The organism is Rhizobium sp. RHZ01, assembly GCF_014851595.1.
In the GTDB taxonomy this organism is placed as follows: domain Bacteria; phylum Pseudomonadota; class Alphaproteobacteria; order Rhizobiales; family Rhizobiaceae; genus Rhizobium; species Rhizobium altiplani.
Genome location: NZ_JACUZZ010000010.1, coordinates 57,672 through 114,594 on the forward strand (window position 1 = coordinate 57,672; position 56,923 = coordinate 114,594).

Annotated in this window: 55 protein-coding genes and 1 pseudogene (1 of these 56 running past the window's edge); 33 read left to right on the forward strand and 23 right to left on the reverse strand. The window is 60.0% G+C overall.

The window, feature by feature from the left end; all coding sequences use genetic code 11:
* The 4 genes from IB248_RS12725 to gabD all read right to left on the reverse strand — a co-directional run.
* Positions 1–25 carry the beginning of a SpoVR family protein gene (locus tag IB248_RS12725; RefSeq protein WP_169683242.1) on the reverse strand. 1,517 nt of this gene lie to the left of the window's left edge, so only the first 25 of its 1,542 coding nucleotides appear in the window; its start codon is at positions 23–25; its stop codon lies off the left edge, out of view.
* Between the two features lie 11 nt (positions 26–36).
* Positions 37–1,353, reverse strand: coding sequence for a YeaH/YhbH family protein (locus tag IB248_RS12730; RefSeq protein WP_169683240.1), 1,317 nt, complete (start codon positions 1,351–1,353; stop codon positions 37–39).
* Between the two features lie 25 nt (positions 1,354–1,378).
* Entirely contained in the window at positions 1,379–3,328 is a 1,950-nt protein-coding gene (locus tag IB248_RS12735; RefSeq protein WP_169683238.1) for a PrkA family serine protein kinase, read from the reverse strand.
* Between the two features lie 405 nt (positions 3,329–3,733).
* On the reverse strand, positions 3,734–5,188 hold the full coding sequence (gene gabD / locus IB248_RS12740) for an NADP-dependent succinate-semialdehyde dehydrogenase (RefSeq protein WP_192240972.1): 1,455 nt from the start codon (positions 5,186–5,188) through the stop codon (positions 3,734–3,736).
* Positions 5,189–5,433: 245 nt separating this feature from the next.
* On the opposite strand from gabD, the gene IB248_RS12745 reads away from it, so the two are divergent.
* The 4 genes from IB248_RS12745 to IB248_RS12760 all read left to right on the forward strand — a co-directional run bounded on the left by IB248_RS12745 (position 5,434) and on the right by IB248_RS12760 (position 7,761).
* Positions 5,434–6,126: an RNA polymerase sigma factor gene (locus tag IB248_RS12745; RefSeq protein WP_112647620.1), complete on the forward strand. Its 693-nt coding sequence runs from the start codon at positions 5,434–5,436 to the stop codon at positions 6,124–6,126.
* An 88-nt stretch (positions 6,127–6,214) separates the two neighbouring features.
* Positions 6,215–6,739: a DUF4142 domain-containing protein gene (locus IB248_RS12750; protein ID WP_192240973.1), complete on the forward strand. Its 525-nt coding sequence runs from the start codon at positions 6,215–6,217 to the stop codon at positions 6,737–6,739.
* A gap of 11 nt (positions 6,740–6,750) precedes the next feature.
* Positions 6,751–7,068 carry a plastocyanin/azurin family copper-binding protein gene (locus IB248_RS12755; protein WP_025660257.1) on the forward strand — a complete coding sequence of 106 codons (318 nt, stop codon included), beginning with the start codon at positions 6,751–6,753 and terminating at the stop codon, positions 7,066–7,068.
* Positions 7,069–7,173: 105 nt separating this feature from the next.
* Positions 7,174–7,761 carry a YigZ family protein gene (locus IB248_RS12760; protein ID WP_192240974.1) on the forward strand — a complete coding sequence of 196 codons (588 nt, stop codon included), beginning with the start codon at positions 7,174–7,176 and terminating at the stop codon, positions 7,759–7,761.
* 62 nt (positions 7,762–7,823) lie between these two features.
* On the opposite strand, the gene IB248_RS12765 is transcribed toward IB248_RS12760, so the two are convergent.
* The 7 genes from IB248_RS12765 to IB248_RS12795 all read right to left on the reverse strand — a co-directional run bounded on the left by IB248_RS12765 (position 7,824) and on the right by IB248_RS12795 (position 16,577).
* Positions 7,824–8,846 carry an LLM class flavin-dependent oxidoreductase gene (locus tag IB248_RS12765; RefSeq protein ID WP_192240975.1) on the reverse strand — a complete coding sequence of 341 codons (1,023 nt, stop codon included), beginning with the start codon at positions 8,844–8,846 and terminating at the stop codon, positions 7,824–7,826.
* A gap of 135 nt (positions 8,847–8,981) precedes the next feature.
* A complete protein-coding gene (locus IB248_RS12770; protein WP_192240976.1) occupies positions 8,982–10,529 on the reverse strand; it encodes a DHA2 family efflux MFS transporter permease subunit in 1,548 nt (515 codons plus the stop codon).
* A 50-nt stretch (positions 10,530–10,579) separates the two neighbouring features.
* Entirely contained in the window at positions 10,580–10,957 is a 378-nt protein-coding gene (locus tag IB248_RS12775) for a VOC family protein (RefSeq protein WP_192241048.1), read from the reverse strand.
* A 354-nt stretch (positions 10,958–11,311) separates the two neighbouring features.
* On the reverse strand, positions 11,312–11,533 hold the full coding sequence (locus tag IB248_RS12780) for a hypothetical protein (RefSeq protein WP_062369148.1): 222 nt from the start codon (positions 11,531–11,533) through the stop codon (positions 11,312–11,314).
* Between the two features lie 323 nt (positions 11,534–11,856).
* Positions 11,857–13,038, reverse strand: coding sequence for a helix-turn-helix domain-containing protein (locus IB248_RS12785; RefSeq protein ID WP_246779239.1), 1,182 nt, complete (start codon positions 13,036–13,038; stop codon positions 11,857–11,859).
* Positions 13,039–13,271: 233 nt separating this feature from the next.
* A complete protein-coding gene (locus IB248_RS12790) occupies positions 13,272–14,492 on the reverse strand; it encodes a 2-oxo acid dehydrogenase subunit E2 (RefSeq protein ID WP_192240977.1) in 1,221 nt (406 codons plus the stop codon).
* Between the two features lie 3 nt (positions 14,493–14,495).
* Positions 14,496–16,577 carry a transketolase C-terminal domain-containing protein gene (locus tag IB248_RS12795; protein ID WP_192240978.1) on the reverse strand — a complete coding sequence of 694 codons (2,082 nt, stop codon included), beginning with the start codon at positions 16,575–16,577 and terminating at the stop codon, positions 14,496–14,498.
* Positions 16,578–16,928: 351 nt separating this feature from the next.
* Here IB248_RS12795 and IB248_RS12800 point away from each other — a divergent pair, with 351 nt between their 5' ends.
* From IB248_RS12800 to minE, 4 genes are all read left to right on the forward strand, one after another.
* Positions 16,929–17,066 carry a DUF1127 domain-containing protein gene (locus IB248_RS12800; protein ID WP_018858054.1) on the forward strand — a complete coding sequence of 46 codons (138 nt, stop codon included), beginning with the start codon at positions 16,929–16,931 and terminating at the stop codon, positions 17,064–17,066.
* Positions 17,067–17,360: 294 nt separating this feature from the next.
* Positions 17,361–18,086, forward strand: a complete 726-nt coding sequence (gene minC, locus IB248_RS12805; RefSeq protein ID WP_192240979.1) for a septum site-determining protein MinC — start codon at positions 17,361–17,363, stop codon at positions 18,084–18,086.
* Positions 18,087–18,118: 32 nt separating this feature from the next.
* Positions 18,119–18,937 carry a septum site-determining protein MinD gene (minD, locus tag IB248_RS12810; RefSeq protein WP_062369144.1) on the forward strand — a complete coding sequence of 273 codons (819 nt, stop codon included), beginning with the start codon at positions 18,119–18,121 and terminating at the stop codon, positions 18,935–18,937.
* Positions 18,934–19,194, forward strand: a complete 261-nt coding sequence (gene minE, locus IB248_RS12815; RefSeq protein WP_018858057.1) for a cell division topological specificity factor MinE — start codon at positions 18,934–18,936, stop codon at positions 19,192–19,194. The genes minD and minE overlap by 4 nt, the downstream gene beginning before the upstream one ends.
* Positions 19,195–19,251: 57 nt before the next feature.
* Here the strand turns inward: minE and IB248_RS12820 are convergent, their stop codons facing one another.
* Positions 19,252–19,845, reverse strand: a complete 594-nt coding sequence (locus IB248_RS12820) for a TetR/AcrR family transcriptional regulator (protein ID WP_025660268.1) — start codon at positions 19,843–19,845, stop codon at positions 19,252–19,254.
* 234 nt (positions 19,846–20,079) lie between these two features.
* On the opposite strand from IB248_RS12820, the gene IB248_RS12825 reads away from it, so the two are divergent.
* From IB248_RS12825 to IB248_RS12880, 12 genes are all read left to right on the forward strand, one after another.
* Entirely contained in the window at positions 20,080–20,553 is a 474-nt protein-coding gene (locus IB248_RS12825; protein WP_192240980.1) for a (2Fe-2S)-binding protein, read from the forward strand.
* Complete coding sequence (locus tag IB248_RS12830; RefSeq protein ID WP_192240981.1) at positions 20,553–21,536, forward strand: xanthine dehydrogenase family protein subunit M; 984 nt, start codon at positions 20,553–20,555, stop codon at positions 21,534–21,536. Before IB248_RS12825 ends, IB248_RS12830 begins: the two co-directional genes overlap by 1 nt.
* Positions 21,533–23,827 (forward strand): xanthine dehydrogenase family protein molybdopterin-binding subunit, encoded by a 2,295-nt coding sequence (locus IB248_RS12835; RefSeq protein WP_192240982.1) that lies wholly within the window; start codon positions 21,533–21,535, stop codon positions 23,825–23,827. The genes IB248_RS12830 and IB248_RS12835 overlap by 4 nt, the downstream gene beginning before the upstream one ends.
* Before the next feature lie 573 nt (positions 23,828–24,400).
* Entirely contained in the window at positions 24,401–25,150 is a 750-nt protein-coding gene (locus IB248_RS12840) for a glycerophosphodiester phosphodiesterase family protein (protein ID WP_192240983.1), read from the forward strand.
* A 72-nt stretch (positions 25,151–25,222) separates the two neighbouring features.
* Positions 25,223–25,927 (forward strand): HAD-IA family hydrolase, encoded by a 705-nt coding sequence (locus tag IB248_RS12845; protein WP_192240984.1) that lies wholly within the window; start codon positions 25,223–25,225, stop codon positions 25,925–25,927.
* 54 nt (positions 25,928–25,981) lie between these two features.
* Entirely contained in the window at positions 25,982–26,938 is a 957-nt protein-coding gene (locus IB248_RS12850) for a sugar-binding transcriptional regulator (RefSeq protein WP_192240985.1), read from the forward strand.
* A gap of 266 nt (positions 26,939–27,204) precedes the next feature.
* The gene (locus IB248_RS12855; RefSeq protein WP_192240986.1) at positions 27,205–28,833 is read left to right on the forward strand and encodes an ABC transporter substrate-binding protein; all 1,629 of its coding nucleotides are present in this window, start codon (positions 27,205–27,207) and stop codon (positions 28,831–28,833) included.
* A gap of 89 nt (positions 28,834–28,922) precedes the next feature.
* Complete coding sequence (locus tag IB248_RS12860; protein ID WP_192240987.1) at positions 28,923–29,939, forward strand: ABC transporter ATP-binding protein; 1,017 nt, start codon at positions 28,923–28,925, stop codon at positions 29,937–29,939.
* A complete protein-coding gene (locus IB248_RS12865; protein WP_192240988.1) occupies positions 29,936–30,919 on the forward strand; it encodes an oligopeptide/dipeptide ABC transporter ATP-binding protein in 984 nt (327 codons plus the stop codon). Before IB248_RS12860 ends, IB248_RS12865 begins: the two co-directional genes overlap by 4 nt.
* Positions 30,920–30,930: 11 nt before the next feature.
* Positions 30,931–31,857 carry an ABC transporter permease gene (locus IB248_RS12870; protein WP_169683199.1) on the forward strand — a complete coding sequence of 309 codons (927 nt, stop codon included), beginning with the start codon at positions 30,931–30,933 and terminating at the stop codon, positions 31,855–31,857.
* Between the two features lie 10 nt (positions 31,858–31,867).
* Entirely contained in the window at positions 31,868–32,743 is an 876-nt protein-coding gene (locus IB248_RS12875) for an ABC transporter permease (RefSeq protein ID WP_192240989.1), read from the forward strand.
* Between the two features lie 92 nt (positions 32,744–32,835).
* On the forward strand, positions 32,836–33,750 hold the full coding sequence (locus tag IB248_RS12880; protein ID WP_192240990.1) for a TIM barrel protein: 915 nt from the start codon (positions 32,836–32,838) through the stop codon (positions 33,748–33,750).
* A 1,241-nt stretch (positions 33,751–34,991) separates the two neighbouring features.
* Here the strand turns inward: IB248_RS12880 and IB248_RS12885 are convergent.
* Positions 34,992–35,674 (reverse strand): annotated as a pseudogene (locus IB248_RS12885) (SOS response-associated peptidase).
* Between the two features lie 65 nt (positions 35,675–35,739).
* A complete protein-coding gene (locus tag IB248_RS12890) occupies positions 35,740–36,201 on the reverse strand; it encodes a hypothetical protein (protein ID WP_192240991.1) in 462 nt (153 codons plus the stop codon).
* Between the two features lie 227 nt (positions 36,202–36,428).
* Here IB248_RS12890 and IB248_RS12895 point away from each other — a divergent pair, with 227 nt between their 5' ends.
* Complete coding sequence (locus IB248_RS12895) at positions 36,429–36,758, forward strand: hypothetical protein (RefSeq protein WP_192241050.1); 330 nt, start codon at positions 36,429–36,431, stop codon at positions 36,756–36,758.
* 186 nt (positions 36,759–36,944) lie between these two features.
* The gene (locus IB248_RS12900) at positions 36,945–37,433 is read left to right on the forward strand and encodes a hypothetical protein (RefSeq protein WP_192240992.1); all 489 of its coding nucleotides are present in this window, start codon (positions 36,945–36,947) and stop codon (positions 37,431–37,433) included.
* A gap of 69 nt (positions 37,434–37,502) precedes the next feature.
* On the opposite strand, the gene IB248_RS31695 is transcribed toward IB248_RS12900, so the two are convergent.
* The 4 genes from IB248_RS31695 to IB248_RS12915 form a co-directional block, all read right to left on the reverse strand.
* Positions 37,503–37,682: a DUF3606 domain-containing protein gene (locus tag IB248_RS31695; protein WP_084659704.1), complete on the reverse strand. Its 180-nt coding sequence runs from the start codon at positions 37,680–37,682 to the stop codon at positions 37,503–37,505.
* Positions 37,683–38,752: 1,070 nt separating this feature from the next.
* Positions 38,753–38,962 (reverse strand): hypothetical protein, encoded by a 210-nt coding sequence (locus IB248_RS12905; protein WP_192240993.1) that lies wholly within the window; start codon positions 38,960–38,962, stop codon positions 38,753–38,755.
* 537 nt (positions 38,963–39,499) lie between these two features.
* A complete protein-coding gene (locus IB248_RS12910) occupies positions 39,500–40,024 on the reverse strand; it encodes a GNAT family protein (protein WP_192240994.1) in 525 nt (174 codons plus the stop codon).
* Between the two features lie 209 nt (positions 40,025–40,233).
* Entirely contained in the window at positions 40,234–40,422 is a 189-nt protein-coding gene (locus tag IB248_RS12915) for a hypothetical protein (protein WP_192240995.1), read from the reverse strand.
* A gap of 157 nt (positions 40,423–40,579) precedes the next feature.
* On the opposite strand from IB248_RS12915, the gene IB248_RS12920 reads away from it, so the two are divergent.
* From IB248_RS12920 to IB248_RS12940, 5 genes are read left to right on the forward strand one after another with little or no spacing between them, the layout of a single operon-like run.
* A complete protein-coding gene (locus IB248_RS12920) occupies positions 40,580–41,725 on the forward strand; it encodes an extracellular solute-binding protein (protein ID WP_192240996.1) in 1,146 nt (381 codons plus the stop codon).
* A gap of 11 nt (positions 41,726–41,736) precedes the next feature.
* Complete coding sequence (locus IB248_RS12925; protein ID WP_246779240.1) at positions 41,737–42,615, forward strand: ABC transporter permease subunit; 879 nt, start codon at positions 41,737–41,739, stop codon at positions 42,613–42,615.
* Positions 42,615–43,439 (forward strand): ABC transporter permease subunit, encoded by an 825-nt coding sequence (locus IB248_RS12930; RefSeq protein WP_192240998.1) that lies wholly within the window; start codon positions 42,615–42,617, stop codon positions 43,437–43,439. Before IB248_RS12925 ends, IB248_RS12930 begins: the two co-directional genes overlap by 1 nt.
* A 37-nt stretch (positions 43,440–43,476) precedes the next feature.
* Complete coding sequence (locus IB248_RS12935; RefSeq protein ID WP_192240999.1) at positions 43,477–44,556, forward strand: ABC transporter ATP-binding protein; 1,080 nt, start codon at positions 43,477–43,479, stop codon at positions 44,554–44,556.
* Positions 44,549–45,400 carry a glycerophosphodiester phosphodiesterase gene (locus IB248_RS12940; protein WP_192241000.1) on the forward strand — a complete coding sequence of 284 codons (852 nt, stop codon included), beginning with the start codon at positions 44,549–44,551 and terminating at the stop codon, positions 45,398–45,400. Before IB248_RS12935 ends, IB248_RS12940 begins: the two co-directional genes overlap by 8 nt.
* Here IB248_RS12940 and IB248_RS12945 read toward each other — a convergent pair.
* Both IB248_RS12945 and IB248_RS12950 read right to left on the reverse strand, forming a co-directional pair.
* Positions 45,391–46,236 carry an inositol monophosphatase family protein gene (locus IB248_RS12945; RefSeq protein ID WP_192241051.1) on the reverse strand — a complete coding sequence of 282 codons (846 nt, stop codon included), beginning with the start codon at positions 46,234–46,236 and terminating at the stop codon, positions 45,391–45,393. The two genes, IB248_RS12940 and IB248_RS12945, sit on opposite strands and share 10 nt — an antisense overlap.
* Before the next feature lie 150 nt (positions 46,237–46,386).
* The gene (locus IB248_RS12950) at positions 46,387–46,974 is read right to left on the reverse strand and encodes a L,D-transpeptidase (RefSeq protein ID WP_192241001.1); all 588 of its coding nucleotides are present in this window, start codon (positions 46,972–46,974) and stop codon (positions 46,387–46,389) included.
* Positions 46,975–47,629: 655 nt separating this feature from the next.
* On the opposite strand from IB248_RS12950, the gene IB248_RS12955 reads away from it, so the two are divergent.
* From IB248_RS12955 to IB248_RS12965, 3 genes are read left to right on the forward strand one after another with little or no spacing between them, the layout of a single operon-like run.
* Complete coding sequence (locus IB248_RS12955; protein WP_192241002.1) at positions 47,630–49,381, forward strand: type I secretion system permease/ATPase; 1,752 nt, start codon at positions 47,630–47,632, stop codon at positions 49,379–49,381.
* A complete protein-coding gene (locus IB248_RS12960) occupies positions 49,378–50,682 on the forward strand; it encodes an HlyD family type I secretion periplasmic adaptor subunit (protein ID WP_192241003.1) in 1,305 nt (434 codons plus the stop codon). The genes IB248_RS12955 and IB248_RS12960 overlap by 4 nt, the downstream gene beginning before the upstream one ends.
* A gap of 56 nt (positions 50,683–50,738) precedes the next feature.
* Positions 50,739–52,175: a family 16 glycosylhydrolase gene (locus IB248_RS12965; protein ID WP_192241004.1), complete on the forward strand. Its 1,437-nt coding sequence runs from the start codon at positions 50,739–50,741 to the stop codon at positions 52,173–52,175.
* Between the two features lie 80 nt (positions 52,176–52,255).
* Here the strand turns inward: IB248_RS12965 and IB248_RS12970 are convergent, their stop codons facing one another.
* Complete coding sequence (locus IB248_RS12970; protein ID WP_192241005.1) at positions 52,256–53,023, reverse strand: FadR/GntR family transcriptional regulator; 768 nt, start codon at positions 53,021–53,023, stop codon at positions 52,256–52,258.
* Positions 53,024–53,257: 234 nt separating this feature from the next.
* Here IB248_RS12970 and kduI point away from each other — a divergent pair, with 234 nt between their 5' ends.
* From kduI to kduD, 3 genes are read left to right on the forward strand one after another with little or no spacing between them, the layout of a single operon-like run.
* A complete protein-coding gene (kduI, locus tag IB248_RS12975; RefSeq protein ID WP_192241006.1) occupies positions 53,258–54,100 on the forward strand; it encodes a 5-dehydro-4-deoxy-D-glucuronate isomerase in 843 nt (280 codons plus the stop codon).
* Between the two features lie 10 nt (positions 54,101–54,110).
* Positions 54,111–54,449, forward strand: coding sequence for a cupin domain-containing protein (locus IB248_RS12980; RefSeq protein ID WP_018858149.1), 339 nt, complete (start codon positions 54,111–54,113; stop codon positions 54,447–54,449).
* A 7-nt stretch (positions 54,450–54,456) separates the two neighbouring features.
* Positions 54,457–55,209 (forward strand): 2-dehydro-3-deoxy-D-gluconate 5-dehydrogenase KduD, encoded by a 753-nt coding sequence (gene kduD / locus IB248_RS12985; protein WP_192241007.1) that lies wholly within the window; start codon positions 54,457–54,459, stop codon positions 55,207–55,209.
* A 133-nt stretch (positions 55,210–55,342) separates the two neighbouring features.
* On the opposite strand, the gene IB248_RS12990 is transcribed toward kduD, so the two are convergent.
* A complete protein-coding gene (locus tag IB248_RS12990; protein WP_018858147.1) occupies positions 55,343–55,555 on the reverse strand; it encodes a hypothetical protein in 213 nt (70 codons plus the stop codon).
* Positions 55,556–55,666: 111 nt separating this feature from the next.
* Positions 55,667–56,746 carry a glycosyltransferase gene (locus tag IB248_RS12995; protein WP_192241008.1) on the reverse strand — a complete coding sequence of 360 codons (1,080 nt, stop codon included), beginning with the start codon at positions 56,744–56,746 and terminating at the stop codon, positions 55,667–55,669.
* Between the last annotated feature and the right edge of the window lie 177 nt (positions 56,747–56,923).

Consider the following 56,923-nt stretch of genomic DNA (forward strand, 5'->3'; position numbering starts at 1 on the left):
GGCCTGAACTCGAACGTCTCGCCATTCGGTCGTCCCTTACTTACGCGTGCGCATGGCAGGCTGTCGGGTAAAGAGCTTGCGGAACACGGGGTAGATATCTGCCGGTCTGGAGATCCGCGTCATCTGGAAGTTAGGCACTTCGCCGTCGACCGTGCGATAGGCGCGCCACAGCGACGTGCCGTTGTCGGTCGCTCCAAAGATTTCGGTTTCACGCTCGTCGATGATCTCGACATAGGCATAATATTGGCACAGGCGCATCAGGTGGTCGCGAAGCAGCGCCGCACACCGTTCCGAATCTCCACTGATGTTGTCGCCGTCGGACGCTTGAGCGGCGTAGATGTTCCACAGATGTGCCGGATAGCGTTCCTCGATGACACGAAGCATTTCCTCGAGGGCAGTGGAAACGACCGTGCCGCCGCTCTGCTTGCTGTAGAAGAACGTCTCCTCGTCGACCTCGCGCGCCTCGTCGGTATGACGGATGAAAACGATATCGATCCGCTCGTAACGGCGGGTCAGGAAGAGGTGGAGCAGTACGAAGAAGCGTTTCGCGAGGTCCTTTTCGCGTTCGCCCATCGAGGCCGAGACGTCCATCAGGCAGAACATCACCGCGCTGGCATTGGGAAGCGGCTGGCGCTCGAAACGGTTGAAGCGAATATCAACCGGATCGACATAGGAGATGCGTCGGCGCCTGCGTTCCAATTGCTCGAGCTCCTCGCGCAATGCCTGCAGGCGCCGCCGCTCCTGTGCCGACAGGTTCGGTTCGGCCTCCAAGATGGCGATCTGATCTGCAATCGCCTTCACCGCCGCTTCGCTCGGGCGTTGCAGCGCGATCCGGCGGCCGAAGCTATTGCGCATCGTCCGCCCGACATTGATGTTCGTGGGGGTGCCGGCCGTGCTGAAGCCGACGCGGTGAGGCTTGTAGGTCACCGTCTCCTTCAGGTTCAACTTGACCATGTCGGGCAGTTCCAGATCCTCGAAGAAAAGGTCGAGAACCTCGTCGCGGGACAGGATGAACTGAAAGTCATCCTCGCTCTCGCCGCGGCCGGCGCCCTTGCCACTTCCGCCGGCACCGCCTTGCGGTCGCGAGAGCTTGTCGCCCGCCATATACTCCTTGTTTCCGGGCAGAATATACTCGCGCGCACCACTACCGGAGGCAGGCTGAAAAGTCGGCTCGCCGGCGCCGCGTTTCGGCATCGGAACGCCATGGGCGGCGTCCACGTCGGCAATCCTATCCGATTTGACCTGCTCCTTGATCGCCCGTTTGAGTTCTTCCCGGGCTCGCTTCAGGAAACGCTGCCGGTTGCCGAGGCTCTTATCCTTCGGGTTGAGCCGGCGGTCGATAAAATTCGCCATCTGCCATTCCCCCGGTTCGGCATCGTCAGCCGGCCTTGTTGACCCGCATATACCAATCGACGAGCCGCCGGACCTGGCGAACGGTGTAGCCGCGTTCCGTCATGCGCTCGACGAATTCCGCGTGCTGCTTTTCTGTTGAGCTGTCCTTCTTGGAGCCAAAGCTGATGACGGGCAGGAGGTCTTCGACCTGGCCAAACATGCGCTTCTCGATCACTTCGCGAAGCTTTTCATAGCTCGTCCAGGACGGGTTGCGCCCATGGTTCTTGGCGCGGGCGCGCAGCGTGAATTTCACAACTTCATTTCGGAAGTCCTTGGGGTTGGCAATGCCCGCCGGCTTCTCGATTTGCGACAACTCGCTGTCGAGAATTTCGCGGTTGAGGATCTGGCCTGTGTCGTAGTCCTTGAAGTCCTGGTCTTCCAGCCAGGCATCGGCGTAGGAGATGTACCGGTCGAACAGGTTTTGTCCATATTCGCTGTAGGATTCCAGATAGGCTTTCTGGATTTCATGACCGATGAATTCGGCATAGCGTGCTGCAAGCTCGGACTTGATGAAATCCAGGTAGCGCGCTTCGGTTTCCTTCGGGAACTGTTCGCGCCGAATTGCCTGCTCCATGATGTACATCAGGTGTACCGGGTCGGCAGCGACCTCCTTTGTATCGTAGTTGAAGGTTTCCGACAGCACCTTGAAGGCAAAACGCGTGCTGACGCCTGTCATGCCCTCATCCACACCGGCGGCGTCACGATACTCCTGCACCGACTTGGCCTTGGGATCGGTGTCCTTCAGATTCTCGCCGTCGTAGACGCGCATCTTCGTGTAGAGCGGCGAATTTTCATGAACATGGAGGCGTGTCGCAACGGTGAACCGGCTAAGATTCTCGAGCACTTCAGGGGCACACGGGCTCTTTGCCAGCTCGCTTTCGCGAAGCAGCTTTTCATAGATTTGCCGCTCCTCGGTGACCCTCAGGCAATAGGGAACCTTGACCACGAGAATGCGGTCGAGGAATGCCTCGTTGTTCTTGTTGTTCTTGAATTGCAGCCACTCGGACTCGTTCGAGTGAGCAACGACAATGCCCTGGAAGGGGAAGGCGCCGAAGTTCTCCGTACCGTTATAGCTGCCCTCCTGGGTGGCGGTCAGCAGGGGATGCAGCACCTTGATAGGCGCCTTGAACATTTCGACGAACTCAAGAAGCCCCTGCGTCGTTCTGTTCAGCCCGCCACTGTAGGAGTAGGCATCAGGATCGGCCTGACTGAAGTTTTCAAGTTGACGGATGTCCACTTTGCCGACGAGTGCGGACACGTCCTGATTGTTTTCGTCACCCGGCTCGGTCTTCGCAATTGCAATTTGTCGCAGACGCGAGGGCGTCAGTTTGACCACGCTGAATTTCGAAATATCGCCGCCGATCTCGTCGAGCCGTTTCGTCGCCCAGGGCGAGATAAGGCCCGTCAGCCTTCGCGGCGCAATCCCGTACTTGTCTTCCAAGAGACCCGCCATCCGTTCGGGGTGGAACAGGCCGAGAGGGGATTCGAAGACGGGGCTGATCTTGCCATTGACCGCCAAAGTATAGATCGGGCGCTGCTCCATCAGTCTCTTGAGGCGCTCGGCGAGCGACGATTTGCCGCCTCCCACAGGACCGAGCAGATAGAGGATCTGCTTTCGCTCCTCGAGACCTTGCGCGGCGTATCTGAAGTAGCCGACAATCCGCTCGATTGTATCTTCCATTCCATAGAAGTCGGCGAAGGACGGGTAAATCTTGACTGTGCGGTTGGCGAAAATCCGCCCTAGCCGCTCATCGGCGCTCGTATCGATTAATGTCGGCTCGCCGATCGCTTCGACCATTCGCTCTTGCGCGGTCGCATAAAGGCTTTTGTCATCACGGCAGGCTAGCAGGTATTCCTGTAGACTTAGTTCTTCTTGCGCGGCGCTTGTGTAAATCTCCGAGAAAAGATCAAAGACGTCACTTTCACCTTTTTGCATGATGCTCTCCCGCGGCCGGTCGGTTGAGGCGGGATTGCCGCCCCGTCGGCGCGCTCATTGAGACAACGGCACAAACTAGCATTCGTTCCTTCAAATACTTACAGGAATTCGAATTTGGCTCGAGTAGGCCATGTAGCATCTCATCGTCTCCATTCTTGCGCCAGATTGCGACTCAAATGTTGAACTGTGCTGATTGCTAATATGGCACGAAAGACGTGCAATAACCATGGCTAAGGTAATCACGCTATCGCTATGAACAGCGCATTTCATCCCGAGCCAATGCTATGCCGGCGAACAAAATCGCAGCGCTGAGCGATCATGCGCCGGTGGACGGCTGCTCCAGAACCCGTGCCGTCCATGGCGAAGGAGCGGTAAAGGAAATTGCGAGCTGGCGCCCGTCGGGCGCTAGCTGATCCCGCCGAGGCAGACATATTTAATTTCCATAAATTCTTCGATCCCGTATTTGGAACCCTCACGACCAAGGCCGGAGAGTTTGACGCCGCCGAAGGGAGCTTCCGCCGTCGAGATCAATCCTGTGTTGACACCAACCATGCCGTATTCGAGGGCCTCGGCGACGCGGAAAACGCGAGCGAGATCCTTCGCATAGAAGTACGAGGCCAGGCCAAACTCGGTATCGTTTGCCTGCTGGATGACATCAGCCTCATCCTTGAAGCGGAACAGCGGCGCCACCGGCCCGAAGGTTTCCTCGCGGGCAACGGCCATCTCCCTCGTGACATTTGAAAGCACGGTCGCCTCGTAGAAAGTGCCGCCGAGCACGTGGCGCCTTCCGCCCTGTACGACGCTCGCACCCTTGGCGAGCGCATCGGCAACGTGTTCCTCGACCTTCTCCAGCGCTGGCTGGTCGATCAGCGGTCCCAGAATGACACCCTCGTCGAAGCCATTGCCGGTCTTCAATTTGCCGACGGCTGCCGCAAGCTTCTGTGAGAAAGCATCATAGACACCTTCCTGCACGTATAACCGGTTTGCGCACACGCAAGTCTGGCCATTGTTGCGGAACTTGGCGATCAGCGCACCTTCGACGGCTGCATCAAGATCAGCGTCGTCGAAGACGATGAAGGGTGCATTGCCGCCGAGTTCCAGGCCAAGTTTCTTGATTGTCGGAGCACTCTGCTTGTAGAGCTCGGCGCCGATTTCCGTGGAACCGGTAAAGGTCAATTTGCGGACGATCGGATTGGCGGTCATTTCGGCGCCAATCTCGCGTGCCGAGCCGGTGACAACCGAAAACAGGCCCTTCGGAAGCCCGGCGCGTTCCGCAAGCACGGCAATCGCAATGGCCGAGAAGGGCGTCTGGCTGGCCGGCTTCAGCACCATGGCGCAACCGGCAGCAAAGGCAGGCCCCGCTTTTCGCGTGATCATGGCGTTCGGGAAATTCCAGGGGGTGATCGCGGCAACCACGCCGATCGGCTGCTTCATCACCATGATGCGCTTGTCGGGTTGGTGGCCGGGAACCAGATCGCCATAGACCCGCCGCCCTTCCTCCGCGAACCATTCGACGAAGCTTGCGCCATAGACGATCTCGCCGATCGCTTCGGCAACCGGTTTGCCCTGTTCAAGCGTCAGGATACGGCCGAGATCGTCCTTGTTTTCGATCATTAGCTCGAACCATTTGCGAAGAAGGCCCGAGCGTTCCTTGGCGGTGCGCGCCGCCCAGCCCTTTTGGGCGACGCGTGCCGCCTCGATCGCGGCTTTTGTCTCGGGCGCTCCCAGCTTGGGCACGCGGCCGATGATCTCACCGGTCGCCGGATTGTTGACTTCGATCGCATTCGCCGGATCGGCCTCGATCCATCGGTCGCCGATCAGGGCTGCCTGCCGAAAGAGTGTGGGGTCCTTGAGGTTCATGTTGTCCATCCCATCGAGAAATTGTGCCGTTCCGCATCTCCGCGGCCGCCTCGGCCAAGCCTTACGACAATGTCGCCATCCTCTTCCGCCCTGTCAAACGCGTTGTGGTAAAAGGGTCGCCCAGTGCCGAGGCGCAATCTCGAAAATGGTTGGAGGTTTCCAACACCGGCGTGCAATTTTCGGGAACCTTTGCCGTCGAGCTCCATCTATATCAATGCCAAGGCGGTGACATGAAAGAGGTGACGATGTCGCAGATTCAAGCAGATGGGGCCGAAGCACTCGATACGCTCGCCGATGTCGAGCTGGCGCGCCGCGCGGTCGCCCGCGATCGCCACGCTTTTCGCGCGATCATGAAGGCTCACAATCAGAGGCTCTACCGTCTGGCAAGAAGCATTGTTCGCAATGACAGCGAGGCGGAGGACGTTGTTCAGGAGGCCTATGTGCTCGGATTTGCGCATCTCGATCGTTTCCGAGGAGAGTCCTCGCTCGGGACCTGGCTTTCGCGCATCGTAATCAACGAAGCTCTTGGACGTCTGCGCAAGAAACGGCGGGCGGCGGGCGTCGCGCGTTCTGCCGACGAAAACAGCGGAGCAATGATCCTCCGATTTCCTGTCGACAACACCGGCGATCCGGAGCGCACCATGGCACAGCGGCAAATTCTGCAATTGGTCGAGCAGGCGACCGACGCCCTGCCGGATATCTACCGAACCGTCTTTGTCGCAAGAGTGATCGAGGGGCTGAATGTGGATGAGACCGCGGCGTTGCTCGGCCTGCGGGCCGAGACCGTCAAGAGCCGGCTTCATCGCGCCAGGCGCCTGGTAAGGGAGCGCCTCGACGAGCAGATCGGTCCCGTGCTCCTTTCCGCATTTCCCTTCGCGGGCCGTCGTTGCGAACGCCTGACGACGGCGGTGATGAGCCGTCTCGGTTTTCTCGACTGATTGCGGGAACCTTCCCGTCGGGCTGACATCCAATGTCTGTTCCAGAAAACAATGCCCGGCCTCGCCGGTTCGGGCGAAGGAGGTTCCTATGCAGACTCGACAGATTGCGACCCTGACCGCGCTTTGCCTGTTCGGACTTGCGCCATCCGCATGGGCAGCGGACAAGCCGACGGACCCGCAGATCGCGCATATCGCCTATACGGCCGGCACTATCGATATCGAGGCCGCAAAACTTGCGATCTCGAAATCCAAGAACAAGGACGTTGTTGCCTTCGCGGAGGACATGGTGCGAGACCATGAGGCCGTGAACAAGCAGGCTCTTGCACTGGTCAAGAAGCTCAAGGTTACGCCGGAGGACAATGAAACGAGCAAGACGTTGACCAGGGCTGCAACCGATGAGCGAACAAAACTTGCCAAACTCAGCGGAGCGAGCTTCGACAAGGCCTATGTCGACAACGAAGTCGCCTACCACAAGCAGGTCAATGGCGCGCTCGAGACGCTATTGATCCCGTCGGCGAGCAACGCGGAGCTCAAGGAGTTGCTCCAAACCGGCCTCAAGGTCTTCCGGGGCCATCAGCAGCATGCCGAGCATGTCGCTGGCGAGCTTAAATAGGAGATACCAGCATGCTGAGACGGCATCTGTGGATCGTTGCGGTATCTGCGTTGACCATCGGTGTCGTTCCGGTGCGGGCGGAAACAGTCACTGTAACAATCGAAAAGATGATGTTTTCGCCCGCTGAGATCAGCGCAAGGCCAGGCGACACGATCGAATGGATCAACAAGGATATTCTTGCCCATACGGCGACCGTGAAGGGTGACTGGGAGGTGGTCATTCCTCCCGGGAAATCCGCAAGTGCCGTGCTGAAGGCGACCACGTCGGTCGACTACTATTGTCGCTTTCATCCGAACATGAAGGGTCGTATCTCGATACCCTCTCAATAGTGAGGCTGCGCGGCGCTGCGTGGAGACACCCTCCGCCGCCATATCCGACCATCGGCGGATAGAATCCGTCTTCGCTCGGCGTTCGCGCTGTCCTATAGAGCTTTCATGTATTCGCTGGAACGCCCTGTAGCCCTCGAGCAAATCGTGAAGAAGAGCCGGTTTCTGGCGATTGGTGTTCCGATCGCCAGCGAGCTCGACGCGAAGGAGGCGCTTGCCGTACGCAGCCATGGCGATGCCAACCATAATTGTTGGGCCTGGCGCATCGGCCAGACCTACCGTTTCAGCGATGACGGCGAGCCAAGCGGAACAGCAGGAAAACCCATACTGCAGGCGATCGATGGCCAATCACTCGACAAGGTCATTGTCATCGTGACGCGCTGGTTCGGAGGTGTGCTTCTTGGCACCGGCGGTTTGATCCGCGCCTATGGCGGTACGGCGGCCGCCTGCCTCCGGTCCGGCGAACTCATCGAACTCGTTCCAACTTTGGAAGGAACGATCCGCGCCGGATTTTCCGACCTTGCGATCCTCAGGGCAAGGCTCGCCGCCTTCGAGGGGGTGCACGTCCTCAGCGAGGCTTTCTTCGAGGCTGGCGCGGAGATCGCGGTGAGCTTTCCGCAAGCACGGTCGGACGAGATTGCCCGTTTGATTGCCGACACCACAAGTGGACGCAGCGCGCTCGCCCTCAAACAATAGGGCGAGCGCGAGCCTTCAGGTCAGCATCGCTAAGCGCTCGAGCAAGCAATGCGGGGCCCGACTTAACGCCAGCCTAGCGCCGGTGCCACATATTTGAGGATCGCCTCGATCACATGAGCGTTGTATTCGACGCCGAGTTGATTGGGGACCGTCAGCAACAGGGTGTCGGCTTCGGCAATGGCTTCGTCTTCGGAGAGCTGCTTGACCAGCGCCTCAGGTTCGGCCGCATAGGAGCGACCAAAGATCGCCTTGGTGTTTTCGTCGATATAGCCGATCGAATCCTGTTCCTTGCCGCCGCGGCCGAAGTAGGCACGGTCGCGATCGTCGACGAGCGCGAAGATGCTGCGGCTGACTGACACGCGTGGGGTGCGAGTATGGCCGGCTGCCTTCCATGCCTCCCTGTAGGCGCGGATTTGTGCGGCCTGCTGGACATGGAAGGGTTCGCCGGTTTCGTCATCCTTCAGCGTCGAACTCTGCAGGTTCATGCCGAGCTTGGCTGCCCAGATTGCAGTTGCATTGGACCCCGCGCCCCACCAGATGCGCTCGCGCAATCCTTCCGAATAGGGTTCAAGGCGCAGCAGGCCGGGCGGGTTAGGAAACATCGGACGCGGGTTTGGTTGGGCAAAACCCTCGCCTTTAAGTGCTTCCAGGAACACCTCGGCATGGCCACGGCCCATGTCTGCATCGCTCGAACCATCCTGTGGCTGGTAGCCGAAATAGCGCCAGCCATCGATGACCTGCTCCGGAGAGCCGCGGCTGATCCCCAGTTGCAGGCGGCCACCGGCAATGAGATCGGCAGCACCGGCGTCCTCAGCCATGTAGAGAGGGTTCTCGTAACGCATGTCGATGACCGCGGTGCCGGTCTCTATGGTCTTCGTCTTCGCACCGACTGCCGCCAGGAGCGGAAAAGGCGACGCCAGCTGCCGCGCAAAGTGGTGGACGCGGAAATACGCGCCGTCCGCACCGAGTTCTTCGGCGGCAATGGCAAGATCGATGGATTGGAGCAGCGCGTCACCCGCGGAGCGGGTTTTTGATTGAGGCGACGGCGCCCAGTGGCCGAAGGAGAGAAAGCCGATTTTCTTCATGATTTTACCCGTTGGATATCGCGGTTTGCGGTGGGAATTTTGATGGGCATAACATGGGGAGCACTGTCTGCCACGAAAAGACGATTGAACGCTCTGTTCATCCTTTGAGACTGACGTCCACCAAATGAGCGGCCGCTACGGCTGCGATGCGGTCAGCCGTCTTGCAAAAGGCAGGAAGAGCAGCGCACAGCCTGTCAGTATGGCGACGATCAGCCAAGCCTGGTTGATCGCCTGGACGCTTGCTGCTGTCTGTACGAGCGGATCCAGCGCAGCGATCGTGTCCGGTGTGAAGTCGCCGGTGCTGCCGGTGATCGTTCCCGCCGGAGCCCCGATAAACGCCGCCGTGGCTGCATCGCCGGCCCGCAGTTGATCCCATAGTCTCTGCCCAAGCGGCTCCGACCTCGTGTAGATGATCGTATCGATCATGGCGATGCCGATCGCCCCGCCCAGATTGCGCATCAGATTGAAGAGGCCGCTTGCGTCAGGCACCCGCGATGCCGGCAAGGTTCCGAGGGCGAGGCGTGTCGGCGGCAGAAGGCAGAACATGATCGCGGCACCGCGCACGACCTGCGGCCAGAACATGGCATCGAAGTCGGAGCGCGGATCATGGAATGCGCTCATCCCCAGTCCGATCGCAAACAACCCGAAGCCTGCGGCCGAAAGCAGACGCGGATCTGTCCGCTTTTCCAGCGCAACGGCGATCGGTGCGGTGAACAGCTGCGTTATGCCTGTGACCAGCATCGTCATCCCGATTTCCAGGGCATTGTGCCCCCTGACGAAGGCAAGGAACACCGGCATGAGATAGACCGAGCCGAACAGGCCGATCCCGAGCACGAAGCTGAGCGCGGATCCGACCAAGAAATTCCGATCTCGGAAATGATGCAGGTCGACGATGGGACGCGCTCTGCGCAGCGACCGCGATGCAAATGCGGACCCCGATACCAGGCTGAATGCTAGCAAGCTCAGGACGTAAGGCGAGATCCAGCCGCTCGTCGGCGCCTCCTTCAATCCCAGTTCCAGGCTCGCCAGCGCCAGCGCCATCATAAGGAGCGACAGACCATCGAGGTGCCGCAGTTCGGACACGTCGCCCTTCTGCCGGGGCAGGAACTGCCACGCCACCAGCGCCGAGACAATGCCGGGAACGATATTGATGAGGAACAGCCAATGCCACGAATAGGTTGACGTCAGCCAGCCGCCGATGATCGGTCCAACCGTCGGTGCCAAGACAGCCAGCACGCCGGCGATTGTCGTGGCGAGTGCCTGCCGCTCATTGGGAAAGAGGATGAAAACGGCCGAAAAAACCGCCGGGATCAGCGTTCCACCGGAAAAGCCCTGAACGACCCTCCAGGCAACCAGTTCGCCAAAGTCGTTGCTTGCCGCACAGCCAGTGGAAGCGACGACAAACAAGCCTATGGAGGCGACAAACAGCCATCTCATCGTCAGGACACGCGTCAGCAAGCCGGTCAACGGTATCGCGATCACCTCTGCGATCAGATAGACGGTCTGGATCCAGCTCATCTGGTCAGGATCGATATTGATGGCCTGCTGAATTGTCGGCAGGGATGTCGCGACCACCTGGATGTCCAGGATCCCCATGAACATGCCGATGCACATCGCAATGAAGCCTACCCAGATCACCGCCGAAGGCGGATGAGAGGAGGCGGGCTCAAGGTGTTGCGACATGCGGTTGCCCTGCGATCGGGATGGTTCAAGACGGCCCGCGCTGCGGGCCTTCACTCAGGACGGCGGAAAAACGCTTCCAGGCGATAGCCGTCCGGATCGATGACAAATGCTGCGTAATAGAATGATCCGTACTCGGGGCGTATTCCCGGTTCTCCGTTGTCCGTCCCGCCGCCGGCCATTGCGTTTGCGTGGAAGGCTCTGACGCCTTCCTCGTTGCGGGCAACAAAACAGAAGTGCAGTCCCGACTCCATGTCGGGAACGACAGGCCGCTCGGCGAGCTTTATCCAGAGCTGGGGCTGTTCAGCACCGTAGCCCAGCCATCCGTCACTCGTTGAAAGCCTCGTATAGCCCAGCGGCTCAAGTGCTGCGTCGTAGAATTTTCGTGCACGCTGGAGATCGGACACGCCGATAGAAACATGATGAAACATCATTCCTCCCTCTATGCCGGCGCTCGTGATTGATGAGCCGCAGCCAATCGGGCCGCTCGCGACTGTACAGCGTCGCATGCGTAAAGCAAATGATGGAGCTCAATTGTCGATCCCGGTGCTGCCCCGAGGACTGACCAGCAGAAAGGAACATTGCCAAAGCAGGCTGAAGTCTTTGAAAAGAAACTGATGGATTGTGGCGCCAAGCGAGTTTGACAAGCCGTCAGGAACGCGCAGCGTCGGCTCAACGACCGGGGCCCACCGCTTGCATTAGTGCAAAGCGGCGGGCCCCGGACACGCTGAAGAGATGCTGGCATTTCGCGTTCAGGTGGTGCTGCACGCGAAAGTTACTCGATGCTAGTTCGCCTTAACCCTTCGCGCGAGAGCCATTACGTAATCGTCGGCGATATCGGCCAAGGTCAGAGCGACCTCGGTTTCCTTCCATCCCGCAGCAACGGCTCGTTGCACGAAAGCTCGAAAAGCCTGTGCAAGGACTTCCTCACGCTCGACGACGCGGTACGGATCATTCGTAGAATATTGAGGGTTGCTGATCTGGATCGTAGGGTTGGTCGGTTCCATGATATGCCCCTGAAAGTTGCCCCATCTGATGACGGGCGCATTTCCTTGTGCGTTCCGTCTCACTGCCTGCACTGCGATTATGCTTCTTTATTAAGGGGTTACTGGGATCTTGTCGTTAGCTACGCATCCGGAAACTTGCAGCAGCGTACATTTCTGCGGCTCCAGGGACGGCCCCAGGTGCTCTCGCTGTTGAGCGATTTTGGCAGAGCCGCGGGTGCTCGCCTTGCACGAGGCATGACCCAAAAACGCGGGAACTTGCGGTGGCGGGCATTCAGCGCGAAAGGGGAGGCGACCGACGCAAGGCGCTAACGCAACAACCGCGCTCAGGCTCGACGGTTGTGCCCAAGCGTTCTCAGCCATGTGTCGAAGGACTGACCACTCTCAGCCTCGGCTACCGGCTCGACGGAATAGCCAATATTGGACGGCATGCCCGAAGTCCTCGCCTCACGCGGGCTGTAGCCGAATTCCTTGCTGAAGGCGCGGCTGAAATGTGCGGCTGAGGAAAAGCCAGCCGCGAAGGCGATATCGGCGATTTGTTGCCGGTTGGAGGTATCGCTCAATGCGGCGTGCGCGGACAAGAGCCGGCGTCGCTGGATATAGTGATGCACACCGCCGTCTGTCTCGAACGCCTGGTAGAGCCGCGTGCGGGAGACGCCCAGTTCCCGGCACAAACGGTCGGTCGTCAGGTCGGGTGACATCAGATTGTGCTGGACGAAGCGGTGGACGCGTTCCTTCAGTGGCAAGCCGCTGCTTTGTTCTGGCGACGAGACATGTGCTGACGATGATGAAACACAGGCCAGGATCAGATCGCGGACGGTCTGTACCACGTGAGAAAGATCCGCCTCAGCAAGCAGGGCCAGCTTCGTCTCGACGCCATCCAGATAGTCGATCAGCAGTTTGGCGCGTGTTCCAACGAGCGCGATGTTGTTCTTGATTTCGACAGCGGAGGCGGGATGGAGCAATTCGCGAGGCAGGTAGAGGGACAGGGTTTGGGCGTCCGTCGATCGACCACGAAAGGGATGCCCCAAACTACGCAATTCGACATTTCCAGGCTCGCCCTCGGAAACATGTCCGCCAACTTCCGTCCATGTTCGGCCGCCGCGCAATACAGAGATATGCCAATGATCGATCGGGCTTGATCGAACCTTCGCTTCCGAACGCATATAGCTATGGGCGGGCGTGCTTTGCTGAACGACAAGCATGCCGCCGAGGTTCCAGACCGCATGGTCGGCCACAAAACCCGTATCCGTGGGAATGCTGTCCGGGCGCCTGATATCGACAAGCGGCGCGACATAAGACTGCCAGGCGAAAAATTGCTGTGCCGGCTCAAGGTCGCGCGTGGAAAATCGCAGGGGTTTCAATGCCGGAGGAGGCGCGGGGTGCTCGTCCGGTGGTTTGGAGTCGCGAGGAAAGCGACGGCGTTCCACCTGCACGGTCTTGCTATCGTCGCGCTTGCCGCCATCAGGGTGTGGAGGGGAGGGGCGAGATCGTTCATCGTCCGGCAATTCGGTCTCCATAGCGGATCAGGGAGCACGGCCTAGCTATCCCACCAGTACTGAATCAGCTGTTGTCAAAGCTAGCGCATGCCGCGTTGTAGTCAATGAAAACGCTACCATAGGACGCCGTTATGCACACTCGCGCGATTGTGGATGCGTGCTGCATGCAACGGTGCCGTCTGGGTGATAGTGGGGGACGCCAGTCGAACTCACAGCGCGCGGCTATTTGCGAGCCGCCCGCGCTAGTCCCGCCAGCCCTCGAGGATCTGGACGAAAGACGTCAACCAGGCATTTGTCTGGTGGGCGTCCAGCGCGCGATGGTCGATCGTTAGCGAGACATAGGCCATCGGCCGAATCTGGATGGTGTCGACGCCGTCGATCTCTCGTACGACGACGCGCTTCTCCATTTTTCCGACGCCAAGAATGGCCGACTGCGGCTGATTGATGACGATGGGCGTAGCGACCAGCGAGCCAGACACGCCATGGTTTGAGATGGTGAAGGTGCCGCCGCGCATGTCGGCGTTGGTCAGGCCACCGGAACGCCCGCGATTGGTCAGGTCTTGAAGTCTGGCGGCGACATCGGGTAACGCGAGGCTCTGCGCTTGCTGGATCACCGGGACGACCAGGCCCCTGTCGCCGAGGGCCATGCCGACGCCGATGTTGATATCGTCGAAGACCTCCAGATGATCCTCATGCCAGCGGCTGTTGATCTCCGGTACTGCCCGCATCGCCACGACGCAAGCGACGATGATGTAGGCCGTATAGGAGAGATTGATGCCATCGGCGGCCATTGCCGCCTTGTTCCTTTCGCGATGCCTAATGACTGCCGTGAAATCGGCCTCGAAGATCGACGTGACATGGGGGGCAGCCGTAAGCGACTCCAACATGTGCCGGGCGATGGAAAGCCGCATGGGCGTATGGGCGACCATACGCGACCCGTGACCGGTCTGATCGCGGGCGAGAGTGGTCGGCCCGGAGCCGGTCGGCGTGTTCAGGGGCGACGGTATCCCGTCGCGTCGCTGCTTTTTTTCGAACGCGGCATCCATATCCAAACGCGTGACACGTCCGTCCTTGCCGGTGCCAAGCACCGCAGCCGGGTCGATGCCATATTGTGCGCCGGCGCTGCGAACCGCTGGCGAGAACCGGTCCCCGCCTGCATCGCTTGTCTCGCGGGACGGCAAGGTGGGAGTATCCCGCGCATGGTCATCACCGGCAGCGGTAGCTATCAGGCGAATACGGCCGAGAACTGCGCCAGGTGTCGCATCCGTGCCCGATCCCATGACGATCTCGTCAAGTATCCCGGCTGCGGGTGCGGAAATCTCCTGCGTCACCTTGTCCGTCTCAAGCTCGACGAGGGGATCATCCAGGGCGACAGTCTCACCCGGTTGCTTCAGCCAGTTGCGAACGACCGTCTTCGTACCCTCCTGCTCGACGGGAACGAGGACTTCGGCGAAATCGACCATGATCTAGTACTCCACCAAGGCGGTGATCTTCTGCCGGATCCGGTCCACGGACGGCAGTGCCCATTCGAGCAAGGATGGATTGTGCGGGCTCGGGATGTCAGGCATCGTCAACCGTGCGACCGGGGCGTCGAGATCCAGGAAGGTCTCGTCAGCAACGACGGCGGCGATCTCCGCGCCGAAGCCGGCTGTCTTAAGGTCCTCATGGACGATAAGGCAGCGCCGTGTGCGACGAACCGACGAGATGACGCTCTCGCGGTCCCATGGCATCAATGTACGCAGATCGATGACATCGGCGGAGATGCCTTCTGCCGCTTCCTCGCAGCGCGGAACCATGGCACCCCAGGTCACGATCGTGATGGCGTCGCCCCTGCGTGTAAAGCGTGCCTTGCCAAAGGGAAGCGCGAAGTTGTCGCCGGGGTAGGGGCGACGGGCCCATGGATGGTCGAGCATGGCGCGATGCTCGAAGAAGATCACCGGATCGTTCCCGCGCAGGGCCGTTCGCAACAGCCCGACGGCGTCTTCGGCGTTCGAGGGAACGGCAACCTGCCAGCCTGGTTGATGGACGAACGCGACCTCGTTCGTCTGGCTGTGCCACGGATCCCCACATTTGAAAAAGCCGCCGGGCACGCGCAGCACGACCGGCGCGGCGAACCGGTTGTTGGTGCGCCAGCGGATTGTACCGCAATCGTTGATCTGTTCGGTCGCGGGCTCGGCGTATTTGCGGAACTGGATCTCGGGAACGGGAACGAGGCCCGCGAGCGCCATCCCGACGGCGCGACCGACGATGCCTTCTTCCGACAGCGATGTGTCAAAGACACGGTCCTTGCCGAATTTCTCCTGGAGTCCAAGCGTGACCGCGTGAACGCCGCCCTTCGGGCCAATGTCCTCGCCAAACAGCACCACGCGTGGGTTGGTGGCCAATTCGTGGTCCAGTGTGCGCCTGATCGCCGTGACCATATTGATGCGTTGGCCGTCTGGCGCGGCCTCGTTGCTGCATTCCGGAGCCTGGTAGCCGTCGCAGTGCTGACCGCCCATTGACTGCATTTCCCCGTCGAAAAATACATGACGGGTGACGGTTTCGGGAGACGAGAAAGCGCGGCTTTCAGCCTCGGCGCGTGCCTTTTCCGCAGTGTCGCCGGCCTCATGCCTGCAGGCTTCCCACTCGTCCGCGCTGATTGCCAAGGGGACCAGGTAGTCTCGCAGACGAGGCAGCGGATCGCGGGCCCATTCCGCCTTTACGAGCTCTTCACTCTTGTAGGACTGGGTGTCCTGGAAGCTATGACCCTCCAGCCGCGGAACCGTCAGCCGCAGGAGAGCTGGCATTCTCTGCTCGCGGACGAAACCGACGGCGTTTTGCGTGAGGCGAGCCACGTCAGCGGGATCGCAGCCATCACCTTCAAAGATGGCAAGGCCGCGCCAGCTCGCGAGATTGGCTGCAATGTTTCCGCCCGGCGTTTGCATGTCGGAGGGAACTGAGATCCCGAAGCCGTTATCCTCGACGTAAAACAACATCGGCAGCTTCTGCGTTGTAGCGATTGTCAGCGCCGACCAGAAGCCATTCGATGCGACCGAGCCATCTCCACCAAGGACGACCGCTATCGCGTCACTGTAGTCATGCTCCCCGAGGACCGTTGCATGGTAGTGAATAGCCTGGGCCCAGCCCGCGGTCGGGGTGTACTGGGCACCGACACCGCCGCACATCGGCAGGGCAGAAGCGCCGTCGCGGTTCGGATAGTTGAAGACGACGCCGATGTCGCGACCGTCCGAATAGCCGCCGGCGCGCGCCATCGCCGAGCCGAGCGCATCGGCCGGATCGACGCCGAGCGACAAAAGCAGCGGGCGTGACCGATAGTAGCCGCAGGTAGCATCGTGGCGGTTCGTCAGCTGCAGCCCGAGCATGATCTGCGCCATGTCGTGGCCGCGGGCGGAAAACTGATAGAGGATCTTTTTTTCGGGGACGAGCCGCGTTTCTTCCATCTCGTCAAGGATGCGCGAGAGATGCAGGAGATAGGTAACGCGCTTCCAGTCTATTCCCTCATCGGGTGCGTTCCTGCCACGCATTATAAGCGCGGTCGCCTGTGCCATCTTCGATCCTCCCAAATCTCTGATCCACGAGGAGGTTAGTACAGCCTTGGAGAAATTTCGTTTCAGTTTTCCGCGAAAGGCACGGTGGTGTGAAACGTTCATTTCACCAGATGGCGATATTTCACACCATCAATTCGGCACTCTCGATAAGGTTCCGGTTTGGCCGGTATTGCAGGTGGCTGCGTATCGAATCGTCGGGCAGATCCGCGTGTCGCCGAGGGGATCGTGCAATTTTCTTTCGCAACCTGCATCTCGAGGCTGCAAATTCCAGATGCCTCATATGCGCTTTTCGAAATGCTCATTCATAAAGCAATGCGCTATATAATTGTGCATCGCACAAGGAGATATGACATGAAAATCGGCAACAAGATCGGAGAGTTTCTTCAGCTCCGCAAGGCATACAGAGATCTTTCCAGACTTGACGACTCGGCGCTGAAGGACATCGGCGTCAGCCGTGGCGACATCAAGCGGCTGGTTTACGGCCGCTAAGGCACCGAACGAGACCCAGACCTCAAGGCCCGCCAAAGCGGGCCTTTATTGTTTCAGGGATTGCCTGGCAGGTTCTTGGCGTCCGCTGCCAGCGACACCAGCCCCCCTTTATGAGAAGGCATCCTCGCTTACCCCAGAGTGGCGATCCAAGATGCCTGCTGTCAGCGCATCAAGGGCTAATGGCTTCGAATTTGCGGTGAGAGGATTTGCGATCTGTTAATGATCTGGACGCCCGAAATTAACTATTTGTTAACCAAATCAGACATAGAAATAGTCAACGATTTCTTAACATAGATGACCAAAGTGCTAACTGACGCTCGCTCGATCCGTATCAAGGGCCGCTCTTTTCTGGCGGTCATGCTTTCGCCAGATCTTCCCTTCGATGACTGGCTCGTAAGACTAGACGATCTTGCCGCGCGCTCCGCCGGCTTCTTCCTGGGGCGACCGGTCGTGCTTGACGTCGGCGATCTCCAGATCGACCGGGCGCAGCTGAAGGGCCTGATTGCCGAGCTGGCGCAGCGCAACGTCAGCATCATGGGGATCGAGGGCTGCCGCCCGTCGATGATCGGCCCCGGCATGCCCCCAGCCCTCAAGGGCGGGCGCCCGGTTTCGGATTTCGAGGTTCCGCAGCAGGAGCCGGTCATCGATGTTCGCGCCGCCCAGCCCGAAGCCGTCGAGGCCCGACCTGCGCTGCAGTCGATCGTCATCCGCGAGCCGATTCGTTCAGGCCAGTCGCTGATCTTTCCAGAAGGCGATGTCACGGTCATCGGGTCCGTCGCTTCCGGTTCGGAAATCATCGCCGGTGGCTCGGTTCATATCTACGGGACACTGAGGGGGCGGGCCATGGCGGGCTCCGTCGGAAATACATCGGCGCGAATCTTCTGCCGCAAGCTTGAGGCAGAGTTGGTGGCGATAGATGGCATCTACAAAATGGCGGAAGACATTGCGCCGAACCTTCGCGGACAGCCCGTTCAGCTTTGGCTGGAAGGCGAATCGATCAAGGCAGAGAAACTTATCTAGGCCCGAAGCTGGCTATCACACAGGAGAGAAAGATGGGGAAAGTCATCGTCGTCACTTCGGGCAAGGGCGGAGTGGGCAAGACCACATCCACCGCAGCCCTCGGAGCAGCCTTGGCTCAAAGAAACGAGAAAGTCGTTGTTGTCGACTTTGATGTCGGCCTGCGCAATCTCGATCTCGTCATGGGCGCTGAACGAAGGGTCGTTTACGATCTGATCAACGTCATCCAGGGGGACGCGAAGCTTTCGCAGGCGCTGATCCGTGACAAGAGACTTGAGACGCTCTTCCTGCTGCCGGCATCCCAGACGCGCGACAAGGACAACCTGACCGCGGAAGGCGTGGAGCGCGTTATCAACGACCTGAAGCGTCATTTCGACTGGATCATCTGCGACAGTCCGGCCGGGATCGAGCGCGGTGCCACGCTTGCCATGCGCCACGCCGACGTCGCCGTCGTCGTCACCAATCCCGAAGTCTCTTCAGTGCGTGATTCCGACCGTATCATCGGGCTGCTCGACTCGAAGACCGCGAAGGCCGAAAGCGGAGAACGGATGGAAAAACATCTGCTCCTGACGCGCTACGACCCCAACCGTGCAGAACGCGGTGACATGCTGAAAGTCGATGACGTGCTGGAGATCCTCTCCATCCCACTTCTCGGCATCATCCCAGAAAGCTCGGATGTGCTTCGCGCATCCAACATTGGTGCCCCCGTGACCCTGGCCGATAGCCGCAGCGCGCCGGCGATGGCCTATTTCGATGCTGCGCGCAGGCTGGCGGGTGAGGAGCTTCCAGTCGTCGTTCCGGGAGAAAGGCGGGGCATCTTCGGTAAAATCTTCGGACGGAGGGCCGCTGCATGAGCATCTTCAGCATCTTTGGCAAGCAAAGGACCGCGCCAGCGGCCCGGGAACGACTACAGATTCTACTCGCGCATGAGCGCGTTTCGGCAGGATCCGATCTCGTATCGTTGCTGCGCGAGGAGATCCTCGCCGTTATCGCCAAACACGTGCAGGTCGACAGCGAACGGGTTCGCGTGACGATGGATCGCGACGAGCATATGTCGATCCTCGAGATCGACGTCGAAATCCCACTGGGCGCGACCGTCCGGGCAGCATGAACAAAGGGCGGCGCCACGAGCGCCGCCTCCCGCTTGGCGCAAAGCCTGGCGATGGCGTTATTTCTTCGTCCGCAACCCATCCATCAAGAGACCGATCAGCCGGTTCGAGCGATCCCGCCACTCCGCGGATGCCGGTAGCGAATAGATGCTCGAAAGGGCGTGCAGAAGGTCGCTCGTGTCGATATCGTTTCGAATGAAGCCCTGATCGGCTGCCGCTCTCAGGAGCCGTTCAACGGCGCCGCGCAGGATGCCGCTGCCTTCGGCAAACAGCGAGGCGTTGGAGTCCATCAGGATTTTCAAGCTGCTTGCCATCCCCCGCTTTGCGGCAATGTAGCCTACAAAGCGGCGCATCCATTCTTCCAGCGCAGCGTCAGGCGCGTGGCTTGCCGCGAGATCCTCCGCCGCCGCGGCGAGGCTTTCCAGTTCCCGCCGATAGACCACCTCAACCAGATGCTCGCGCGTTGGAAAATGCCGGTAGAGCGTTCCAATGCCGACGCCGGCCCGGCGGGCAATGTCTTCCAGCGATGTTTCGACGCCCGCTTCCGCAAAGACGGCGGCGGCGACTTCTACGAGCTTCTCACGATTACGACGGGCGTCGGCGCGCAGTGGCGGCGGTGTCGACTGTGCTGTCTTCGGCGGTGCCGAGGCCAAAATAAGCTCCAAGCGCATTCCGGACTTGACGGCAACCGGCAAGTCACTAGATTAAACGGAGGCTCCTCCGTTTGTGAGGAGGTGCCTTTTACCTCTTAATCCAGAAGGGGGCAGGATGTCATGTCGAAACGTGCCCAGACTTGCTTCCCGTGAGTTTAGGTAGCGCTCCTATTCCCGGCGGCCACCCTCTTTCTGGATTTACCTCCAATCTCGTGACGATAGCAGGAGCTTATCATGACACGAACGGTTCATCTTTCCCTGGACATCAACGGACGGCGGCATGATCTCGATGTCGAACCGCGCGTGATGTTGCTCGACGCGCTGCGTGAGCAACTTGGCCTTACTGGCACGAAGAAAGGCTGCGACCAGGGGCAATGCGGCGCATGCACCGTCCACGTCGACGGCAAGCGCGTGCTCGCCTGTCTGACGCTCGCCGCCCAGGTCGAAGGGCGAAGCATCACGACGATCGAAGGACTTTCGGCCGAAAGCGGCGACCTGCATCCGGTACAGACCGCCTTCCTGGAACATGACGCCTTCCAGTGCGGCTATTGCACGCCGGGCCAGATCATGTCGGCCGTCGCCTGCATCCGCGAGGGGCGAGCGGGCTCGGACGACGAGATCCGGGAATACATGGCCGGCAATCTCTGTCGGTGCGGCGCCTATAATCATATCGTGGCGGCGGTCCGCGAAGCGGCGGAGATGGCGTGATGAGGGACTTCAGCTATTTCCGGGCAGGTTCGCTCGACGACGCCCGCCAGCATGCCACGCAGCCAGGCGCGATGCTGCTTGCCGGCGGCACGACGCTTCTCGACCTGGCAAAATGTGGTGTTGCGGAACCCGATTCAGTCGTCGATATCAGTCACCTCTCGGGCCTGTCGCAGATTGCGGCGGATGCTGATGGCGTTACCATTGGCGCGCTGGCGAAAATGGAAGATGTGGCCCGCAGCCCAGGGATACGGGCCGACTATCCGGCCGTTTCGCAGTCGCTGTTGCTGGCGGCTTCTCCTCAGTTGCGCAATATGGCGACGATAGGCGGCAATCTTCTGCAGCGTACGCGGTGCCCCTATTTCCGTGACCCTGCGACGTTTTCTGCCTGCAACAAGCGCAACCCCGGTTCCGGCTGCTCGGCGATCGGGGGTGTGACCCGTAATCATGCGGTGCTGGGAACCAGCGAGGCTTGCATTGCTGTCTATCCGGGGGATCTCGCCGTTGCGCTGGTTGCACTGGACGCGACGATCGACCTCGGTGGCCGAAAGGTGACTGCTGACGAATTCTTCGTGCTTCCCGGCGACACACCCGATCGTGAAACGCTCCTTGAGCGCGGCGAGATGGTGGTTGCGGTCCTCATTCCGGCGTCGCCAATCGCCAGACAGTCGACCTATCTCAAGATCCGGGACCGCCAGTCCTATGAATTCGCAGCCGCAAGCGCTGCCGTCGGTCTCGAGATGGAGCCAGACGGCAGCACGGTCCGCGACATCCGCGTCGCGTTGGGTGGCGTTGCCACCAAGCCCTGGCGTGTACGAGCCGTCGAAGAGGCTCTGATTGGGAAGCCCCTCGATGCCGGTATCATCGAGAAGGCAAGCCGACTGGCGATGGATGGCGCCATCGCGCATGGCGCCAATCGCTACAAGATCGAACTCGCGCCGCGTGTCATTGCGCGCGCCATCCTCAATCTGGGAGGTCTCGCATGACCATCATGGAACCCCGAAACAAACGTGGTGATGCTTCCGACGGTACGATCGGCGGTCGCCTCTCGCGCTTCGATGGAAAGCTGAAGATCACCGGTAGCGCTACCTATGCTTTGGAACAGCCAGTCGAGGGCTTGGCCTATGCTGTCCTGGTGCAGAGCCGGATTGCTGCCGGCCGGGTTGTAAAGGTCGACACGACGCGGGCAGAGGCTGCTCCAGGCACGCTACTGGTGCTGACACCCGAAGTCGATCTCGGCCTGAAGGTGGCGTCCGACTGGTACGGAAACCGGCCGGACAACCAGCCCTACCATCCCCTTTCGCACAATGTCAGCTTCAACGGTCAGGCGGTAGCTGCCGTGATCGCAGAAACACTGGAGCAGGCAACCGAAGCGGCAAGGTTGGTCGACATCACCTACGAGGAAGGGCCGGCGGTCGTCGATCTCGATGACCCCGAAGCCGGAGAAGGAAAACTGCTCGATGCGCTAACGGTGAGCTGGGGCGATGCCGAGGCCGCGCTCGCCGCCTCCGCGGTGCGTGTCGAGGCACAGTATCGAACGCCACGCGAATATCACGTGACGATCGAGCCGCATGGTCTGATTGCCAAATGGGACGGTGATCAGCTGACCATCTGGGAACCGAGCCAATGGACGCACGGGATGGCCCGCACCTATGCCGAGTGGTACGGACTGCCCCCCGAAAATGTGCGTATCGTCTCGCCCTTTATCGGTGGTGGCTTCGGCTCCAAGGCAACAGCCTATGCCTATGGCGCCGTTGCAACGGCAGCAGCGCGCAGGCTTGGCCGAGCGGTAAAGCTCGCTGTCGCGCGCCCGCAGACTTTTACGGCCTATGGTGGCCGTGCCGCGACCAGGCAGACAATCGCTCTTGGAGCCAACGCCGATGGCGTTCTGCAGTCCATCGTGCATCGGGGTGCCAGCGAGACAGCGACTTACGCCGATTTCCCCGAGCAGACAAACGCCGCGACGCCACTGATGTACGCTGTGGAGAATTTCAGCGCGAAGCACAGCATCGTTCCTGTCAATACGGTTGTGCCGGGAGCTTTGCGCGCCCCTGGCAAGAATCCAAGCGCCTTCGGCCTGGAAAGCGCCATGGATGAGCTCGCCTACGCGGTCGGGATCGATCCTGTCGAACTCAGGTTGCGCAATTACGCCGAGGCGGACCCTCAGTCCGGCAAGCCATGGTCGACCCGCCGCTTGCGCGAGGCGCTTGCCGAGGGCGGCAAGGCGTTCGGATGGTCACGCCGCAGCTTCGAGCCACGCTCGATGCGAGATGGCAGACAACTCATCGGCTGGGGGGTGGCGTGCGGAACCTTCCCGGTCCTGCGCGCTTCGAGCGAGGCACTGATCCGAATTCTCGCCGATGGTTCGGCGGAAGTCGTCAGTGGCGCGATCGACATGGGACAGGGCACTTACACGATCCTCGCCCAAACCGCGGCTGAAGTGCTCGGTGTTCCGGTCGAAAGCATCAATGTCCGGCTTGGTGACTCATCGCTTCCCGGCGCCACGGTTGCTGGGGGCTCGATGCTTGCCGGCGCAATCACCGGGGCCGTCCACAAGGCAGCATCGGCTGCCCGCGACGAGCTGATCGAGCTTGCCCTCAACGACAGTGCCTCTCCTTTCCGTGATACTGGCGCCAATACGTTGACACTCGCAAGCGGTCGGATTTCAGTGCCTCGCGACGGGGGGCTTTCTGTCTCCATCTCGGAGCTGATGACAGCTCTTGGCCGCGACAGCGTCGAGACACGGCGAAACACGCTTCCTGACGGAGAGCAGGGGCCGGAAGGTCACCGGAAAGCCTGGACCACGATGACAAGCATCAAGGGGCCGACTGCGGGCGAGTTCGCCATGCACAGCTGGTGCGCGCATTTTGTGGAGGTCAAGGTGGATGAGGATTTCGGTACCGTCCGTGTCTCCCGCATGGTCTCGGCCTTCGATTGCGGCAGGATCTACAACCCCAAGCTTACCGAAAGCCAATGGCGTGGTGGGATCATCATGGGGATCGGTCAGGCGCTGCTCGAGGAAGGCCTGGTTGACCCGCGCAACGGGCGCGTCATCAACAACAACCTCGGCGATTACCTCGTTGCGACCAATGCCGACATTCCGCCGATCGAGGTAATCTCAGTTGGCATCCCCGACCTCAACGCCTCGGTGCTCGGGGGCAAGGGTGTCGGCGAAGTCGGCATTGTCGGCGTTGCGCCGGCAATCGCCAATGCCGTCTTTCACGCCACCGGCAAGCGGGTTCGCGACCTGCCGATAACGCTTGAGAAGCTGCAGTGACGAGTGGCTTCGTCGGCTTGCGTTCTGCGCAGGCGACGGGCCGTGCAGCGTAAAGCGCGTATGGCGAGTTCCCGCGCATCCGTGATTGGATTGCGCGGGAATGATTCCCTTATGGAAAAATACATCCGCGACCGCGTGGCTGGCCGGTCGTGAATTCGCATCTCCCGTAAGGATGTCGAATGACAACGCTTCGCTGATATCTTAGCATCGACGGCAGCCATTGGCATTCAGGCACATGAAGCCGCTTCAATGCCGCTAACAGCACCGCAAATCTTGAACCCGATCAGCGCGCCTTGTTCCCGGAACTGAGCATTTGCTCAACCGTGGAGGTAGATGTCACGCAACGGTTATCTGCGCTCACTATACCGGGCCGCTAACGCTGTCCGTTAGGCGGCTAAAGCGCAGACCGAGGGCCCCACGCGATGCCAGCTTCTAGAAGCGGCGTGCGTCGATGCTCCACTCCTGTCGCCTTGGCCGCGAGACGTGACGGTGCCTGTCACATGGCTGGCAGACGAGCGTCGCTTCCGGGAGGCGGCACTTTCGACCAGTTGATCTTTACGGAAGGTATTTCCCATGACGAAAATCGTTGGCCATCGCGGAGCACGAAACAAATGGCCCGAAAATTCGATTGAGGGTTTCAGAAGGACCTTGGAACTCCCTGTCGATGCGATCGAATTTGATGTGCATTTAACCGACGCCGGCGAACTCGTCGTCATTCACGACGCCACGCTTGAGCGTACGACCGAGAAAGCGGGCAAGGTCCGGGATTTGTCACCTTCCGATCATCAGGCGACCCGCCTCAAAGGATCGCAGGAGTCAATCCCGACCCTTGACGAGGTGCTTGCTCTGTTTGCTTCCTCGAGACCCGTCGAGCTTCATGTCGAGCTGAAAGCCGACGCGGATGGAGCGCATTACGAAGGGCTTGAGGCCTTGGCGGCAGCGGCCATTCGACGTCACGGGCTTGCCGGGCGCAGCCTGCTGACAAGCTTCAATCTGGGGGTACTCGCGCGGTGCCAAGAGGTTGCTCCCGAAATCGGCCGCCTGTGCTCGATCAATGCCAAGTCCGCCGAGGCGCTGGGTGCGGCTGCGACCTTCGCCAAAGCTGCGGAAGTCGCCGGCCTCGTTGCCATCGAGAAGTCGCTGCTGGCCGCAACCTTTCACGACGTTGCCGCGATCGTTTCACGAGATCGTCTCTGCTGCTGGGTGTTGAATGAGCAAGAGGAGATCGAACACTGGCTCGGGCAGGGCGTCGGCTGGATCACCAGCGATGATCCAGCCCTGGCCCTGGCGGTGCGCCCCGGATCGCGGCATTCGGCCGCTTGATCACTTGGGGCCCCTCAGCAATGGCCTGTGCACGCAGACATGCGAACCACCGAATACCTGAATAGCGAACCTATGAGTAATTTGGATCTTCTGATTTTTGATTGCGATGGCGTGCTGATCGATAGCGAACCGATTGCGGCGCGCACGCTTGCGCATGCCATAACCCAGGCCGGCATGGAGATGACGCCGCGCCAGGTGCTCGTCGAGTTTACCGGAAAGTCGGAGGCTGACTTGAGGCAGATTCTGGCCAGCCGCATCAGCGCCGACCTCGATACCGTTTTTGCCGGATGGCATGCCGAAATATTTGCTGCCTTCCGCCGCGACCTCCTGCCGATGGAGGGCATTAGCGCCGTTCTCGATGGGCTCGACGTTGCAAAATGCGTCGCATCGAACAGCACGGTCGAACGCCTCAAAAAGAGCCTGGGCCTTCTCGATCTTTGGCCACGCTTTGCCCCGAACATATTCAGCGCCGAGATGGTCGCCGCCCCAAAGCCCGCGCCGGATCTCATCCGGTTCTGCCTGTCCAAAATGAACGCGAGCAGCGCGCGCAGCATCGTCATCGACGACAGCGCAGCGGGTATTCAGGCGGCAGTTGCTGCCGGTGTACCGGCAATCGGCTTCGTGGCGCCAAACGATCCGCGTTCGGGCAGGCGCGAGGCGCTGTTTGCGGCAGGAGCCGAGGAGGTCGTTCTCGGAGCCAAAGAGCTGCTGCATGTCCTGTTGCGACGAGTCGGCAACCAGCACCAGGCCCGGCCATCGGTCGAGGTGGGTGCGTGACGTCGATCGACGCCGTGACGCAGATGAGGATGAACCAGCGGGGAGGCGGGCGACATGATTGCAAGGCGAGATGACCATGGCAGCCGGCTCGATTTCACGGCCAAGGCTGGCTGGCTTTATTACATAGGGGGGCACAGCCAGGACGAGATCGCGCAGAAGCTCGGCGTTTCCCGGCAAACCGCCCAGCGTCTCGTATCGCGCGCTGTTTCGCAGGGCTTGATCAAGATCCGGCTCGATCATCCGGTTGGCCACTGCATGAGTATGGCAGCAAGGCTGAAGAACAAGTTTTCGCTGCAGTTCGTGGAAGTCATTCCGTCCGGCGATCAGGCTCAGGGCTTGAGCGGTGGCCTTGCCCAGGCGGCGGCTGCCGAAATCGAGCGTCGCTTGGCTTGCGACAAGCCTGCCGTGATCGCCATTGGTACCGGTCATACGTTGAAGGCCGCGATCGAGGAAATGGTGCCCATGGAAGCACACCAGCACAAGATCGTTTCCTTGACAGGCAATATCACCCGCGAAGGCTCGGTCTGGTTCTATAATGTGGTCTTCAAGCTTGCCGACCTGATCACGGCGAAATGCTTTCCGATGCCGGTTCCGGTTATCGCCTCGTCGCGACAGGAACGAGCGGTCCTTCACAACCAGCCCGTAATCCGCCAGACACTGTCGCTTGCCGCACGCGCTGACGTTGCCTTTGTCGGCATTGGGGACGTCGGCGTTCAGGCGCCTCTTTTCCTTGATGGTTTCATCCTGAAGGACGAACTGAAGCTCCTGCACCAGGCAGGCGCAGTCGGAGAGATTGTCGGGTGGACGTTCGATAAGGACGGCAAGCTGATTGAAGGCATTACCAACGATCGCGTCGCGAGTGCGCCCATTCCATCCTGCAGCAGGACATTGGTGATCGGTGTGGCGAAGGGTCAACAAAAACTGGCGGCGATCCAGGCTGCCCTGAAGGGACGCCTGATCAACGGTCTCATGACCGACGAGATTACTGCGCAGAGCCTGCTGGGATCATAAAGGTCGGGGCGCTCGAAAGGGCGACTTGATCGGCGAATTGTGCATCTCTCGCCTTGGCTCGACGCAGAGCCCGTGAACCAAAATCCAGACGGATTGGGGGCGGAATTCGATGCCTGGATAAGTCGAGATAAGTTAACAAATACAGCATCTTAAATGTCACGTAAACTTCATCGTTTCATCAAGAAACCGACATGCAGTCTGCCATAAAACACCGCGACATTATGACCGATCCATTTCCGTCAAAACTTCGTCAAAGGGAGACCTTCATGCTTTCTATCAATCGACGCAACGTCCTGGGGCTGCTTGGCGCAACTGCAGGCACCGCGATATTGCCACGCTTCGCGTTGAGCCAAGGCAAGCGGCCGTCCGTGACGATCGCCGTGCAGAAAATCACCAATAACAACACGCTTGATATCTGGAACGAGCAGTCGAATGTCGGCGAGCGAGTTTTCTTCCCCAACCTCTGGGAAGGCTTGATCCTGCGTGACTGGATGGGCAATCAGGGTCCAGTTGCCGGTCTCGCCACCGAGTCGAAGCGCATCGACGACAAGACGCTGGAACTCAAGCTGCGTCAGGGCGTGAGGTTCCACAACGGCGACGAGTTGACTGCTGACGATGTCGTCTTCAGCTTTTCCTCCCAGCGCGTGTTCGGCAGCACGCAGCCGGCAGGCGGCAAGACTGTCTTCGAAGACGACAACAAGCCGACGTCCGTCAAGGAATTGCCGGCAGCGGTACCGGGCGTCGGCCGCCGTCTGTGGCCGGCGCTCGCTGGCGTCGAAGCCGTCGACAAGTACACGGTTCGTTTCCACAACGCGACGCCTGACGTGACGCTCGAAGGCCGCCTCTACGCTTTCGGCAGCCAGATCGCCAATCGTCGCGCCTGGGATGAAGCCGGAACCTATGTCGACTGGGCCCGCAAGCCGGTCACGACAGGTCCCTACATGGTCGCCGAGTTCAAACCCGATGTGTCGCTGACACTCGTGGCCTTCGACGAATATTGGGGCGGTCGCCCGCCGCTCGAACAGATCCGCTTTGTTGAAGTTCCAGAAGTCGCCTCGCGCGTCAACGGCCTGCTTTCCGGTGAATATGATTTCGCCTGCGACCTTCCGCCCGACCAGATCGCAGCCGTTCAGGCGGCTCCTGGCTTCGAGGTGCAGGGTTCGACGATCAACAATCACCGCATCTCGGTCTTCAATATCCAGAATCCGATCCTGCAGAACCCGCTGGTCCGCCGCGCCATGACGCATTCGATCGACCGCCAGGCGATCGTCGACGCGCTGTGGGCTGGCCAGACGAAGATCCCGGCAGGCCTGCAGTTTCCGTTCTACGGCGACATGTTCGTCGAAGGCTGGTCCGTTCCGGAATACAATCCGGCTCTCGCCCAGGACCTTCTGAAGCAGGCGAACTACAAGGGCGACGCGATCCCCTTCCGGCTACTCAACAACTACTACACCAACCAGACCGCCAACGGTCAGATCATGGTGGAGATGTGGAAGCAGGTCGGTCTCAACGTCGAGATCGAGATGAAGGAAAACTGGGGCCAGATCCACGATCCGGCAGGCATCAAGGGGGTACGCGACTGGTCGGCCTCAGCCAACTTCAACGATCCCGTCTCCTCGATCGTTGCCCAGTTTGGCCCGAACGGCGAAGTCCAGCAGAAGAAGGACTGGTCGAATGCCGAGGTCAACCAGATGTCTCAGATCCTGGAAACCAGCACCGACCGCGGGCAGCGCAAGAAGGCCTTCGCCCGCATGCTCGAGATCTGCGAGCGCGAAGACCCCGTCTACCAGGTCTTGCATCAGAACGCTGTCTTCACCGGCATGAAATCGTCGCTGAAGTGGAAGGCCGCTCCCGCCTTTGCAATGGATTTCCGCGCCAACAACTGGCCGAGCTGATCTCAGCGATGAACCGGATCCGGCGGCGGCGAACCGCCGGATCCATCTCGTTCGTCATGAACGCAACCGCCGACAGGAAGGGTGAGCCGATGAGCACAGCTGCCGCCAAGCTCGTGGAAATGCGCGGGCTGAAAGTCGCTTTCGATAGCGTGCAGGTACTGCATGGGATCGATCTCGATATTGCAAAAGGCGAGGCCGTCGGCCTGGTCGGTGAATCGGGCTGCGGCAAGTCGGTGACATGGCTTGCGGCGCTGGGTCTGTTGCCCGGCAAGGCGTGCGTCATGGGATCGGTCAAAATCGACGGGCAGGAATTGCTCGCCGCGCCTCGTTCCGCGCTGGAGCAAGTCCGAGGCGGACGCGTCGCGATGATTTTCCAGGACCCGTCAAGCTCTCTCAATCCGGTTCTGAAGATCGGGCGCCAGATCACCGAGGCGCTTCTCATTCACCGCGGCCTTCGCGGCGAGGCGGCAAAGACTGAAGCATGGCGGCTTATGGATATGGTCGGCATCCCGGATGTGCGGCGCCGTTTTGACCTTTATCCGCATGAATTCTCAGGCGGACAGTGCCAGCGGTTGATGATTGCGATGGCCCTTGCCGGCGAACCGGATCTGCTGATCGCCGACGAGCCGACGACAGCGCTCGACGCGACAATCCAGGCGCAAATCCTGGACCTGTTGACCTCTCTCAGGACCGAGACGGGCATGGCGACCGTTTTCATCAGTCACGACCTCGGCGCAGTGTCGCAGGTTTGCGAACGAGTATGCGTCATGTATGCCGGGCGCATTGTCGAGGAAGGGATGGTGGACGAGCTTTTCGCTGAGCCACGCCATCCTTATACCCGCGGTCTCTTCGACGCCATTCCAGGTATCGATGGTCCGCGGCAACGTTTGATCCCGATTGCAGGGACTGTGCCGGATCCACAGAACCTGCCCAAAGGATGCTCCTTTTCGCCGCGCTGTCCTCGCGCTGTCGAGGCATGCAGTCACGAGTTGCCTCCGCTTGTTTCGATCGGCCGTGGACGCCAGCTCGCATGTGCTCGGCCAGTCCCGCCAGCCGCGATTGCCGCCGAGACGAGAGACCGCATCGCAGAGGGGATGATGCATTGACGCCGTTGATCGAAGTCCGCGACCTCGTTCGCATCTACCAAGTCCGCCGTGGACTGTTAGGTCGCCCGACACCGGTGCGCGCCGTCGACGGTATCTCGCTGGCCGTGATGCCCGGCGAGACCCTTGGCATCGTCGGAGAGTCTGGCTCGGGAAAATCGACGCTCGGGCGTATGCTGCTCGGGATCGACGCCGCACAGGAAGGCGAGGTCGTGTTCGATGGCAAGCCCATGCCGGAAAGCAGAACCCCGGAGTGGCGCAAGCTGCGGGCAAAGATGCAACTTGTCTACCAGGATCCGCTCGCAGCCCTCGACCGACGCCTGACGATTGCCACGCAGCTGTCCGAACCGCTGGAAATCCACCGGCTGATCCCAAGGGAACATCGCGCCGCACGGGTTGCGGAACTGATGAACGCGGTTGGCCTTCGGCCGGAACAGGCCACACGCTTCCCGCACGAATTGTCAGGTGGCCAACGCCAGCGCGCCGTGATCGCACGCGCAATCGCTTCCCGCCCGAAGCTTCTGGTGTGCGACGAACCGGTTTCGGCCCTCGACGTCTCTATCCAGGCCCAGATCATCAACATGCTTCGCGATCTTCAGCAGCAGCACGGCATCGCAATGGTGTTCATCAGCCATGACCTCAAGGTGGTGCGCAACATGGCCGATAAGGTTGCCGTCATGTATCTCGGCCGTGTCGTCGAAGAGGCATCGGCTGACGTGATCTTCCACTCGCCGATGCATCCCTATACGCGCGCTCTGGTATCGAGCGTACCGCGTGCGGGCATCCCGCTGCAAGGACGCACGATCCTTCAGGGCGAGCCGCCCAATCCGGCAAACCGACCGTCAGGCTGCGCCTTTCATCCGCGCTGCCCGCTGGCGCGTGATCGCTGCCGTATCGACGCGCCTCAGCTTAAGACCATCGGGCACGGGCGGACAGTGGCGTGCCACGTGACAGCGGGCGAAGACGCCCGGATTGCAGCATAGGGAATGTTCACATGATCCGCTTCGTTCTCGTGCGGTTGTTCCGGGCGCTGATCACGATCCTCGCTGTCGTGACGTTTGCCTTCGTCGTTTTGCGCATGTCGGGCGATCCGGCGCAGGTCATGCTGGGACCCGACGTGCCGCAGGATTCCATCGACGCCTTCAGAAAGGCGTGGGGTCTCGATCAGCCGCTCTGGATTCAGTATATCGCTTATCTCAAATCGATATTCACCGGCGATTTTGGCGTGTCGATGCGCGATAAGGCGTCAGCTCTGCGTCTCGTCATGGAGCGCGTTCCGGCCACCCTGCAACTGACGGTGCCGGCGTTGATCCTGAAACTTGTGATCGGCATTCCAGCAGGCGTCTACGCCGCGCTGCATCGGCAGAGTTTTGCCGATCGCGGGGTCATCCTTCTGGCGATCTTTGGCTTCACAATTCCCTCCTTCGTGATGGGGCTCGTGCTGGTTCTGATTTTCTCCGTCATGCTCGGGCTTCTGCCATCCGGCGGTCAGGACACGTGGATGCATGGCATCCTGCCGACGATCACGATGAGCATTGGGGGGATCGGCATCCTTGCCCGCTTTTCGCGCAGCGCCATGATCGAGGTGATGGGGCAGCCCTATATCCGGACGGCGTCTGCCAAGGGGCTGAAGTGGCGCGACGTCGTCTGGAGCCACGCGCTGCCCAATGCCGCCGTCCCGATCGTCACCATCGTCGGCTTCATGGTCGGATCGCTGATCGCGGGTGCCGTTGTCGTTGAGTCGATCTTCTCCTGGCCGGGCATCGGTCGTTTGCTAGTCGTGTCTGTCAGCAATCGAGATCTGGCGGTCGTTCAATGCATTCTCCTGATCATCGCAGCCACGATGGTCGTCTCCAATCTTGTTGTCGATCTGCTCTATGGCTGGCTCGATCCGCGGTTGCGCTCTCACACAGGACATTGAGGAAAGAAGTATGGCTAATGTCGAACTTGGTGAAGCGCGGACCGTCCGAATGGCAAATGGCAGGACGTCGCGGCTGCTGCAAACCGTACCGCCGCTCGTTTTCCTCGGCATTATATGGCTTCTCACAATGGTGGTGGTTGCTGCCTTCGCCGACCACATGCGGCCCTATAATATTACCGCCATGGACCTCACCAGCCGGCTTTCCGCACCCGGCTCCAGCAAACATTGGCTTGGCACAGACGAGCTGGGTCGCGACGTTCTCTCGCGCCTGATCCAGTCGATCCGCCTCTCGTTGATCATCGCCTTTGGCGCGACGCTTCTGTCAGCAGTCTTTGGCACGCTTCTCGGCTTCGCCGCTGCCCGTTTTCGCGGCGCAGTCGAGCACGTCGTGCTCGTGCTGGCGGACTTCCAGGCGGCCTTGCCTTTCCTGATCATGTCGCTTGTACTCGCCTTTTTCGGCTCATCCATGGTGCTCTTGGTTTGCCTCATGGGCTTCTATGGCTGGGAGCGTTATGCCCGCATTGCTCGCGGCCTGGCCATTGCCGCTGGCGCGCAGGGCTATGCGGCGGCAGTTGTGCAGCTCGGCGCGACCCCGACGCGGGTCTATCTCCGCCACATCCTGCCCAATGTCGCTTCGACCCTCATCGTCTCGATGACGCTGACCTTTCCGGAGATCATCCTGATGGAAAGCGGCCTGTCGTTCCTCGGGCTGGGTGTCCAGCCGCCTGAGACCAGTCTTGGCAACATGGTCGGCTTCGGACGGGAATACCTGACGCGTGCCCCCTGGATCATGTTGGCACCAGCCACGGTCATCATGCTGACGACGCTTTCGATCTCGCTTGCCGGCGACTGGCTTCGCGACAAGCTGGACCCGACCGTCAGTTGAGGCGGACTCAGGGCTCACGTGTGGCAAGCCGGACCTCTCCATTCTGCGGCGACACCGCCGCAGTTCACACACCCTCAACAAAGGACATGCCCATGAGCAATATCATCTCGACCGGCTTCAATTCCGGTTCCACCGACGGAGAACTCGACAGCCTCGAAGCCGATCTGCGCCGCCTTGCTGGCCTCGGTGTGGAGACCGTCGAACTCGGCCTGACGACCATCGACCTGATCGCCGGTGGCCGCGTCGTCAAGGATCGCGCAGAACGCCTGGCCGCACTGACCGCCCAGTTTCCATTCCGCTACACGGTCCATGGGCTCGTATCGTCAAACTTCATGGACCCGGCAACCGCACGCTATCAGATCGATGCCGCCAAGGCGCTCGTCGAGGTCTGCGATCGGATCGGTGCAAGGGTGATCGTACAGCATGGCGGCCACTTGCGCGCCGACCAACTGTTCGAGCGCGCCACGGCTGATCAGCGCGAACGCGAGGCTCTGTTCGAGCTGGCTGAACATGCCAAACGCTACGACGTGCGCATCGCCTTCGAAAACATCTTCACCACGGAACCGGGCCAGTACCGGCAGACGCCGGCCGAGGTTGCCGCGACGGTTAACGCGGTCGGCCATCCGAACCTGGTGGCGCTGATCGACTTCAGCCATGCCTATATAGAGGCGACCTATCGCGGCCTGAACTTCCGCGAACAGATCCGCGCCATGGCGCCCGTTGCCGGCCACCTGCACGTCCATGATTCCTTCGGTCGTCCGCAGGCCTTCTACAAGCCCTATCATCTTCAGGAATCGACCGCGCTCGGCATCGGCGACCTGCACATGCCACTTGGCTGGGGTGACATTGATTGGGAGGATATTTTCAGCGAGCTTGAGTTCCTGCCCGGCACCGTTCTGATGATGGAAATCGGCGCCCGCTATCGCAACGAGCAGAGCGCATCGCTTGAGCGCGCAAAGGGTCTCATTGCATTGAACAGCAGCCGCACTGCCGTAGCTGCGGAATAACGGCCGCGAGACGGGCGTCACTACTGGCGACTACATCTCGAGAAGATTGAACTGGGAGGCACACATGAGAAATCCAGATGGCCGCCCAGTATTCCGAGTTGGCTGGCGGCCTGCCCCGGAGCCTCAAGGCGCCTTCATCTCGTGCTATGGTTATGCAAACAATGGAGTCAGCGGCGACCCCGAGTGTGCTATGGCATGAGCGCCGATTAAAACAGGGAGGTTCATGAGAGGGTCGAACCTCCCTGCCACTATTTCTGAAGTGAAGTCTCGTTGGCGGCGGGGGTCCGCGAGACGAAGGCTTCGCTCCGTCACATCCCAGGTTGCGACGCTCCTAATATACACTTACTCGCAAAGGTTTCTATCCGCGCAAAAGTACTAAGCAGCTAGTATAAATCATTGCCCCATCCTCCGTTTGTCCCGCTTCGGTGGAAGCTCGAAATGCTCTAGGCTTGCGTCCATGCTGATTGGCTGCTTTCGCAGCCCATGACGTTGTGGTGCCCCGACCTAAATTCCGGCAGAAGTGGGAGATTCCGGGAAGGGGTCCAGCCGACCACGGAACCTCCCTGTCTCTCCAATGGGAGGCAGACACAGAAAAATTACACCAACCACTAATATCAGTCACCGACAAAATACACGCCGGAACCTCAGTGTTGTGGTTCGAGCGCTCTCGCTGCGGGTTGCGCTATGAGGCCGGCTCCGGAAGCTCCGAGGGGTTTAGACACGAGGGGCGTGCCGGAGCATTCCGGTGTCCGGTGGGGTTGGACGGCACAAGTTATGCGGGATAGGGCTGGCTTGAACAGTCGGACAAAGGTCCTGAAGCCACCAGACCCGAGTCCTATCCATCTCGGACTTAGGTCCGATGTTCAGGAACAACGCTAATGACGTATTAAGACCGAAGCGTGAGACACCGCCTTACCAACGTCTATGCGCAAACCGGAATGGGAATAAGACATGAAGAAGCTCGCTATCGCAGCGCTGGCGTTCGCGACTACGCTGTCAGCGTCGCCGGCATTCTCTCAGATCTACTTTGAGTATGGCACCGGCCCTCGCTACTACGATGATCCGCCAGCCCCGCGGTACTATCGCTCTTCACCACGCTACGTGTACGATGACGACTACGATGGCCCGGGATATCGCGACGCCCAACGCTGCTGGACACAGAGGTACTACGGATACCGCCACGGCCACCGGGTTGTGCGATACAGGAACGTCTGCGACTAGGCGCTGGCCTGGCCCCTCGATCAGATCATCGTCGGTTCGGGATCAGGGTCGATCTCGTCGATGATGTCCGCCGTATCGTTCCTTGGCGAGCCGACCTTTCTGTCGACCGGCCACATCTTCATCAGTTCGGCGGGGAAGGGCCTCATGAGGTCGTCCGGGTCTGGCTCCGGTGATAGCCACCGGTCGTAATCGCCTCGATGCAGGATGACGGGCATTCGGTCATGGATTGTCGCCATCATCTCGTTTGGTGGGCACGTAATGGCCGCGAAATTGCGGATCTCAACGCCGGTGGTTGGATCTCTCCATGTGTCCCATATGCCGGCGAGCGCGAATGGGCTGTCATCGGCCACGGCAATCGCGTAGGGCTGCTTGTTCTTGCCCGTCCCGTGATGTCCTTCCATTCGAAGTAGCCGTTGATTGGCACGAGGCACCGACGTAATCGATACGCCGACTTGAACAGGCCATTGGTGGCGATGCCCTCGCGGCGTGCGTTGATCGGAGGCGGTCGGCCTCCCGGCTTCATCCAAGACGGTTGGAGGCCCCAACGAACTGAAACGAAGACCGGCCCCATGATATCAGGCTCGCGCACCATGTCGCGAATGATGATCGGATAGTAAAGGGAAGGGGCGCTGTTATACCTCGGGAACTGGTTGCTGAGGCTCCCGACGTCACCGCGTTCGGCGAACGCGAAGTTCTGCAGCATCTCCTCGAGAGTTGCCTTGATGTAGATGCGTCAGCACATTCCCAAACCTCCCTTCAGTCTCGCGACTAATGCCTCACCATCAAGAGGGCGCCCTTGTGCCCACACTTGCAGCGCATGAGGCCGGCGAGTTGAGCGAGCGTCAATCCCTTCCCGACCTTCTTCTGTATCCCCCAGCGATCGATATGCTTCCGGCGGTTGCACTCCAGACATAGCGCAAACAGCGCCTCATACCGCGCCAGTTCGCCGAGTGTTCTTTCGTGATCGGCCTTAGGCGGCGGCACCTCGATGCCCAGCATCTTCTCTGCCGAGCTGTCGTACCTTATCGCGCACTTGTCATTGAATGGTGCGTTGGGTCCGCGATCGCATCCGAATTCCCGAGCGAAGTCATAGCGAAGCTCAGGCAACGCCTTGTTCCCGTAACGGGCGAGGGCACCCGCGGCGGGCATCGATCCGCTTCGTTGGCATTTGGTGCAGGAGTACCGGAGTTCATACCCGATGAAGTCGGACGGGTGATGGGCCATGCGCATAGCGCCTCTCCTTGAAGAGGTTGCCGACAGCCGCATGCCGATAGGTTTGGGGTTCGCACCCGCCCGAGCGCGGAGATGAAATGGCGTTGAGCGCTCAATGCGTCAAGTTCATTCACCACTTGTCTCCAACGCCAGCATAAGAAGCCAGCCGGAGTTCAACGAGCAGCCGTTCATCGGAGGTTAATGCCCATTACCTCAGACTCGCATTCTGAAAGGATGTTCCGATGATGAAGAAGCTCATGCCCTCACTCGCCGCCATGATCATGGCTGGATCGTTCGCCCTGCCGCTTAATGCTGCGCCGATCGTTGTGCCGAAAACAGTACCAATGCACGCCACTGACGTCGAACAGGTCGACCACCGCGACCATGGGAATGGACATGCGTACGGCCACTATAAGAACCGACGCTACGCCTATCGCGATTGCCGGTATTACGGGTCGTGCTACCGTCCACGGTACTACGGCCATCAGCGGTATTACGGTTATCCGCGATACGGCTATCGCGACTACTACCCCTACCATCGCAGGTCCGGTGTGGGCGTGTATTTTAATTTCTAGCTATCGAAACCCGTCGGCCGCGAATACCGACGGGTTTCCTATGCGATGCGCGCATGGTGCGGCCTTTTCACCGATCGATAAACTGCCCCGCCCGCAACGCTTCGGGTTTTTTTTATGCGATCAGCGGAGTGCTCAGGGTCAATCTGATCCTCGGCCGGCTGCGTTCCTGCTCAGGCGATCCTGAATATGACCATTGCTTCACTGGCTGCCGCAAGGAATGCGGACTGGCCCTCTTCCTGTGTCACCGCACCGCTGATCGCTCCTGCGCAGGCTTCTTTCTGCGGTCGGCTGGACCCCTTCCCGGAACCTCCCCCTCCGCACACTCCAGGGTTCATTAACGGCGTATGCAAGGGCTCCGTCTCGTCCTGGGGCAGGTACGACGACCACCGTTTGGTTGCCCGGCTGGCTCACCGAGGCGATCTGATCAACGTTGATATAGAGCGGCTTTCCGACAAGGTCGGGGCAGGGCCGGAGGAAGTGGCAGACGCCGTTTTCCGATGGATCGAGCAATACATAGACCTCGGTATCTCGAGTGGGGGCAACTTGTGGAGTGCTCCCGACCCGGATTTCCTTCGACTTGTCTACTATGCTCTGCAAGTGGCGTTTCCCCCTGCAGCGACATTGATTGGTCTGGAGATCAGGCGTCTGTTTCTGCGCTTCCGGCCACAGCAATAAGACCTGGCGTTCCGAGCCGAACGGTACAGCCGCAATCGACCCTTCACCCGCCGCCCTCGGCTGTCTATGCTATTTCAGCCGGTTAGCGGCCTTGTCACAAGCATCACGGTCAGATCCATGCATTTTGATGATGCGCTGTGCATCGGACGTGGCGATGCCGTGCTTCTCTGCAAACGTTGCAACGTGGTATGGTTCACGCCCCGAGAACCCCGGATCGGCTTTGCCGCGTCGCGGTCTTTGGTTTGACACTACGGCCTCCTTATTGCGTGGGCGTAGAACAGGCGACTGTATTTCGCCTCTGCATACCTTACTTCTTCTTCAAGCCGCTTTGGCTATCCTTGACCTGAGAACCTAGAGTGGGCGGGGCGCTTTTGGGGGCAGCCTTGTCCTTTTTGGGCTTCCTAACTTCCTTGTTGCTTCGTACCTGACCCTTGGCCATTTGCGCAGTCTCCTCGTGAAAACAGACCTAGCTATCATTGGCCGTTGAATAGCAAGAGAAATCGGGGAACTACACCGCGGCTCTCGCGGAGAACGGCGCTACGCGGCTGAAGAAAATCGTCAATGGTGTCGAGTATGAGATGACCCCGGAGGAAGAGGCGGAATTCATCGCCTCGGGGCCTGTCATGGAGCGGAAATTAGCAAGTGTTTCCGCTGGGCAGTTCAAGCTACAGTTTCTAGCCGCCGCCTCCTGGAGGAAGTCGACGCGTGGAGCGCTTCGCAGTCCAAGGCAGTTCAGATCGCCTATGCGTATTCCGGATCGTTCGTCCGGGCAGCGGGTTTCGCCGCCATGGGCTTCACGGAGCAGATCGACGCGTTCTTCACGGCAGCTGCGTCGCTTTGAGACATGTGGGGGAGAGGCGCACTGGCCTTGTTTGGGGTTCCGCATGGCAGTGCGCCTCTCTGCTTGCGAGCGACTTTGCAAGCCATGCGAAAAATATCGCTCGACGATGAAAGTGCGACGCCTCGTTTGCATTAGTGCGACTAAATAATTTGGGGGAATTAAGAGGTCCGCAGGGGTTCGCGGACCCCCGAGCATTGTTACAGAGGCCGAATTTGGGCCGCGCCCATAAGAGCACAACCAACCATCCATCGCACGTACTTCAATAGTGGTATCAGAACCTACCGCTAGTAGAAAACTCTAGCGGGACAGGCGTTGCGGCCGACCGAGAGTCGAGTGCGGCGTTCCGGATCTTGCGGCTAGCTCTTGATGCAGGCTTCTTGGCCTCCATCATCTCCCGATCAACTTCCTCCTGTCGCATGCGTGAAGCCTTTTCCAGCAGGTACTCCTGGTCGTCTCCCAGACCATGTATCGGAGGCGATCAATCACTTCTTGCTGGAAGCTGAACGGCTGGGGCTTCGCCGTAGGTCCGGCTGTACTTCAGACGTTTCCCGACACCCTCCACGGCCTCGACCGGGACGAACCGCTGTGTCGGCAGGTTGACGAATACATAGCCGGTGAAGATCGGGAAGCGGCGCACGATAAACTTCTTGTTCCGATGATGCTTCACTACGATCCGGTAGGTCGGCATGAAGGAAGGCTCAGGCTAGGCGCCCACTCCTCAATGACAGGTGCGGATGGTGAGTGCACTGAGTCATTCGCGCTCCTGTGGCGCTCAGGATCCTGTAACAAAAACTCAGGGGGAGTGTTAAGATGCTGTTCAGAGGTCTGAGGAAAATGGAACAGCCACCTTTCGATGCGTTTCGTTACGGCCTGGCGTCGCTCCTCGTGCGTCGCCCTCATCTACGATGCCACGCGTCAATTGCTCACTGGTGGACCTACGAACTTGAGAATTACGCTTTCGCGATCAGGGCTAGAGACAGGTTCAGATCGAATGCCGATTACACGCTCACCGCTGAATATGAGACCCTTTGTCGCGACATTGAGGATGAATTGGAAGGCTGCATGACCATCGGGGAGAACCCCTAGTCCGCCATCCGGGCGATGGTGTATGGACGAGTTACTAAGGAATTCTCCGGATATCATAGAGGACTACAACTACGATCCATCGAGCGCATCCCCACCTCCACCGAACCTTGTCCAGTGATCGATACCGCAGGGACTCCTGTCATAATCGCCTCGCTTCCCACTCGGGCCGCAATATGCCCATGACTGCCGTGTCCCACCTCTCATCGCCAACCCGGACGGATGACCGCCTCAATCCCTCATGAGAAAAGCCGACCTTGTTGTAGGTTCGGACAGCTGCCGCGTTCCAGCTATATACGTTGAGTTCAGTTCTCTCGATCTCGTCGTAGGAGAAAGCTTGCATCACCACCGACTCTAATAGAGCGGACGCATGCCCCCTTCCGCGAACCTCAGGCGCTATTATGACCCGAGCCACCCGCGCGACGCCATTCTTCCAGTCGAGAGCAAGCTGGACATGGCCCACCAAGGTTTGAGCAACGTCAACCGCCATCCAACACAGCCGTGATGGTGGTGTCGTTTGCCCTTCCTCTACCATCTGCTCAAGTTGATGGTCGCTTAGTGGATAGGTCAGATCAGGTCCGCCCCATTGCACCAGGTCGCGCTCGCTGCGAAGCCAACCGGCGACCGTTGGGAAATGCTCACGCCCGAACTCAATCAGCCTTATCATTGCATGCGGTCGCATCTCATAGGACCCTCAAACGATTCCTGTCGAGGAGTTCTACCACCTTTTTCTGATGCATCGCATAGAGCGGCAACTACCTCGTGCTCGGTGCCGACGACCGCATGTTGTCGAAGACAAGGAAAGACGATCTGGTCCCCGGCCGCGAAATGCCGCGATCCGTCTTCCGGCTTGAACGCGTGACCGTTCAATCTTATTCAGCATCCGGACATCGCGACGGCGATGCGCAGGGATTTGGCCGGATCGTAGCCGCGGTTCCAATCGGCGATCAAAGTCGTGATCGCATCGTCCCTGGTCCACCCGGTCCGGACCATGCCGCGCTGCCCGTAACCTTCGAGCGCGGCCGACAGGTTTCCGCGTGCCAGATCAAGAGAGGCATCCCCCATCCACCGTTCGCGCTGACTCGTATGACTTCCCTTTCCAAAGGGGACGAGATGGATTGCGCAGCTGTGCAATATTTCTCCTAAATCGGCGCTGCTGTCATGAGTCTGTGACGCGCCAGGCGTAGCACGGCCTTCTACACGCGAGCCAATGGAGAGGGCTATGAACAGACGCGACTTCCTTGTCACCACAACCGCGGCCGCCGGCATGCTGATGATGCCACCCCTGGCATCGGCCGCGACAAAGACGATCGATCTCTATAGCGGATCGGACGCGAATATCATCGACTTCTGGAACAACATCGTCCGCCCCGCCTTCGAAAAGGCTCATCCGGATTTGGCCGTGAAGATTACGGACGCCGGTGACAACACCGGTTTGCGCGCGATTGCAGACCGCGCTCTGGCAGCGCTCAAGACGAAGACGGATCCGCAGGCCGATATCTTCGAGAGCTTCGATCCACGTCTTCCGCCGGCGGGCGCTGAAGCCGGTCTCTGGGTCGAATTCTCGGCGCAGAACGTCGAAGGCTTCGGCCACGTCAATCCACTCGCATTCGACAGCAAGTATTCGCTACCCTATCGCGGCTCGCAGGTCTTGCTTGCATATGACAAGACCAAGCTCGACCCGAAGGATGCACCCAGGAGCTGGGAACAGCTGACGGCCTGGATCAAGTCCAATCCGGGCCAGTTCATCTATAATCGTCCCGACAAGGGTGGCTCCGGCGGAAACTTCGTTCGCCGCGCCATCCACGAAGCCAACGGTCGTGACCCGAAGAAGTTCACGATCGACAACTTCACGGCCGATTACGCCAACCAAGCCGTGACGCCGGCCTGGGCACTTCTCAACGATCTGGCGCCGTCCCTCTACGAGAAGGGCGCCTATACGGCCGGCAACACGCAGTCGATCCAGCTTCTGGCGCAAGGCGTCGTGACGATGACGCCCGTCTGGTCCGACCAGGTGCTGCAGGCGATCTCGCAAGGTGTTCTGCCGGAGACGACCGGTCTCGTTCAGCTGGGCGATCTCGCATTGTGCGGCGGCTTCTCCCGCTTGACCGTGTTCTCGAACGGCGCCAACAAGGACGCAGCAATGAATCTCGCCGCCTTCCTGCTGACCAAGGAAATGCAGGAAGCGATCATCACCGAGATCGGCGGTTTCCCGGGCGTATCATGGGAGCATATCTCGGACGAGCTGCGCCAGAAGTATGCCGATGTCATCCCGGCGACCATCCCCACCTTCCCGGGCGGTGATTGGGAAACCACCATCAACGACGGTTGGTATCGCAACGTCGCACGGGGGATCAGCCGCACCTGATGCGCAGGTCAATGTCACTTCCGCTGTTGGCGCGATGGTCCGCGCCAATGAGAAGCCAAGGTTGGGTGGGGCTTGGTTTGGTAGCCCTGCCTGCGCTTCTCTTGGCTTGGCTGATCATCTACCCGATCCTGTCGGCGGTCGCGAGCACGATCTTCGTCGCGCAGCCGGGTGGCGCATCGGCGATATCCTTCGGCTCCTACCAGTTCTTTTTCAGCGACCAGTACAGTCGTGCAAACCTTTGGATCACGCTCTGGACGACCCTGGTTTGCGGAGTGCTGCTTCTGGCAATCGGCCTGCCGATCGCGCTCTATCTCCGGTTTTCCCGCGGGCCGCTCTCGGCCTATGTGCAAGGGCTTGCCATCTTTCCGATGTTCGTGCCCTCGATCATTCTGTCCTATGCGCTGATCCGCACCATTGGCCCCAACGGCGCCGTCGACGTGTTGCTGAATGGCGTTGGATTGCCGAAGCTGCCGTCACCCTACCTGACGCCGTGGGGGCCGGTCATCGGTCTCGTCTGGGATAACCTGCCGCTCACGGTCCTCATGCTGACGGCTGGACTGGGAAATATTCCAAAGAGCTCCATCGAAGCCGCACGGGACGTCGGCGCTTCGCCGCTGCGCGTCTTCCTGTCGATCATCATGCCGCGGATGGGCAATTCCCTGCTCGTCACCACTTCTTTCGCAATCCTCGGCATCTTCTCGTCCTTCACGCTGCCTTATCTTCTCGGGCCGGCATCGCCGGAGATGATGGGGCCCTTCATGCAGCGGACGTTCTCGGACATGAACGACCCCGTCAACGCTCTGACGCAGGCTGTCATCGCCTTCGGCTTCTGCCTTGTCTTCGGAGTGCTTTACGTGCGCTCAATCGCCCGCAACAGGGGAGGCGTGTGATGAGGCACGGAAGGCTTGTCATCGCGGAGATGGATTTGATCGGCGCCCTGCTGGCGTTGCTGCTGACGCTGTTCATCGCTTTGCCGCTCGTTGTCGTCGGAACCTGGGCTTTCAGCGAGGTCTGGCGCTACCCGGCTGTGATCCCCCAACAGTTCGGACTGCGCTATTGGTCGCTGACATTGTCGCGAACCGATGTGTGGGACGCCCTTTTTCTCAGCCTTCGTCTGGCGACGACGGTGACCATTCTTTCAGCGGTAATCTGTCTCCCGGCCGCCTATGCCTTTGCGCGCATGAAATTCCCGGGCAGGGACGTTCTCTTTCTGTCGTTCCTGGCGTCGCATGCCTTCCCGAAATTCGGGCTTCTGGTGGCGATCGCCGGGATCTTTCTTCAGATCGGATTGATCAGCACGTTCTGGGGCGTGGTCCTCATTCAACTGGTCGGAACGCTGATGCTGATGATCTGGATTCCCGTGGCGGCTTTCAAGAACGTCGATCGGCGAATGGAAGAGGCCGCGCGCGATGCCGGGGCAACCCCTTTGCGTGTCTTCTGGTCGATTACCCTGCCGCAGGCGGCGCCAACGATCGCTGCGGCCCTCCTGCTGACCTTTGTCGGGACGTTCTACGAAACCGAAGGGGCGTGGCTGATCGGAGCGCCGCAGATCCGCACGATGCCGGTCCTCATGGTCACCTTCATCAACAACCAGATCGTCGTTCAGTATGGCGCCGTCCTATCGGTGATGCTGTGGGTTCCCTCTTTCGTCGCACTGATGTTTGCCCGAAGAGTGGTCGGCACCGGTACCTTCGCAAGGGGGCTGGGAGCATGATGTTCATTGCGGCGGATGGCACCAGGAAGGGCTTCAGATGGCACGCTTGACCATAAAAGGGATATCCAAGAGCTTCGGCGCCACCTATGCGGTCCGCGATGTCTCCCTCGATGTCGAGGATGGTGAACTGGTCTGTTTGCTTGGTCCTTCCGGATCAGGCAAGTCGACATTGCTGCGCATGATTGGCGGCTTCGAACGACCGACCGGGGGAAGCATTCTGATAGATGCAAAGGATGTTACGTCACTGCCGCCGGAAAAACGTCCGACGGGCATGGTGTTCCAAAGCCATGCCCTGTGGACGCATATGGACGTCTTCAACAATATTGCATTCGGCCTCAAGCTTCGCCGCCTTCCCAGAGCCGAGATAAAAGAGCGCGTCGAACAGGCGCTGGCGCTCGTTGGTCTTGCCGACTACGGCAGGCGCATCACCACGCAGCTTTCCGGTGGCCAGCAGCAGCGTGTGGCGCTGGCCCGCTCGCTGGTGCTCGAACCCAAGATTCTCCTGCTCGACGAGCCCTTCGCCAGCCTCGACCAGCACTTGCGTGAGCGGTTGCGTGAGGAGGTGCGCGACATTCAGCAGCGGCTTGGCATCACGACGCTCTTCGTCACGCACGGACAGGATGAAGCGTTGGCGCTCGCCGACCGGATCGTCGTGTTACGCGATGGCTGCACCGAGCAAATTGCGCCGCCCGATCGCATCTACCGCGAGCCAGAGACCGAGTTTGTCGCCGGGTTCATCGGTTCGATGAACTTCATTCGCACCACGGTCAGGAATGGCATCAGCCAACATGCAGCCTTTTCGCTCCCTGTTCCCGTTGCGGACGGAGAAATCGTACTTGCGATTCGACCGGAAGCATTGTCACTTGTCGCGGCGAACGAGATGGGTACCGGCATCGTTCACCGTAGCATCGATTTTGGCACCCATAAGATCGTCGACGTCGATCTCAGCGACGGAACAAGAATGAAAGCGATGACATCAAGCAACAGTGGCTGGACCATGGGCACGTCGGTGAAACCGGTGGCGGCCGCCTTCAGGGCGTTCCGAGACAACCGGCTCGTTCACCAGTCCGTCGCGGTCCTGACACAGGAGAACAATCGGGTGTTTGGTCATGCTTGAGGGCCGTGGAATTGCGATCGACAGAGCAGGGCATCGTACCTGGCTGAAGTGGCACCGGGGACATCGATTTGCCGGCGACATCTCCTTTACCGGCGCGCGCATTGTGGAAGGCATGGAACTCGGCGCCAGCGTCGAGGTCGATCTGATGCGCTTTGCCGGTGATGGTTTTGCGGTGCTGCACGACGAGACGCTTGATGCCGCGACAACCGGCACCGGGATGGTTCGATCCGCATCCGAGGCTTACCTGCGTGGCTTGCATCTTCGCGATCCATTCGGGGCGCCGAGCGAACACAAGGTCATGATGCTTGCGGATCTCGGGCGCCTGTTGGCTCAGGTCGGCCGGGATCCGAGGGCGGGATTGCAGCTTGACCTGAAAGAAAATTCGGACGTAATTCGCGACGCCGACATCGCCGCATTCGCGGCGGCTATTTCGCCTGTTGCCGACTCAGTCATTCTTTCAGGCGGTGACTCGCTCGCCGTCGAGCGGCTCTCGCATGCGGTGCCTGACATGGCAATCGGCTACGACCCCTGCCACGACGGCGCCATCGAGCGGCTGATGGAAACACGCGATTTCGTGGGTTTTGTTGCCGGTGCGCTACGAGCCGTGCCGCGCGCGCAAATGATCTATCTCGATCGCCGCCTGGTGCTATTTGCGGATCAGGCGGGCTACGACGTGATCGGCGCATTTCAGGGGGCAGGGCGGCTCGTCGACGCCTATACGATCAACTCCGCCGTCCCTTCCGCATTGCCCGGCTTCAAACGGCTCCTGGAACTGAAGGCTGACCAGATCACGACGGATGATCCGGTCGGGCTGGAACGGCTTCTGATCGAAGATCAGGCCTGAAAGCCTTTGACAAGCCAGGGATGGAGGGCGGGATTGCCGGCAACGATGTCTCCGTTCGCGGTGACGGGTCCACCATCAAACGCCGAGATTTTGCCGCCTGCCTCGCGCACCAAAAGGGCGGAGGCGCCGTAGTCGTGCAGTGACAAGCCATCCTCAAAAAAACCGTCCAGGCGACCACAGGCGACATAGGCGATCGACAAGGCCGCCGAACCCAGCCGTCGCACGCCCGCGGTTGTGGCCATCAACCGCTTGACCGCGTTGAAGTACACGTCTTCCGGCACGGCCTTCAGTTGTCCGGGAATCGGCAGGCCGGCCCCTACGAGCACGTCTTCAACTCCCTTCGAGCTCACACACCGGATCCGCTCGCCATTCAAATAGGCTCCGCCGCCGAGTTCCGTGCTGAAAAGCTCATCCAGCATCGCGTCGTAAACGACGCCGGCGACAAGTTCGCCTTCCTCTACGATCGAGATTGTCATCCCGAAATGCGGAATTCCCCAGGCGAAATTTGTCGTCCCGTCGATGGGATCGATATAGATGACAGGCACGCCTTCCTTTGCGTTCCGGTTGCCGACTGCTTCTTCGCCTTTGATCGCGTAGGTGGGAAAGGATCGGTTCAGCTCATCGACGATGATGCGCTCGACGGCAACGTCGATCTCGGTCTGATAGTCCCTCGGCGCTTTTGCGACCAATTCGCCATCAAGGCGGCGACGCAGCGATGTTCGCGCTCTGGCACCTCCAAGGAGAACGGCTACCGCCAATGCCGCAAGGCGCGGCGAGGCAGTCGGTGAGATGCGGGATGACACGGGACGGATTTCGGCGAGATTTGGATTCGACATCGTCATGAGGTGATGGCAGAGCCGCATGAAGCTTTGATGACGGGACGTCGAGGCCAGCGTTGGCGGTCGTATCAAGGCGCCTCCAAACGCCAGACGTGGACCCTTGAAAAGTTTTTGTGTGGCCGACACCCGAACTGGGCGATTATTATATCACCGCCGGACGATCACCCGTGTTCCCGGACGGACCATCTCGTAGAGCTCCTCGACGTCCTCGCGGTACATGCGAAAGCAACCGCTTGACGCATTCGTGCCGATCGAGGACGGATCATTGGTGCCATGGATGCGCAGCAGGCCGTCCGCAAGATAAATGGCCCGTGTACCGAGCGGATTGGAAGGGCCGGGACGCACGACCATTGGCAGTCTCGGATTCTTCTGGCGCATGCTGGCCGTCGGTCGCCACTCGGGATATTTGCGCTTCGACGTGACATGCGTCGTGCCGTACCATCGTTTTCCCTGGCGCCCGACCGCAATCGGATAGGCGAGCTGTTCACCTTGAGGCGTCGTATAGACAAGCGTGTGCTCGCGTGTGGCAATGACGATTGTCCCGCTCCTTCCCGTTCGGGGTTGGCGCTGCGGCACCGGCTCGCCATAGTCGGGTGGCGGTCCATATGGACCATACGGATCATAGTAGCCGTAGTCGCCATAGTCACCGTAGTCGTCATATGGACCGTAAATCTGCGCCTCGGCGTGAAAGGCCGCAAACAAAAGCACTGTTGCAAATAGAACCAGGAACTTCATTGTCCGCTATCCGCTTGTTTTGATCGAAATAACCACGAAAATCTGTGGCGCCATTGTGGCGGCCGATATACCGACGCTACACGCGACGTCGATGCATGCGTGCGGTGGGGTGGACGGAATCTCGGTTCCCGTCTCGCCAGGGGTCTCAGGCCATATGCACGCGCCGCAGCGAGATTTTCTCAGTCGAGGCCTTCGAGACTACAGGGCGATACTTGCTCTGGTGCCGCTGGATTTGTCCGATCGATTGGTGCCCGCACTTGCTACCACCAATTAGATGCACAGCGCAGATCATTTGAACCTGGATCGTACCCGGTGAGACTTGCGGAGCCTTCGAACCCGCGGCTGGAAACGCAAATCCGGACACAAATTGCAACCGGGATCTTATATATGTCATAAAATGCCCTCACAAGTATTGCCGAATCGCTCAGCAATCGCGCTGTCGCGGTTCGAAAGAAGACAGTCATTCGACGAAGTGACTGGAACACGACTTCGCGCTTAACGCCTGATTTGGCGACTTAGCGCGGAATAAAGAGACGCCGCTGTTTGCGGTCGTCATTCGGTCTCTTTTGCCTCAGTCTAGGCAAGCGATCTCGATTTCTCGACCACCGAAGGCCTCGGCTATGGTGTGTCTGCGCTACGACCACAAGGAGTCCATTTGTCTGAAACCGGATCCCTCTCGCAGCCGCGACCCTTCTTTGGGCTCTTCTCGTCGTTGCGTGTTGGCGCTCTGGGGCTTGGTGTAACCAGTTGCCTCGTCAATATCCTGGCGCTCAGTGGCTCGTTCTTCATGCTCCAGGTCTATGACCGCGTCATTCCCAGCCGCAGCCTGCCGACCCTCGTCGGTCTGGTCATCATCGTTGTGTCCCTCTTTGCGTTCCAATGGCTTCTGGATCTCACGCGATCCCTGCTTCTCGGGCAGATCGGACGGGCGGTGGATGAGCGGTTCTCAGGGCCGGCCTTCCTCTCAGTCGCGCTGTCGGCATCGCGCAAGCCGGCGCCGGGAGACGGTCTGCAGACGATCCGCGATATCGATACAGTGCGTGGATTTCTGTCCGGCCCTGGCCCGGGAGCGTTGTTCGATCTGCCCTGGATGCCCTTCTACCTCGCCCTCTGCTTCCTGTTTCATCACTGGATTGGCCTCACGGCCGTGGCTGGCGCGCTCCTCTTGACGGGGCTGGCGCTGCTTGCGGAGCTGAAATCACGCGGTCCGACGAGGGAGACGGCCACCATCCTTTCTGAACGAATGGCTTTCGCCGAAACCGCGAGGCGCAATTCAGAAGCGGTCGTCGCAATGGGCTTTGGTGGAATGCTCTCGGCGCGCTGGGCCGAAGTCAACCGGCGCCACCTCGACAGTCACTTGCGCACGGCCACTTTCGTCAACTCGCTTTCAACCCTGTCGCGCTCCGCGCGCATGTTGCTGCAGTCCGCCGTGCTGGCCGTGGGCGCCATACTCGTCATTCGACAGGAAGCAACTGGCGGCATCATGATTGCGAGCTCCATTCTCGTGAGCCGCGCGCTCGCCCCGATCGAGCTTGCCATCGCGCACTGGCGAGGATTTGCGGCTGCCCGCCAGGCTTGGTCGCGCCTCGACCGCGAGGTCGAGCTCTCCGACGGGCGGCAGCGAGACGTCGCGCTACCGGCGGCGCGGCAATCACTGGCCGTGGAGAACCTTCATCTGGGAGCTCCGGGCTCGAAGATGCCGATCATTCGCGGGCTGTCCTTCGAGGTTAGCGCGGGTGAGGCAGTTGGCATCGTCGGTCCGAGCGCTTCGGGCAAGTCTTCGCTGGCGCGGGGCATCGTTGGCCTATGGCCGCCCCTTGCCGGGGATATCAGGCTGGACGGAGCGTCGCTTTCACAATGGACGGCGGAAGCACTCGGCCGCAACATCGGTTACCTGCCGCAGGACGTGTCGCTGTTCGACGGAACCATCGCCGACAACATTGCCCGGTTCGATCCGGAGGCCTCTTCGGAGTTGATCATCGCGGCCGCCAGGGCCGCGGGTGTCTACGATATGATCGTGAGCTTTGCCGATGGCTTCGATACGCGGATCGGCGAGCAGGGCAGAACCCTGTCCGCGGGCCAGCGGCAGCGCATCGGGTTGGCAAGAGCCCTCTACGCGGATCCGTTCCTCGTTGTGCTCGACGAGCCAAATTCCAATCTCGATGTTCAGGGCGAGCTGGCACTCTCGCAGGCAATCGAGTCCGTTCGGTCGCGGCAAGGGGTGGTGTTGATCATCGCTCACCGGGCGAGCGCGCTTTCCGTGGTCGACAAGGTGCTGGTTCTCGAGGGCGGTCGGGGCAAAGCGCTCGGCCCGAAGAACGATATTCTCAAGACAGGACCAAAGTCAGTCGCTGCCACCGGTTCCTTCGTCCGACTGCTTCGCGCCGGCGGGGAGTTGTCGTCATGACCGGGGCTGTGACATCGACGGAACGAGCGATCCGCCGACTTACGTTGCTTGCCCTTGCGACAGCTGCCCTGCTCGTCGGAGTTCTTGGCGGGCTTGCCTCGGCGATCCGTATAAACGGCGCGGTGATTGCCCAGGGGACACTGGTCGTCGACAGCTATGTGAAGCCGGTGCAGCACCAGAAGGGCGGCACTGTGGGACAGGTCTTCGTCCGCAATGGCGATCGTGTCACGGCTGGCCAGATCCTCGTTCATCTCGACGACACCCAGACGAAAGCGAATCTTGCGATCGTATCGCGGCGGCTGCGAGAGCTTGCAGCGCGATCAGCCAGGCTTTCTGCAGAACGCGACGGCGGGAACGTCATTCTTTTTCCAGCGGTCGTCAGAGATGCCGATGCCACTCAGGCTACCGCCCTCATGAGCTCCGAGCTGCGGCTGTTTGATGACCGTCGCGCATCGCTCAGTGGAAGGACGGCGCAACTGCGTGAGCGCGTCCGCCAGCTCGACCAGCAGGCCGAAGGACTGTCGGCCCAGCAGGAGGGCAAGCGTCGCGCCATCGGCATCATTGGCAAGGAGCTTGCAAGCCTGGAGCCGTTGCTTCGGCAGGGAGTTATTCCCGCAACCCGCGTCTACACCCTGCAACGTGATGCGGCCGATTTGACGGGAGAACTCGGCAGCCTCGTTGCCTCGACCGCGGAAATCAAGGGAAAGATCGCCGAAACGAAGCTGCAGATTATCCAGGTGGGTGACGATCACAGAAGCGAGGTCTCCGAACAGCTGAGGCAGGCGGAGGGCGACAGCGGCGAATACGCCGAGCGGCGCGTTGCTATAGAGGACGAGCTACAACACGTCGACATAAGGGCGCCGCAAGACGGTATCGTCCATCAACTTGCTGTCCATGCGAAGGGTGCCGTGGTCACGCCAGGTGAGGCCGTCATGCAGATCGTGCCCGATCACGACATGCTCACGCCGGAGCTGAAATTGTCGCCACAGGACGTCGACCAGGTCGCCGTCGGCAAGGAGGTCAGCCTGAGGTTCTCCGCGTTCAGCTACAGGACAACACCGGAATTGAAGGGACGCGTTGCATCTGTCTCCGCTGACCTGACAACGGACACGCATTCCGGCCAATCCTACTACACGCTGCGGGTCGCGGTGCCCGAGAGCGAATGGCAAAGGCTTGGCAAGCTGGCACCGGTTGCCGGGATGCCCGTCGAAGCCTTCATCGAGACGGGCGAGCGCACGGCGCTCGGTTATCTCGCAAAGCCGTTTACGGACCAGTTGGTCCGTGCATTTCGGGAGGAATGACGACAGCCATCGGAGGAGGAGACCATGAGAAGCACGAAAACCCGAAGGAGTTGATAATGGCAAAATCAATACAAAATGCTGTCGGCCAACCGCTGTTCTACAGTGGCGCCTCGACCGCATGGTTCTCCGCAACCGGTTCCGGCCCTGTGCTGAATGGCACATCCGGCAACGACTCCATATGGGGCGACAGTTCCGTCAACGTGACCATGCACGGCGGAACCGGCGATGACATCTACTATCTCTATTCCGCCATCAACCGTGCTGCGGAGGAGCCTGGCGGAGGAATCGACACCATCAACACCTGGATGAGCTATACGCTCCCTGAGAATTTCGAGAACCTGACCGTAACAGGTGCCGGGCGCTATGCTTTCGGCAACGCTCAGGACAACATCATCTCTGGAGCCTCGGGAAGCCAGACGATCGACGGCGGTGCCGGCAACGACGTGCTGATCGGCGGAGGCGGAGCCGATACATTCCTCGTCACCAAGGGCCACGGGAGTGATCTGATCGTCGATTTCAGCAGCGACGATACGGTGCGTCTGAACAGCTATGGGCTTTCGTCTTTCGAGCAGGTGCTGGCTCATACGACGCAGGAGGGCGCCAATCTGCGGCTGGATCTCGGTGGCGGTGAGAGCCTCGTCTTTGCCAATACCGAGGTGTCGGATCTGCACGCCAGCCAATTCCAGCTGACGCTCGACCGCTCACAGCTCGCGCTGAGCTTCGATGACGAGTTCAACAGCCTGTCCCTGCGCAGTGGCGACCAGGGCACGTGGGATGCCAAGTTCTGGTGGGCGCCGGACCGCGGCAGCCCGTTGACCGGCAACGGTGAACTGCAGTGGTACATCAATCCGTCCTACGCGCCGACCGCATCGGCAAATCCATTCTCTGTGAGCAACGGCGTATTGACGATTTCGGCAGAACCCGCCTCGCAGGCGGTCCAGGCGCAGATCAACGGCTACGACTACACATCTGGTCTCCTGACCACACATTCATCCTTTGCTCAGACCTATGGTTATTTCGAGATTCGTGCCGATATGCCGTCAGAGCAGGGCGTTTGGCCGGCCTTCTGGCTCCTTCCGGAGGACGGCTCATGGCCACCAGAACTCGACGTTGTCGAGATGCGCGGTCAGGAGCCGAACGTTGTCAATGCCACAGTCCATAGCGACCATGGCGGCGCACATACGATCACGTCTTTTCCGGTCAAGGTGGCAAGTACCGAAGGCTTCCACAACTACGGCGTTCTCTGGGACGAGGATCACATCACCTGGTACTTCGATGACGTTGCCGTCGCGCAGACGGACACACCCGAAGACATGCATGATCCCATGTACATGCTGGTCAACCTCGCCGTCGGCGGTGCGGCTGGAACGCCGTCCAACGGCCTGGCGAACGGCTCGGAAATGCACATCGACTATATCAGGGCCTATACCCTCGCGGACAGCCCATTGCACGCTGCCACCGAAGCCACTGCGAGCAACGATTGGCACATCTGACGAGGTGAAAGCCAGGCGGGATGAGGTCGGAGGGTCATGATGGTGCCAGTCATCCCAGGCCCCTTGAGCATCGTTATCCGTTAGCTTGCTTCGACGATGCTTTGATATCGCGTGCGCCGATCCCTCAGGCGTTCGCGATATCGCTCCTGGCTTGCCGACAGATGAGCGCGCATGGCGTCGCGCGCACCCGTGGCGTCGCCTGCAGAAATTGCGTTGAGGATGGCAAGATGTTCCCGCTGCAATCCGGCCTGGTAGCTGACCGAGAGAACCTCTTCGGTGGCGTAAGGAGAGGTGACGTCACAAGGGATGGTTCGCGCCCCGAGGGCGTCGAGGACTTCAACATAAAAAGGGTTGTTGGTTGCCTCGGCGATCGATCGGTGGAATGCAAAGTCGGCCTGGCCGGTGGGCTTGCCAAGCTGCAAAAGCCGATCGAACTCGAAAAAGCTCTCCTGAATCTGCGCCTCCTGCGAGGCGTTTCTGCGGGTGGCGGCCAGCGCCGCACCTTCAGCTTCAAGCGCGATGCGAACTTCAAGCACGTTCAGGGCGTGCGATATGTTGCTTGATCGGTCCTGTCTGATGATCGGAACAGACGACTGGTGACCAATCACGAAGATGCCTGCCCCTTGTCGCGTTTCCAGCAACCCATCAGCCGAGAGAGCCGCGATCGCCTCGCGAATGACGGTCCTGCTGACGTCGAAGGATTCTGCGAGTTGGGCCTCCGTCGGCAACTTCTGTCCGACGGAGATCTGGCCTGAAAGGAAGTCCTGACGGAGGGAGTCCGCGATCCGTTCAGAGAGCTTCTGTCGTCGTGATGGACCACCATCGACCGGAGGAGGAATTGCGTTCAAGGGTGTTGTCGCCTCTGCAAATGAAGTCCGAGCATACCGCCAGTGCTCCATTAAGACAACAATTGTGGATGTTGTCATACAAAATTGCGGAATCCGAGTCGATCGACGACAATTCCTTATTATTCAGAGCTTTTGACATCCATCAGGCTATCGATAGTTGATCGGAATGAAGCGATTGCGGTTGCCCAAGTATGATCAATATGTATGATGACTTGGAAAGACATGGGAGGCAACGTGACTCACACTGACTACACCAATCGCTTCGCGATTGATCCGCGGGCCGCAGCGGGATTTGGTACCGCCGAGCTTCGCGAAAACTTCTTGCTGCCACCACTGTTTCGGGCCGGCCGTATCCAGCTTCACTACAGCAATTACGACCGGATGATCGTCGGCGGTGCCATGCCGACTTCGGAAGCGCTTGACCTGGAAACGATCAAGCCGGCGGGAACAGAAACCCTCTTGGCGCGTCGCGAACTGATCGCGGTCAACATCGGCGGCGCCGGCATCGTCGTCGTCGATGGCGAGCGGTTTGCGCTGGGGACGCGTGACATGCTCTACGCCGGGCTGGGCTCGGCGGTGACATTCGAGTCGGTTTCGGCAGAGGAGCCGGCAAAATTCTATCTGCTGAGCGCGCCGGCACATATGCGCCATCCGACACGGCATATTGGTATCGCCGATGCCAAGCGTCTCGATCTCGGCTCTCAGGCAACCAGCAACGAGCGTTCGATCTTCCAGTTCATCCACCCGGACGGTGTCAGAACGTGTCAGCTCGTCGTTGGCATGACGACGCTTGCTGCCGGCTCTGTCTGGAACACCATGCCCTGCCACGTGCATGACCGGCGGATGGAGGCCTATCTCTATTTCGATCTGCCGGAAAAGGCCCGCGTCGTGCATCTGATGGGGGAGCCGAACGAAACGCGCCACCTCATCGTCAAGAACGAGGAGGCGATCCTGTCGCCGGGTTGGTCCATCCATTCCGGTGTCGGTACATCAAGCTACACATTCATCTGGGCGATGGCCGGCGACAATGTCGACTACACCGACGTCGACCTTGTCGCCATCGAAGATCTTAGGTGAGGAGGGGACTATGGCAGCGAGTGATCTTTTCGTGCCGGCCAAGGATGCCGAGTGGACCAGTCCGGAACCGGGCGTAACCCGTCGCATCATGGCCTACCTGCCTGAGATGATGATGGTCGAGGTGGTTTTCGAGAAGGACGCCGTTGGTGCGCTTCATTCCCATCCCCACATCCAGGCAAGCTATGTGGCTGAGGGCAGTTTCGAGGTGACGATCGACGGCAGGACGGAAACCCTGCACCAGGGAGGCAGCTTCATCGTTCCCCCCGATCTGGTGCATGGGGTCAAGGCTCTCGAGAAGGGCCGCCTGATCGATACGTTTACGCCGCACCGTGCCGAGTTTCTGAAGTGAGCGTGAGATGACGATGTTCGACCTTTCCGGCAAGGTGGCGGTCGTCACCGGTGCCAATACCGGCCTTGGCCAGGCAATCGCCGTGGCGCTGGCTGCGGCCGGCGCCTCGATCGTTGCCGTTGGCCGCTCATCGATGGACGAAACCGAGGCTGCGGTTCGCGAGATCGGTGCTGGCTTTCACGCCATCAAGGCCGATCTTGGATCGATCGAACCGACAAAGGCAATCGTCGACGAAACGGTAGCGACCTTTGGCAAGCTCGACATCCTCGTCAACAATGCCGGCATCATCCGCCGTGCCGATGCCATCGACTTCACGGAAGCCGACTGGGATGCGGTCATGGACATCAACCTGAAGAGCGTCTTTTTCCTCTCACAGGCTGTTGCCCGGCATATGCTGGAAAGAGGCGGTGGCAAGATCATCAATATCGCCTCGCTGTTGTCATTCCAGGGCGGCATCCGCATTCCCTCCTACACGGCCTCGAAGAGCGGGCTTGCCGGACTGACGCGGCTCTTGGCCTGCGAATGGGCGGGCAAGGGCATCAACGTCAATGCCATTGCTCCGGGCTATTTCGTGACCAACAACACTACCGCGCTTCGCGAGGATCCGGTCCGCAACGCCGGCATCCTTGCCCGCATCCCGGCCGGCCATTGGGGTGATCCCGCGCAACTCGGTGGCGCAGCCGTGTTCCTGGCATCAAAGGCGTCCGACTATGTCCACGGCGTCGTCTTGCCTGTCGATGGCGGGTGGCTTGCGCGCTGAACCAGCCAAGCAAGTCTTTGGCCGGGTGAACCGAGGATCGGGAAATTGTAGATGAGCGGCGCAAAAGCCAAGCGTCTGGCCAGGACTGATGTCCGGGTCAGAAAATGAAGAACCCTTCCTCATCCCCCCGCAATTACGGGGAGTTGATCGATGGCAGGAAGAATTCGACTTCCCTTCGGCGACGCATTTCCAAAGCTTCGACACGATCATGCCAAAACTGCTCGGCGGCGGGCGGGTCTGCCTCCCATGCGCGGACAGTTTGCTGATTGTCGTCGATCTTGACGCGCCTCTTTCCGCCTAGCCGGAGATATTCCTCCGCAAGCTGACGGCCCTCCGTCATTTCCATCTCGGATCACGTCCTTTCGATTAGCCTCGCGACGCACCCGTCGCTGACTCAAGGAACGATTGTCGTGGGCCATTGTTCCGCAGTCTCGGCATCAATTGCGCCGGTGCAATGTCACCAATGCGTGGCCTTCCCGCCGTCAACCGCGTCGATAACGGCACCCCACAAGGCATCGACTTCTGCCTTCGCGTCAATCGATGCCAGATGGCTTTGGCTTGCTTCCAGCACCGCGTCGGCCATGGTGTTTACGTCGGCCTGTGTGTCGACCATGCGGATCGCACCGCCCTCTATCAGCTTGCAGAACAGGCCATGGTGGGCGAGGGCATCTCGCTGTCGCGGCGCGTTGACGACGACGGGCTTTCCCGAGAAGCTTGCCGCAAGCACGCTTGCCCGGCGCGCCGTCAGCCCTTCAGCGAAGAGATAGCAGAACACGTCGACATGTCTGAAGATCCCGAAGAGCTCCTCGGCGTCGGCAACATAACCTGTTACGACGACCCGGTCTGAAATGCCGAGCTTGTCTGCGAGCGCATAAAATTCCTGCTCCACATTGTCGGTGCCGCGGATGAACGATCCGGCGAAGACCACGCCGACGTCGTGGCCAAGCGCCAGCAGCCGGGCAGCAGTCTCCAAAACTGCCGTTGACTGCTTCTTGGGATAGATCGAACCGAACTGCCCAAGGATCAGCCGCCGGGCCTTGCGCTGTGCATCAAGTCTCCGGGCGATCGGGCCGTCGTGGAGTGTGGTAGGCAAGGCAAGATTTGGCGGGATCGGGATGACTGCTCGCCGACTGGTCGACAGGGCGGACAGAGGGCTTTCGGCAAATTCGGCGGCGACTTCCGGCGCCGAAAACAAGATCCGTGTTGCGAGCATCACCACCGGAACCAGTACCAGGCGACGCTTCCAGTCGAGAGCGTGCCATTCGTGCAGTACCACGACAAGCTGTTTGCGCTGCAGCCGGGAAACGAATGCCGCGACGACCGGCTCTGCTAGCTTTTTCTTCCAGGCCACCACAGGAAAATTGAGGATGGCGGCGTCCGCATCGTCGAGCGCGGATTTAAGCCGGCCGATATCGCCGTCAAGCACGTGCCGAGTGGCGCGCCCGTCGAGTCGCAAAGCCGCCTGTCGGGCAAACTCTTCGACACCACAGGTTTGGGCGGCGTCGGAGACGAGTGCGAGATAGCGACGTTTCGGCATATCAGACCTTTTGAACAGGCGGACGGCGGGTGACCGCGCTGCGTTGATACCGTCTTTTGGTAAAAGCCGGCTTACAATTTCAGGTTCAATGTTTGACATGCCGTCGGCAAAAAAGGCCTGCCACCATCACGTGTATAGCGAGGGTTAACTATAGCTCGAGGTTTTACAGCGATGGGT

Coding starts and splice junctions, on each gene's coding strand:
- IB248_RS12795 (WP_192240978.1), bottom strand. CDS start 16,577: ATGGCACAGGCGACCGCGCTTATAATGCGTGGCAGGAACGCACCCGAT.
- IB248_RS12935 (WP_192240999.1), top strand. CDS start 43,477: ATGGCACGCTTGACCATAAAAGGGATATCCAAGAGCTTCGGCGCCACC.
- IB248_RS12765 (WP_192240975.1), bottom strand. CDS start 8,846: ATGAAGAAAATCGGCTTTCTCTCCTTCGGCCACTGGGCGCCGTCGCCT.
- IB248_RS12840 (WP_192240983.1), top strand. CDS start 24,401: ATGACGAAAATCGTTGGCCATCGCGGAGCACGAAACAAATGGCCCGAA.
- IB248_RS12875 (WP_192240989.1), top strand. CDS start 31,868: ATGGCTAATGTCGAACTTGGTGAAGCGCGGACCGTCCGAATGGCAAAT.
- IB248_RS12965 (WP_192241004.1), top strand. CDS start 50,739: ATGGCAAAATCAATACAAAATGCTGTCGGCCAACCGCTGTTCTACAGT.
- IB248_RS12995 (WP_192241008.1), bottom strand. CDS start 56,746: ATGCCGAAACGTCGCTATCTCGCACTCGTCTCCGACGCCGCCCAAACC.
- IB248_RS12960 (WP_192241003.1), top strand. CDS start 49,378: ATGACCGGGGCTGTGACATCGACGGAACGAGCGATCCGCCGACTTACG.
- IB248_RS12905 (WP_192240993.1), bottom strand. CDS start 38,962: ATGCCGACCTACCGGATCGTAGTGAAGCATCATCGGAACAAGAAGTTT.
- IB248_RS12880 (WP_192240990.1), top strand. CDS start 32,836: ATGAGCAATATCATCTCGACCGGCTTCAATTCCGGTTCCACCGACGGA.
- IB248_RS12930 (WP_192240998.1), top strand. CDS start 42,615: ATGAGGCACGGAAGGCTTGTCATCGCGGAGATGGATTTGATCGGCGCC.
- IB248_RS12895 (WP_192241050.1), top strand. CDS start 36,429: ATGAAGAAGCTCATGCCCTCACTCGCCGCCATGATCATGGCTGGATCG.
- IB248_RS12850 (WP_192240985.1), top strand. CDS start 25,982: ATGATTGCAAGGCGAGATGACCATGGCAGCCGGCTCGATTTCACGGCC.
- IB248_RS12950 (WP_192241001.1), bottom strand. CDS start 46,974: ATGAAGTTCCTGGTTCTATTTGCAACAGTGCTTTTGTTTGCGGCCTTT.
- IB248_RS12730 (WP_169683240.1), bottom strand. CDS start 1,353: ATGGCGAATTTTATCGACCGCCGGCTCAACCCGAAGGATAAGAGCCTC.
- minE (WP_018858057.1), top strand. CDS start 18,934: ATGAGCATCTTCAGCATCTTTGGCAAGCAAAGGACCGCGCCAGCGGCC.
- IB248_RS12770 (WP_192240976.1), bottom strand. CDS start 10,529: ATGTCGCAACACCTTGAGCCCGCCTCCTCTCATCCGCCTTCGGCGGTG.
- IB248_RS12830 (WP_192240981.1), top strand. CDS start 20,553: ATGAGGGACTTCAGCTATTTCCGGGCAGGTTCGCTCGACGACGCCCGC.
- IB248_RS12800 (WP_018858054.1), top strand. CDS start 16,929: ATGAAAATCGGCAACAAGATCGGAGAGTTTCTTCAGCTCCGCAAGGCA.
- IB248_RS12860 (WP_192240987.1), top strand. CDS start 28,923: ATGAGCACAGCTGCCGCCAAGCTCGTGGAAATGCGCGGGCTGAAAGTC.
- IB248_RS12925 (WP_246779240.1), top strand. CDS start 41,737: ATGTCACTTCCGCTGTTGGCGCGATGGTCCGCGCCAATGAGAAGCCAA.
- IB248_RS12920 (WP_192240996.1), top strand. CDS start 40,580: ATGAACAGACGCGACTTCCTTGTCACCACAACCGCGGCCGCCGGCATG.
- IB248_RS12825 (WP_192240980.1), top strand. CDS start 20,080: ATGACACGAACGGTTCATCTTTCCCTGGACATCAACGGACGGCGGCAT.
- IB248_RS12910 (WP_192240994.1), bottom strand. CDS start 40,024: ATGATAAGGCTGATTGAGTTCGGGCGTGAGCATTTCCCAACGGTCGCC.
- IB248_RS12735 (WP_169683238.1), bottom strand. CDS start 3,328: ATGCAAAAAGGTGAAAGTGACGTCTTTGATCTTTTCTCGGAGATTTAC.
- IB248_RS12845 (WP_192240984.1), top strand. CDS start 25,223: ATGAGTAATTTGGATCTTCTGATTTTTGATTGCGATGGCGTGCTGATC.
- IB248_RS12990 (WP_018858147.1), bottom strand. CDS start 55,555: ATGGAAATGACGGAGGGCCGTCAGCTTGCGGAGGAATATCTCCGGCTA.
- kduD (WP_192241007.1), top strand. CDS start 54,457: ATGACGATGTTCGACCTTTCCGGCAAGGTGGCGGTCGTCACCGGTGCC.
- IB248_RS12980 (WP_018858149.1), top strand. CDS start 54,111: ATGGCAGCGAGTGATCTTTTCGTGCCGGCCAAGGATGCCGAGTGGACC.
- IB248_RS12755 (WP_025660257.1), top strand. CDS start 6,751: ATGCTGAGACGGCATCTGTGGATCGTTGCGGTATCTGCGTTGACCATC.
- IB248_RS12855 (WP_192240986.1), top strand. CDS start 27,205: ATGCTTTCTATCAATCGACGCAACGTCCTGGGGCTGCTTGGCGCAACT.
- IB248_RS12900 (WP_192240992.1), top strand. CDS start 36,945: ATGACCATTGCTTCACTGGCTGCCGCAAGGAATGCGGACTGGCCCTCT.
- IB248_RS12745 (WP_112647620.1), top strand. CDS start 5,434: ATGTCGCAGATTCAAGCAGATGGGGCCGAAGCACTCGATACGCTCGCC.
- IB248_RS12750 (WP_192240973.1), top strand. CDS start 6,215: ATGCAGACTCGACAGATTGCGACCCTGACCGCGCTTTGCCTGTTCGGA.
- IB248_RS12890 (WP_192240991.1), bottom strand. CDS start 36,201: ATGCGCATGGCCCATCACCCGTCCGACTTCATCGGGTATGAACTCCGG.
- IB248_RS12835 (WP_192240982.1), top strand. CDS start 21,533: ATGACCATCATGGAACCCCGAAACAAACGTGGTGATGCTTCCGACGGT.
- IB248_RS12790 (WP_192240977.1), bottom strand. CDS start 14,492: ATGGTCGATTTCGCCGAAGTCCTCGTTCCCGTCGAGCAGGAGGGTACG.
- IB248_RS12870 (WP_169683199.1), top strand. CDS start 30,931: ATGATCCGCTTCGTTCTCGTGCGGTTGTTCCGGGCGCTGATCACGATC.
- IB248_RS12780 (WP_062369148.1), bottom strand. CDS start 11,533: ATGGAACCGACCAACCCTACGATCCAGATCAGCAACCCTCAATATTCT.
- IB248_RS12915 (WP_192240995.1), bottom strand. CDS start 40,422: ATGGGGGATGCCTCTCTTGATCTGGCACGCGGAAACCTGTCGGCCGCG.
- IB248_RS12945 (WP_192241051.1), bottom strand. CDS start 46,236: ATGTCGAATCCAAATCTCGCCGAAATCCGTCCCGTGTCATCCCGCATC.
- minD (WP_062369144.1), top strand. CDS start 18,119: ATGGGGAAAGTCATCGTCGTCACTTCGGGCAAGGGCGGAGTGGGCAAG.
- IB248_RS12940 (WP_192241000.1), top strand. CDS start 44,549: ATGCTTGAGGGCCGTGGAATTGCGATCGACAGAGCAGGGCATCGTACC.
- minC (WP_192240979.1), top strand. CDS start 17,361: ATGACCAAAGTGCTAACTGACGCTCGCTCGATCCGTATCAAGGGCCGC.
- IB248_RS12775 (WP_192241048.1), bottom strand. CDS start 10,957: ATGTTTCATCATGTTTCTATCGGCGTGTCCGATCTCCAGCGTGCACGA.
- IB248_RS12760 (WP_192240974.1), top strand. CDS start 7,174: ATGTATTCGCTGGAACGCCCTGTAGCCCTCGAGCAAATCGTGAAGAAG.
- gabD (WP_192240972.1), bottom strand. CDS start 5,188: ATGAACCTCAAGGACCCCACACTCTTTCGGCAGGCAGCCCTGATCGGC.